The sequence below is a fragment of the Rhodohalobacter barkolensis genome, assembly GCF_002834295.1.
GTDB lineage: Bacteria > Bacteroidota > Rhodothermia > Balneolales > Balneolaceae > Rhodohalobacter > Rhodohalobacter barkolensis.
Genome location: NZ_PISP01000002.1, coordinates 230,686 through 288,356, shown reverse-complemented (window position 1 = coordinate 288,356; position 57,671 = coordinate 230,686). Strand labels below are relative to the sequence as shown.

The 57,671-nt window shown below is 42.7% G+C and carries 57 protein-coding genes and 2 tRNA genes (2 of these 59 only partly in view); 23 read left to right on the top strand and 36 right to left on the bottom strand.

The genetic code is table 11. The annotated features are described in order from the left end of the window. The 4 genes from CWD77_RS08925 to CWD77_RS08910 form a co-directional block, all read right to left on the bottom strand. Positions 1-94: the 5' portion of a GxxExxY protein gene (locus CWD77_RS08925; RefSeq protein ID WP_101073430.1), read on the bottom strand. It extends 284 nt beyond the left edge of the window; only the first 94 of its 378 coding nucleotides appear in the window; the start codon lies at positions 92-94; the stop codon falls past the left edge of the window. A 109-nt stretch (positions 95-203) separates the two neighbouring features. Continuing rightward, a complete protein-coding gene (locus CWD77_RS08920; protein WP_101073218.1) occupies positions 204-1,685 on the bottom strand; it encodes a lipopolysaccharide biosynthesis protein in 1,482 nt (493 codons plus the stop codon). A 5-nt stretch (positions 1,686-1,690) separates the two neighbouring features. Then, positions 1,691-2,125, bottom strand: a complete 435-nt coding sequence (aroQ, locus tag CWD77_RS08915; protein WP_101073217.1) for a type II 3-dehydroquinate dehydratase — start codon at positions 2,123-2,125, stop codon at positions 1,691-1,693. Between the two features lie 3 nt (positions 2,126-2,128). Continuing rightward, positions 2,129-2,527 (bottom strand): HIT family protein, encoded by a 399-nt coding sequence (locus CWD77_RS08910; protein ID WP_101073216.1) that lies wholly within the window; start codon positions 2,525-2,527, stop codon positions 2,129-2,131. A gap of 208 nt (positions 2,528-2,735) precedes the next feature. On the opposite strand from CWD77_RS08910, the gene CWD77_RS08905 reads away from it, so the two are divergent. From CWD77_RS08905 to CWD77_RS08890, 4 genes are all read left to right on the top strand, one after another. Then, positions 2,736-2,808: transfer RNA gene (locus CWD77_RS08905), tRNA-Lys, on the top strand. A gap of 298 nt (positions 2,809-3,106) precedes the next feature. Then, positions 3,107-3,412 carry an FtsB family cell division protein gene (locus CWD77_RS08900; protein ID WP_101073215.1) on the top strand — a complete coding sequence of 102 codons (306 nt, stop codon included), beginning with the start codon at positions 3,107-3,109 and terminating at the stop codon, positions 3,410-3,412. A gap of 66 nt (positions 3,413-3,478) precedes the next feature. Continuing rightward, on the top strand, positions 3,479-4,429 hold the full coding sequence (locus tag CWD77_RS08895) for an ROK family protein (RefSeq protein ID WP_101073214.1): 951 nt from the start codon (positions 3,479-3,481) through the stop codon (positions 4,427-4,429). 93 nt (positions 4,430-4,522) lie between these two features. Then, positions 4,523-7,198, top strand: a complete 2,676-nt coding sequence (locus CWD77_RS08890; protein ID WP_165779117.1) for a putative LPS assembly protein LptD — start codon at positions 4,523-4,525, stop codon at positions 7,196-7,198. 13 nt (positions 7,199-7,211) lie between these two features. Here the strand turns inward: CWD77_RS08890 and CWD77_RS08885 are convergent, their stop codons facing one another. The 6 genes from CWD77_RS08885 to CWD77_RS08860 all read right to left on the bottom strand — a co-directional run bounded on the left by CWD77_RS08885 (position 7,212) and on the right by CWD77_RS08860 (position 13,344). Beyond that, on the bottom strand, positions 7,212-7,808 hold the full coding sequence (locus tag CWD77_RS08885) for a riboflavin synthase (RefSeq protein WP_101073212.1): 597 nt from the start codon (positions 7,806-7,808) through the stop codon (positions 7,212-7,214). A 5-nt stretch (positions 7,809-7,813) separates the two neighbouring features. Then, entirely contained in the window at positions 7,814-8,932 is a 1,119-nt protein-coding gene (gene ribD, locus CWD77_RS08880; protein ID WP_101073211.1) for a bifunctional diaminohydroxyphosphoribosylaminopyrimidine deaminase/5-amino-6-(5-phosphoribosylamino)uracil reductase RibD, read from the bottom strand. Between the two features lie 94 nt (positions 8,933-9,026). Beyond that, the gene (locus CWD77_RS08875; RefSeq protein WP_240596744.1) at positions 9,027-10,781 is read right to left on the bottom strand and encodes a peptidylprolyl isomerase; all 1,755 of its coding nucleotides are present in this window, start codon (positions 10,779-10,781) and stop codon (positions 9,027-9,029) included. Positions 10,782-10,930: 149 nt separating this feature from the next. Next, positions 10,931-11,854, bottom strand: a complete 924-nt coding sequence (locus CWD77_RS08870; RefSeq protein WP_101073209.1) for an MlaD family protein — start codon at positions 11,852-11,854, stop codon at positions 10,931-10,933. Between the two features lie 21 nt (positions 11,855-11,875). Then, positions 11,876-12,610 carry an ABC transporter ATP-binding protein gene (locus CWD77_RS08865; RefSeq protein ID WP_101073208.1) on the bottom strand — a complete coding sequence of 245 codons (735 nt, stop codon included), beginning with the start codon at positions 12,608-12,610 and terminating at the stop codon, positions 11,876-11,878. Beyond that, positions 12,607-13,344, bottom strand: coding sequence for an MlaE family ABC transporter permease (locus CWD77_RS08860; RefSeq protein WP_101073207.1), 738 nt, complete (start codon positions 13,342-13,344; stop codon positions 12,607-12,609). The genes CWD77_RS08865 and CWD77_RS08860 overlap by 4 nt, the downstream gene beginning before the upstream one ends. Before the next feature lie 250 nt (positions 13,345-13,594). Here CWD77_RS08860 and aroC point away from each other — a divergent pair, with 250 nt between their 5' ends. The 5 genes from aroC to CWD77_RS08835 all read left to right on the top strand — a co-directional run bounded on the left by aroC (position 13,595) and on the right by CWD77_RS08835 (position 17,766). Further along, complete coding sequence (gene aroC / locus CWD77_RS08855; RefSeq protein WP_101073206.1) at positions 13,595-14,776, top strand: chorismate synthase; 1,182 nt, start codon at positions 13,595-13,597, stop codon at positions 14,774-14,776. Continuing rightward, a complete protein-coding gene (locus CWD77_RS08850) occupies positions 14,773-15,114 on the top strand; it encodes a tetratricopeptide repeat protein (protein WP_101073205.1) in 342 nt (113 codons plus the stop codon). The genes aroC and CWD77_RS08850 overlap by 4 nt, the downstream gene beginning before the upstream one ends. Beyond that, positions 15,104-16,276 (top strand): LysM peptidoglycan-binding domain-containing protein, encoded by a 1,173-nt coding sequence (locus CWD77_RS08845; RefSeq protein ID WP_101073204.1) that lies wholly within the window; start codon positions 15,104-15,106, stop codon positions 16,274-16,276. The genes CWD77_RS08850 and CWD77_RS08845 overlap by 11 nt, the downstream gene beginning before the upstream one ends. Positions 16,277-16,299: 23 nt before the next feature. Further along, positions 16,300-17,007: a CPBP family glutamic-type intramembrane protease gene (locus CWD77_RS08840; RefSeq protein ID WP_101073203.1), complete on the top strand. Its 708-nt coding sequence runs from the start codon at positions 16,300-16,302 to the stop codon at positions 17,005-17,007. A 183-nt stretch (positions 17,008-17,190) separates the two neighbouring features. Next, positions 17,191-17,766 (top strand): sigma-70 family RNA polymerase sigma factor, encoded by a 576-nt coding sequence (locus CWD77_RS08835; RefSeq protein ID WP_101073202.1) that lies wholly within the window; start codon positions 17,191-17,193, stop codon positions 17,764-17,766. Here the strand turns inward: CWD77_RS08835 and CWD77_RS08830 are convergent. From CWD77_RS08830 to CWD77_RS08810, 5 genes are all read right to left on the bottom strand, one after another. After that, positions 17,757-19,049: a sensor histidine kinase gene (locus tag CWD77_RS08830; protein WP_101073201.1), complete on the bottom strand. Its 1,293-nt coding sequence runs from the start codon at positions 19,047-19,049 to the stop codon at positions 17,757-17,759. The genes CWD77_RS08835 and CWD77_RS08830 overlap by 10 nt on opposite strands. Positions 19,050-19,143: 94 nt before the next feature. Further along, the gene (gene clpX / locus CWD77_RS08825; RefSeq protein ID WP_101073200.1) at positions 19,144-20,394 is read right to left on the bottom strand and encodes an ATP-dependent Clp protease ATP-binding subunit ClpX; all 1,251 of its coding nucleotides are present in this window, start codon (positions 20,392-20,394) and stop codon (positions 19,144-19,146) included. A gap of 32 nt (positions 20,395-20,426) precedes the next feature. Then, positions 20,427-21,041, bottom strand: a complete 615-nt coding sequence (gene clpP / locus CWD77_RS08820; RefSeq protein WP_165779129.1) for an ATP-dependent Clp endopeptidase proteolytic subunit ClpP — start codon at positions 21,039-21,041, stop codon at positions 20,427-20,429. 51 nt (positions 21,042-21,092) lie between these two features. Further along, positions 21,093-22,391: a trigger factor gene (gene tig / locus CWD77_RS08815; RefSeq protein WP_101073198.1), complete on the bottom strand. Its 1,299-nt coding sequence runs from the start codon at positions 22,389-22,391 to the stop codon at positions 21,093-21,095. Positions 22,392-22,434: 43 nt separating this feature from the next. Next, positions 22,435-22,518 (bottom strand) — tRNA-Leu (locus CWD77_RS08810). 162 nt (positions 22,519-22,680) lie between these two features. Here CWD77_RS08810 and cutA point away from each other — a divergent pair. The 3 genes from cutA to CWD77_RS08795 all read left to right on the top strand — a co-directional run bounded on the left by cutA (position 22,681) and on the right by CWD77_RS08795 (position 24,238). Beyond that, a complete protein-coding gene (cutA, locus tag CWD77_RS08805; protein ID WP_101073197.1) occupies positions 22,681-23,043 on the top strand; it encodes a divalent-cation tolerance protein CutA in 363 nt (120 codons plus the stop codon). Between the two features lie 2 nt (positions 23,044-23,045). Continuing rightward, positions 23,046-23,777, top strand: coding sequence for an enoyl-CoA hydratase/isomerase family protein (locus CWD77_RS08800; protein WP_101073196.1), 732 nt, complete (start codon positions 23,046-23,048; stop codon positions 23,775-23,777). Between the two features lie 98 nt (positions 23,778-23,875). Then, entirely contained in the window at positions 23,876-24,238 is a 363-nt protein-coding gene (locus CWD77_RS08795) for a nuclear transport factor 2 family protein (protein WP_101073195.1), read from the top strand. A 223-nt stretch (positions 24,239-24,461) separates the two neighbouring features. Here CWD77_RS08795 and hemF read toward each other — a convergent pair whose 3' ends face one another. The 6 genes from hemF to hemH all read right to left on the bottom strand — a co-directional run bounded on the left by hemF (position 24,462) and on the right by hemH (position 30,703). Next, positions 24,462-25,370 (bottom strand): oxygen-dependent coproporphyrinogen oxidase, encoded by a 909-nt coding sequence (gene hemF / locus CWD77_RS08790; RefSeq protein ID WP_101073429.1) that lies wholly within the window; start codon positions 25,368-25,370, stop codon positions 24,462-24,464. A 183-nt stretch (positions 25,371-25,553) separates the two neighbouring features. After that, complete coding sequence (hemE, locus tag CWD77_RS08785) at positions 25,554-26,597, bottom strand: uroporphyrinogen decarboxylase (protein ID WP_101073194.1); 1,044 nt, start codon at positions 26,595-26,597, stop codon at positions 25,554-25,556. 30 nt (positions 26,598-26,627) lie between these two features. Then, positions 26,628-27,365 (bottom strand): uroporphyrinogen-III synthase, encoded by a 738-nt coding sequence (locus CWD77_RS08780; protein ID WP_101073193.1) that lies wholly within the window; start codon positions 27,363-27,365, stop codon positions 26,628-26,630. A gap of 28 nt (positions 27,366-27,393) precedes the next feature. Then, positions 27,394-28,308 carry a hydroxymethylbilane synthase gene (gene hemC / locus CWD77_RS08775; protein WP_101073428.1) on the bottom strand — a complete coding sequence of 305 codons (915 nt, stop codon included), beginning with the start codon at positions 28,306-28,308 and terminating at the stop codon, positions 27,394-27,396. Continuing rightward, positions 28,301-29,563, bottom strand: coding sequence for a glutamyl-tRNA reductase (gene hemA, locus CWD77_RS08770; RefSeq protein WP_101073192.1), 1,263 nt, complete (start codon positions 29,561-29,563; stop codon positions 28,301-28,303). Before hemA ends, hemC begins: the two co-directional genes overlap by 8 nt. A gap of 3 nt (positions 29,564-29,566) precedes the next feature. After that, positions 29,567-30,703: a ferrochelatase gene (hemH, locus tag CWD77_RS08765; RefSeq protein ID WP_101073191.1), complete on the bottom strand. Its 1,137-nt coding sequence runs from the start codon at positions 30,701-30,703 to the stop codon at positions 29,567-29,569. A 309-nt stretch (positions 30,704-31,012) separates the two neighbouring features. On the opposite strand from hemH, the gene CWD77_RS08760 reads away from it, so the two are divergent. Then, on the top strand, positions 31,013-31,630 hold the full coding sequence (locus tag CWD77_RS08760; protein WP_101073190.1) for an MIP/aquaporin family protein: 618 nt from the start codon (positions 31,013-31,015) through the stop codon (positions 31,628-31,630). Here CWD77_RS08760 and CWD77_RS08755 read toward each other — a convergent pair. Beyond that, on the bottom strand, positions 31,616-33,007 hold the full coding sequence (locus tag CWD77_RS08755) for a sensor histidine kinase (protein WP_101073189.1): 1,392 nt from the start codon (positions 33,005-33,007) through the stop codon (positions 31,616-31,618). The genes CWD77_RS08760 and CWD77_RS08755 overlap by 15 nt on opposite strands. 1 nt (position 33,008) lies before the next feature. Continuing rightward, a complete protein-coding gene (locus CWD77_RS08750; protein WP_101073188.1) occupies positions 33,009-33,704 on the bottom strand; it encodes a response regulator transcription factor in 696 nt (231 codons plus the stop codon). A 133-nt stretch (positions 33,705-33,837) separates the two neighbouring features. Between CWD77_RS08750 and CWD77_RS08745 the strand changes: the two genes are divergently transcribed. Beyond that, the gene (locus CWD77_RS08745; protein ID WP_240596743.1) at positions 33,838-34,656 is read left to right on the top strand and encodes an SDR family oxidoreductase; all 819 of its coding nucleotides are present in this window, start codon (positions 33,838-33,840) and stop codon (positions 34,654-34,656) included. 3 nt (positions 34,657-34,659) lie between these two features. Here CWD77_RS08745 and CWD77_RS08740 read toward each other — a convergent pair whose 3' ends face one another. Beyond that, positions 34,660-35,580 (bottom strand): DUF58 domain-containing protein, encoded by a 921-nt coding sequence (locus tag CWD77_RS08740; protein WP_101073187.1) that lies wholly within the window; start codon positions 35,578-35,580, stop codon positions 34,660-34,662. 174 nt (positions 35,581-35,754) lie between these two features. Between CWD77_RS08740 and CWD77_RS08735 the strand changes: the two genes are divergently transcribed. From CWD77_RS08735 to CWD77_RS08710, 6 genes are all read left to right on the top strand, one after another. Continuing rightward, a complete protein-coding gene (locus CWD77_RS08735; protein ID WP_101073186.1) occupies positions 35,755-36,651 on the top strand; it encodes a dimethylarginine dimethylaminohydrolase family protein in 897 nt (298 codons plus the stop codon). 143 nt (positions 36,652-36,794) lie between these two features. Then, positions 36,795-37,553, top strand: a complete 759-nt coding sequence (locus CWD77_RS08730) for a DUF481 domain-containing protein (protein WP_165779116.1) — start codon at positions 36,795-36,797, stop codon at positions 37,551-37,553. A gap of 97 nt (positions 37,554-37,650) precedes the next feature. Continuing rightward, a complete protein-coding gene (locus CWD77_RS08725) occupies positions 37,651-40,083 on the top strand; it encodes a penicillin acylase family protein (protein WP_101073184.1) in 2,433 nt (810 codons plus the stop codon). A gap of 78 nt (positions 40,084-40,161) precedes the next feature. After that, on the top strand, positions 40,162-41,169 hold the full coding sequence (locus CWD77_RS08720; RefSeq protein WP_101073183.1) for an amidoligase family protein: 1,008 nt from the start codon (positions 40,162-40,164) through the stop codon (positions 41,167-41,169). Beyond that, positions 41,159-41,935, top strand: a complete 777-nt coding sequence (locus tag CWD77_RS08715; RefSeq protein WP_101073182.1) for a gamma-glutamyl-gamma-aminobutyrate hydrolase family protein — start codon at positions 41,159-41,161, stop codon at positions 41,933-41,935. The genes CWD77_RS08720 and CWD77_RS08715 overlap by 11 nt, the downstream gene beginning before the upstream one ends. 62 nt (positions 41,936-41,997) lie before the next feature. Then, the gene (locus tag CWD77_RS08710; RefSeq protein ID WP_101073181.1) at positions 41,998-42,648 is read left to right on the top strand and encodes a DUF2459 domain-containing protein; all 651 of its coding nucleotides are present in this window, start codon (positions 41,998-42,000) and stop codon (positions 42,646-42,648) included. Between the two features lie 17 nt (positions 42,649-42,665). Here the strand turns inward: CWD77_RS08710 and CWD77_RS08705 are convergent, their stop codons facing one another. Beyond that, positions 42,666-43,496 carry a ZIP family metal transporter gene (locus tag CWD77_RS08705; protein WP_101073180.1) on the bottom strand — a complete coding sequence of 277 codons (831 nt, stop codon included), beginning with the start codon at positions 43,494-43,496 and terminating at the stop codon, positions 42,666-42,668. 283 nt (positions 43,497-43,779) lie between these two features. Here CWD77_RS08705 and gcvP point away from each other — a divergent pair, with 283 nt between their 5' ends. Beyond that, entirely contained in the window at positions 43,780-46,689 is a 2,910-nt protein-coding gene (gcvP, locus tag CWD77_RS08700; RefSeq protein WP_101073179.1) for an aminomethyl-transferring glycine dehydrogenase, read from the top strand. A 147-nt stretch (positions 46,690-46,836) separates the two neighbouring features. After that, complete coding sequence (locus CWD77_RS08695) at positions 46,837-47,205, top strand: response regulator (RefSeq protein WP_101073178.1); 369 nt, start codon at positions 46,837-46,839, stop codon at positions 47,203-47,205. Here CWD77_RS08695 and CWD77_RS08690 read toward each other — a convergent pair. The 6 genes from CWD77_RS08690 to pyrF form a co-directional block, all read right to left on the bottom strand. Then, on the bottom strand, positions 47,190-48,710 hold the full coding sequence (locus tag CWD77_RS08690; RefSeq protein WP_165779115.1) for a PH domain-containing protein: 1,521 nt from the start codon (positions 48,708-48,710) through the stop codon (positions 47,190-47,192). The genes CWD77_RS08695 and CWD77_RS08690 overlap by 16 nt on opposite strands. Next, positions 48,682-49,161, bottom strand: a complete 480-nt coding sequence (locus CWD77_RS08685) for a PH domain-containing protein (RefSeq protein WP_101073176.1) — start codon at positions 49,159-49,161, stop codon at positions 48,682-48,684. The genes CWD77_RS08690 and CWD77_RS08685 overlap by 29 nt, the downstream gene beginning before the upstream one ends. A gap of 159 nt (positions 49,162-49,320) precedes the next feature. Beyond that, on the bottom strand, positions 49,321-49,497 hold the full coding sequence (locus CWD77_RS08680) for a histone H1 (protein WP_101073175.1): 177 nt from the start codon (positions 49,495-49,497) through the stop codon (positions 49,321-49,323). 178 nt (positions 49,498-49,675) lie between these two features. Beyond that, a complete protein-coding gene (locus CWD77_RS08675; protein ID WP_101073174.1) occupies positions 49,676-51,025 on the bottom strand; it encodes an MFS transporter in 1,350 nt (449 codons plus the stop codon). 37 nt (positions 51,026-51,062) lie between these two features. Next, positions 51,063-51,512, bottom strand: a complete 450-nt coding sequence (gene rnhA / locus CWD77_RS08670; protein WP_101073173.1) for a ribonuclease HI — start codon at positions 51,510-51,512, stop codon at positions 51,063-51,065. After that, entirely contained in the window at positions 51,505-52,344 is an 840-nt protein-coding gene (gene pyrF, locus CWD77_RS08665) for an orotidine-5'-phosphate decarboxylase (protein WP_101073172.1), read from the bottom strand. Before pyrF ends, rnhA begins: the two co-directional genes overlap by 8 nt. Before the next feature lie 95 nt (positions 52,345-52,439). On the opposite strand from pyrF, the gene CWD77_RS08660 reads away from it, so the two are divergent. Next, entirely contained in the window at positions 52,440-53,177 is a 738-nt protein-coding gene (locus CWD77_RS08660) for a class I SAM-dependent methyltransferase (RefSeq protein ID WP_101073171.1), read from the top strand. A gap of 7 nt (positions 53,178-53,184) precedes the next feature. Here the strand turns inward: CWD77_RS08660 and CWD77_RS08655 are convergent, their stop codons facing one another. The 5 genes from CWD77_RS08655 to CWD77_RS08635 form a co-directional block, all read right to left on the bottom strand. Continuing rightward, a complete protein-coding gene (locus CWD77_RS08655) occupies positions 53,185-53,847 on the bottom strand; it encodes a hypothetical protein (protein WP_101073170.1) in 663 nt (220 codons plus the stop codon). Between the two features lie 102 nt (positions 53,848-53,949). Then, positions 53,950-56,178 carry a sodium-translocating pyrophosphatase gene (locus CWD77_RS08650; RefSeq protein WP_101073169.1) on the bottom strand — a complete coding sequence of 743 codons (2,229 nt, stop codon included), beginning with the start codon at positions 56,176-56,178 and terminating at the stop codon, positions 53,950-53,952. Positions 56,179-56,214: 36 nt separating this feature from the next. Then, positions 56,215-56,772, bottom strand: a complete 558-nt coding sequence (gene pth, locus CWD77_RS08645) for an aminoacyl-tRNA hydrolase (RefSeq protein ID WP_101073168.1) — start codon at positions 56,770-56,772, stop codon at positions 56,215-56,217. Between the two features lie 15 nt (positions 56,773-56,787). Next, complete coding sequence (locus CWD77_RS08640; RefSeq protein ID WP_101073167.1) at positions 56,788-57,492, bottom strand: 50S ribosomal protein L25; 705 nt, start codon at positions 57,490-57,492, stop codon at positions 56,788-56,790. Between the two features lie 18 nt (positions 57,493-57,510). After that, on the bottom strand, positions 57,511-57,671 hold the 3' end of the coding sequence (locus tag CWD77_RS08635) for a ribose-phosphate diphosphokinase (RefSeq protein ID WP_101073166.1). The gene runs 772 nt beyond the window's last position; only the last 161 of its 933 coding nucleotides appear in the window; its start codon lies off the right edge, out of view; it ends in the stop codon at positions 57,511-57,513.

Sequence of the window (57,671 nt, the reverse complement as noted above, 5' to 3'; positions counted from 1 at the left end):
TTTCATATACAGACTCCAGCAAGCCCGGTCCCAAAGTGGAATGTACCTTAAAAACTGCTCCCCGAATTTCATATGAAAGATCATTTTCGTGCATTATTCCAGCTTGATTTATTTTATTTTCTGCTAAACATCTGCGGTAGAATCCGCGGAAATCTGCGAGAAGAAAATCTCTGCACACATAGGGAACTGTAAGTCTTGATTCCTTACAACAATTCCTTTTCAGAATTGTGGAGCAGAACTTTCAGATAGGTTGCAATAGCAATCAGGCCGATGAAAGTGATGACTATTTTTGATAGCAGCCATCCATTGTTGAATAGATTCATAACCATCGGTTCAGCAAAAACCAACGCTGCCATCACCGCCATCAACCCAAAGCTCTCCGGAAGACGATACGGCACCTCCATCACTTTTTTGCTATAGACTCCCAGCGTTGTAGCCATCGCACCGTAGCTAAGAAGTGTGGCTACTGCGGAGCCGGTCATACCGAAGTAGGGAATCAGAATCAGGTTGGCGATGATCGTTACTGCCGCTCCCATCAGGGTGATTTTATAGAATACCCTTGTCTTCTCCTTGATAAATACCCCGGACGAAAAGTTGATATACCAGCCATGAAACCAATATGCCAGTAGGAGAAACGGCACAATTTCCAGTCCTCCCCAATAGGCACTGTCAATCAGCGTAGCCTCGGTGCCGGGAATTGGAATGGCTACGATCTGCTCTTTCAACAGAGCCACACCCAGAAAGAGCAGGGCCGAGAACGCATTGTACCAGATAAACGCCTGACCAAAAAGCTTGCGCGACTCTCCATCCTTTGCATGACGCATAAAAAATGGCTGCCAGGCCATTCGGTACATCTGAACGAGCAGCAGCATAAATACTGCAAGCTTATAACAGGCATTATAGATTCCTACAATATCTTCCGGGGTAGTTCCCAAGCCATACAGCCGCTCGGTGTTTGCCGGATCCATTCCATTCAGAAGAAAGCGATCCAGCATCTCATTCACCACAAAACCGATACCTGAAGGAACAAACGGCCAGCCAAACTCAAACGCGGTTTTCATCCACTGTTTACTGAATGATCCCTTGAGCAGATCAGCCGTAGAAATCCAGACCAGAACCGTCATTACAAATGACCCTGCCAGATTTGCAAAAAAGACCGCTTCAATTCCCCATCCCAGAGAGAGAATAAGATAAAAGTTGAGCGCCAGGTTGATCAGCACATTCAGGGTCTTCAGAACCGCAAAAAGATACGCTCTTCTGGTTAAGCGAAGTTCCGCCATCGGCACAATAGAGAGCGTATCAAACCAAAGGATACCGAGCATCATCAAAAAGATGACGGATGTCTCTTCACCGAGATTCAGCAGAGGCAAAAGTGCCGGCATTGTGAGATAAAGGATCACACAGAGAAGAGATGCAAAAATTAAAAGGCCGGTTTGAAGCGTTTTAAAAACGGAAGCAGCTTCTTTTCGGTTTTCCGCATAACGCAGGTAAGCCGACTCCATTCCAAACGTGAATACCACATTCAGAAAGGCGATGGCGGCATACACCAATCCAATCACACCATACTGAGCCGTGTTGAACACACCGGTGTGCAGCGGAACCAGCAGATAGTTGATAAACCGCGCCAGCACACTGCTGATGCCGTAGATCAATGTATCCGAAAAGAGTTCTTTAAGTTTTTGCACAGATTTTATCGGTTGGCCAGGATTTTCAGTGCAGCTTCAACACCCAGCGTATAACTGATCGAGCCGAATCCTGTTATGATTCCATTCATCGCTTTTCCGGTAATGGATCGCTCACGGAACTCTTCCCGCGCATGGATATTAGACAGGTGAACTTCCACTTTGGGAATCTCCAGAAGTTCCAGTGCATCGTGGATGGCAACCGATGAGTGGGTGAATCCGCCCCAGTTTGCAATCAGGGCATCAACAGACCCATCTCTTGCTTTTTGAATGGCATCGATCAGCTCTCCTTCGTGATTGCTCTGCAGGAACTCAAAATCGACATTGGGATATTCACCTTGCAGATTCTCTTCAATATCCGTCAGTGTTTCAGATCCATACACTTCAGGGTCACGCTTCCCAAGCATATTCAAGTTTGGTCCGTTCAGTACAAGAATTTTCATCAATCAGATCTCCACAGCTTTAGAAATCAGATCAGCCAGCTCTTTCATTCTGTCTTCCGACACGTCCACTTTCCGTTTCAGGGAGACTTCCTGAGATTCTTTATAGATCGGCACCAGATGAATATGTGCATGTGGAACTTCAAGTCCCTCCACGATTATTCCCGTTCTGATCGGATTCAACGCCTTATCGATCCCTTTTGCAACCTTCTTTGCAAAGATCATGGTATCACCCAAAAGATCATCCGAAAGATCAAATAGATAATCGACTTCCTTTTTAGGTACAATCAAAGTATGACCCTCGGCAATCGGGTTGATATCTAAAAATGAGTAATGAGTTTCACTCTCCGCGATTTTGTAGCAGGGGATCTCGCCCTTTATAATTTTCGTGAATATAGTTGCCATATCTGCGCTTTCATTTTATTTAACAAACGTTATAACTGAATTTCATGTTTATTCGACATAAATGTAATAACTTAAAGGCACAATTGAATAAGTGTTTATGAATTGTGCTACCGCACAAATGATGCTCAAATTTTTTTCAAATTTTATAAGTATTCGTTTGATTTTCTCTTTAACGAATCCTTATCTTTTGAGTCTTGAAACATTTGCTGAATCGGTAGCTCAGTTGGTAGAGCAACGGCCTTTTAAGCCGTGGGTCGAGGGTTCGAGCCCCTCCCGATTCACGACTCTTTTTTTATGAGTTACTCATATTTTTAATGACTCTCTCTTGATTAACCTCAGTCGGCTGATACCCGGCTGGGGTTATTTTTTTGCTCAGTTTTTACCACTTTTGGTTTTAAGCATCTTGTTTGTGCCCTTTATGCCTCTTGTGCCATTAGAGTTAAATCTGAACCTTGCACCACTTTAGTTTCTCAAATCTTTGGTGCTATCTATTCAAAAAATTTCATCTGAGTTTTTGGGGCAAACTTTTGTTTCTGCCCGATATTTAAACTAATTTCATTGAAATATCCATCTAATGCTATGAAAACCCATTACTTAAATCCTCTTCGCTGGAAACGTTCCATTCTGGTAAGCGTATTAGTCGCTTTTATTGCCATATGGTTTCTGTTTATAGATACCTATAGTGTATTTACCAGGGCTCAGCTCAATTTTAAAAAAGATGAGCTCATCGAAAAAACAGAAGAGTACAAACAACAAACAGCGGAACTGGAAAAGAAAATAGAAGAACTGGAAAACAATCCGGATTTGCTCGAAAAAATTGCCCGTGAGGAGTATGGAATGAGAAAACCGGATGAAAAAGTTTACCGGATTAATTCAGCTGAGTAATCTACTCCTTTGCTCATTTTTCACTATTTTCGTGCATTCCTTTCCACTACAAAAAAATGAGATATCATGATTTCCATCGGGATTGACTTAGGAGGAACGAACATTAAGGCAGCTTTGGTAGACCACAAAAAGGGCTTCCTGCAGACGACCTCAATTCCCACACACGCCGATTTAGGGAAAGAGCACGTTTTTGACAGAATTGCGTTGGCCGTAAAGGATTTGGTTGAAGAGCATAATGCAGACCCTATTGGAGTTGGGATGGGATTACCCGGAATGGTAAGCCTGGATCGAAAAACTGTAAAAAATCCACCCAATCTACCCGGTTGGAAGGTGGAAAATGTTGCCGATGAAATTTTTAAACGCACGGGTTATAAGTGCGTGATCGAAAATGATGCAAATCTTGCCGCCCTTGGATCTGCTCATTTTGGAAAAGGCAAAGCATTCAACAGTTTTATCATGGTTACCCTTGGCACCGGTGTTGGCGGGGGAATCATTATTGACAAGAAAATCTACCGGGGTACTACAGGAATGGCCGGAGAACTTGGTCATGTAATTATCAATTACCACGGCCCACTTTCTAACAGTAATACGCGCGGAGGCATAGAGGCCTATTTAGGACAGCGCTTCTTAAGTCGTTTTGCCGCGGATACGATTCGTCAGAATCCCGAGAATTCACTCTATTCCAAATTCCACAAAAATTTTGATAAACTGGAACCCGTTGATTTATACCATGCAGCCGAAGACGGTAATGAACTGGGAATAGATATTCTACGTCAGGCCGGAGAAAAACTGGGTTATGCTATTGTCAACTACGTTCACATACTTGATATCCGCAAAATTGTTGTGAGTGGTGGAGTAGCAAAAGCCGGCAGATGGTTACTGCAACCGGCAGAGGAAACAGCGTTGAAATATTTGATGCCTCCTTTTAGAGAGGAATTTGAAATCATCGACGAATCACTTGGAAATGATGCCGCACTTCTGGGAGCAGCCAGCCTTGCTTTTGAAGAACTCCGTTGATTAGTTTTATGCATGAGAAACAGCCCATCCACAAATCACAAGCTTCTATTTTTTGGGATATTATGCCTCTTGGTTTTCCCAGTATGGAGCAATTTGTCGGCTCAGGTTATTTCAGACTCACTGCGATCGGCAAGAATAGACACGATACCTCCGGCTGAACGCGACAGTATCCAAGCAGCTGAATCCGACACTATCCCGTCACCACGCGAGCTGAATGACGAAACCGGTCAGAGTTCGCAATCACCACAGGCAGACCTACAATCATCACCCGATGCCGTCAACTTTCAGGCAAAAGACTCTTTGACCTTTAACTTCAGGGATCAACGGGTAGCTAACCTATATGGCTCCAGTAATGTAAAGCATACAAACGGCGAACTGAGTGCCGGTAAGATTGAGCTGGATTTAAATATGAGCCAGGTGGAGGCACTTGCCGATAATCCGCAGGATACACTTTCATACCCAATTTTAAGACGCGAGCAGGATGAGTTGAGAAGTACCAGAATCTTATTCAACTACGAATCTGAAAGAGGAAAATTTGAAGTTGCTGAAATTGAAATTGACGACGGTTACCTGATTGGCACTAAAGTTAAAAATGTTTCCCGTGAAGAGGTTTTTATAGAAGACGGGATCTACTCCACCTGTCCGCCGGATCATATGTACTACTACATTCAGGCTGATCGAATGAAGGTGGTTGAAGAAGAGGAAGTCTTTTTCACGAACGCGCGTCTCTTCATACTGGATATTCCCTACCCGCTTGTTTTCCCATTTGGTTATGTACCGGCGGGTATAGAAAGCCGCAGATCCGGTTTGCTCGAGCCCACGTATGTCTATCAAAATACATCTGCCCGGGGTATCGGTTTGCAAAACCTTGGATGGTTTCAATACTTTAATGACTACTTTACGGCTCAAACCTCGTTTGATCTGTTCACGTCCGGTACATTTTTCAATGAGTCCCGTTTTCAGTACAGAAACACCGGACAGTACAACGGTTCACTCACTTTAGGATACTCTCGCGAAAGAGGGCTGGAACCAACAGATCCGGGATTTACAGAAACCACCAGTAAACGGCTATCACTCACTCACGATCAGCAGTTGTCGCCGTATGCAAATCTATCTGCGAACATAAACCTTCAATCATCCAACTACTTCAAGCGAAACTCTTTCGACCCCGATGAAAGAGCTCGAACCAATAGTACATCGCGATTATCATACAGATACAGTCACCCGGAGGGATCGTACAATTTCAGTGCTACTTCCAGCCTCAATCAGCAGTTATCAACCAATAGAACCCGACTTACAGGACCAGAATTCACTTTTTCTGCCCGACAGTTTACGCCCTTTCAGTCTGATGAGCCCGGCTTGCAGGATGAAAAGTGGTATGAAAGAATTTCTGTAACCTATAGAAACAACTTTAAATCTGAGTTTGAGTTCAATCCGGAAGATGCCGATTCGGCAGAAGTAAATTGGTTCGAAGCCTTATTTGATCCATCCAAATACAGAGAGGCTACAGATAACGATCGGCATTTGCAGTACGGTTTTGAACAACGAGTTGGCCTTTCGGCCAGTCAAGTTATTCCCAGCCAGTTTCTGAATATTAGTGCAAATGCAAACCTCACCGAATACTGGTACCCTGCTACAATCCGTAAACAGTGGAATGAAGAGGAAAATGAAATTGAGACGGAACGGGTAAGAGGATTTGAAGCTGCCAGGGATTTTTCCACGAGTCTGAATTTTAACACAACTTTTTATGGTGTATCGCAAATGAGTATCGGAAATTTGGAAGGACTGAGACATACCGTTCGTCCAAATGTCAGCTTCAGCTATAGTCCTGATTTTTCTGAATCGTCCTGGGGGTATTATCGGGAGGTTCAATCCGATTCACTTGGCAATACTCAGGAGTATTCCATCTTTGAAGATGAGATTTTTCGAGGACCCGGCCGGGGTGAGCAGATGACCATGTCGTTTGGTATCACCAATATTTTTGAAACCAAGCAGGTGAAGCGAGACTCTACAGGTGAAGTTCAGTCAACAAACTTACGATTGATTGATAATCTGTCTGTTAACTCAAACTATAATTTTGCTGCAGACAGCCTGAATTTTGGCCGCGTTAATATGTCGCTCTCTTCTCGAGTAGTAGATGGGTTGCGAATTTCGGCAAATGCTTCATATTCAGTTTATTCCAGAGATGAAAACGGACGTGAAATCAACACTTTTATCTGGGAAGATGGAAATAAATATCTGCAGCCATTGAGTTACAGCCTGAATCTATCAACCAGCTTCAATGGTGGCAGCAGAGGTCCACGAATTACAACCCCCGATTATCGTCCCTACGACCCGCTGGATCAGACATTTTTCAGTCCAGTGGATCAACGGTTCAATCTGCAACCTGTACAGCGAACCGGCTCTCCCTGGAGCGTTGGATTAGACTTCAACTACCGCTGGAACTATCAGTTTGGACAGGACGCCAGAAAAAGCGCCGTTCTCAACGCTAATAATATTCAATTTAACCTAACGCCCAAATGGCGTGTAAGCACTCGATTGGGATATGACTTCATCGAAAAAGAGTTAACCCCATCACAGTTCAGCCTGCAACGGGATATGATCTGCTGGAATCTCTCTTTCCAGTTTAATCCATTCGGAGACTTCCAGTATTACTTCTTCCGGTTGTCACTATCAAGTTCTCAGATTCAGGGACTATTCCAGAAACTGCCACTGTTAAACAACCTGGAAAGAAGCTCATCACCTACCGGTCGATCCCCAAGATTTTAATAGAGAGCAATGACTATTTTTGCTCTCTATTTTGCAGATACTGAATGATGTATTTGCCAAAGATATCAAACTCAAGGTTGACTCTATCCCCAATTTTTTTGGCGTGCAGATTCGTTTCATCCCACGTATAAGGGATAATTGCAACTGTAAACAGATTTCCCTCATTCCGGGCAATCGTCAGGCTGATACCGTCTATCGAAATGCTTCCCCTGCCTACAATGTAATCTCTGTACTCTTCAGGAAATTCAATGGTTATCAGCAGATCCGCTCCATCCTTATCAATTTTTTTGATCGTCCCTGTTGTATCCACATGCCCCTGAACAATGTGCCCTTCAATAGCTTTGTTCAGCGTTAGTGACCGCTCCAGATTGACCGGATTCCCTACTTCAAGATCACCCAGATTCGTTTTACGAAGTGTCTCCTCTACACTTTGAACCTTAAAGACATCATCTGTATGGGAAACGACTGTATGGCAAACACCATTAATGGCAATACTCTCATCCACATGAACATCGTCTGCAAACGAACATTTGATCGACAGCTCTTGTCCGCCTTTTATCTTTTTGATTTCCGTTACGTCTCCAATTTCTGATACTATTCCTGTAAACATAAATTCTATAGATTAGCTGTTAATAACATATCACTGCCCGACTGTTGCCAGGTAAAATCTCTGAATGGTCTCACATCTTCCATTCGGTTGATGTTTAAATTAATGATGGACTTGGTACCTCCGCCCAGAATTTTTGGCGCTATAAATAGCTGTAAGCGTTCAACCAGCCCCTGCCTGAGCAGCGCGCTCGATAGTTGCTGCCCTCCTTCTACCAGCACGGAATGAATTCCCATTTCGTAAAGCTTTGAGAGTGATTCCCTCAGGTGAACGTGGCCCGAATCATTTTCAACAGTAATCAATTCACCGCGAAAATAGTTGCTTTGAAGCATTTTTAGCATCGGATCGACGTCCTGTTCTGCTTTCTTTTTATTATGAGTGATCACAATTGTTTTCTCCTCAAATGAGTCAGAAAAAAGATTCAGATGTTTGGGCAGTTCTAAAGGTCCGTCCAATACTACTCTTTTCGGCTGCCGGCCTTCAGTCAAACGTACGGTAAGCTGAGGGTTATCATGAAGTGCCGTATTTCTTCCAACCAAAACGGCATCATCCTCACTGCGCCACCGGTGCACTAATTTCCTGGACTCTTTACAGGAGATCCATTTTGAATCACCATTCGGTGCAGCTACGTAACCGTCAGCCGTTTGAGCAATTTTCAAGGTTACAAATGGCGTGGAAGTGCCAATTGCGTGCAGCCATTTTTCATTTAATTTCTCTGCTTCGTCCTGTAAAACACCTACATCCACCTGAATGTTTTGTTCTCTTAAAATCTTCAATCCTTTCCCATTCACTGATGGGTTGGGATCTTGCATTGCCATTACCACTTTTTTTATGGGAAGTTCGGCAAGCATATCGGCACAAGGAGGCGTTTTGCCGTGGTGGGAACAGGGTTCAAGAGTCACATAAACAGTCGCGCCTTTAAGCATTTCGGGATCTTTAACCGATCGAACAGCATTTACTTCGGCATGCGCTTTACCGTACCGCTCGTGGTATCCCTCCCCAATAATATCCCCGTCTTTAGATACAATCACACATCCAACCATTGGGTTTGGCGAAACATATCCCAACCCTTTCTCAGCAAGGCTCAATGCCCGCTGCATCCAAATTTTATCCTTCTGATCAGGCATAAGCTCGAATGGTTATGATGAATAGGTAAATTACCAATAAAAAAAGGGTAAGAGAAATCTCCCTTACCCTTTTAAAAAATCAGTTCGTCAGTTTTTAACGTAAAATCTGACTTCTGTTATCCTTGATATCAGCTCCTTCCCGAAGCCTCTCAATAAATACTTCATTGAAAGAGGTAAACTTTTGCTGCTCCAACCTGTTTCTGATCTCAGACTCATCTGCAGAAGTCATTTCCGAAGGATCTGCTTTGTCAAAGTTAGTAACCCGAACTACAAATACAGCATTTTCGCCTTGAATAGCATTTGATGTCTCACCAACTTCCATATCAAATATTGCACCGATTACTCTCAGTTCACGACCTGCTCCCGAAATATTTGAACCATTCATACGAATGTCACTGGCCGATTGTACTTCTCTATCTGAAGCAGACGCTAAAGATTCCAGATCGGAATTTCCCTGCAACCTTTCACTTACTCTTGAAGCCATAAGCTCTTTTCTCTTCTGGGTACGTACCGCATTTTCAACCTGAGATCTTACCTCTTCAAACGGTCTTGTCCCTTCAGGAGTTTTTTCAAGCATCTGTGCTACAATAAATACGTTATCCAGTTCAATCGGGTCTGAAATTCTGTTTTCACGAAGATTTTCTAAAATTCTTAAAGTCTGTTCACTAGCTCCTAAACCCGGAATAAACGGAGTATCTTTGGTAGCCGTTGCCTGTTGAACTTCAAGTTCGCGACGTTCTGCTTCCTCTTCAAATCCATCTGATTCGGCATAAAACTGGAACTCTTCTGCTTCTTCAGCAAGCCTGTCAATCGTTCCAATCGGATCGGCTTCTACACCGTAAGAGAGTACAGCAAATTTAATCTCATCACCACGCTGTTCAATTTTCTTGAATACAAACGGATCCCCGTTTATCATCACCACTTCAGAAACTTCGCCTTCTTCAAGATCAACAACAGGTCGATACTCGTCACGAATTTCATCAATAGAAACAAAAGAACCTCTGTACGGTACTGCTGACTGATAACGCAGTACAAAAAGGGAATCGTTAACTGCATCTTCAAATGCCGGTCTGAGATCTTCAATCTCCTGAACAGTATTGGTCGTATCTTCTGCAGTTGGTGTTTTATCCCAGCTTACAAAACGGAATTGGTAAGTTTCGTTTCTTTGAAAACGCGCCGAATTATTTTCATAATAATCTCTCAGCTCATCTTCTGTTACTGTAATCTCATCGTTTGAAATTTCACTGTAGGGGAATCGAACATATTCGATATCCGCAAATGAGTTCGCGCGAATAAATTCGTTTCTAATATCCATCGAACTTACCTGCATGCCGGATGAGATGAAATTATTCAACTTTTGCTGACGGCGATTTTCCCGCAGCTGCTGCTCAATCATAATCCAGATTTCACTGTTCTCCGGAGACTCAATTGCGGCACGAAGGGCAATTTGGTCAATGGTGCCATCTTCCTGCTGAAATTGCTCGCGGATAAACGGTGCCGGATTATCTCCGGTAACCATCTCCATTAACTCGCTGTCTGTAACAGTAATGCCAAGCTCATTAATTTTCTGCTCAATCAGGCGCGCGGCAACCAAATCTTCCCAGGCTTGATTTTCGTACATAGCCCGCATTTCGGGTGTCATTGTACGGCCGGATTGTTGGCTGAATTGATCGGTGTAATTACTCACCCGCTGATTGTACTCATCAAGCGAAATTTCTTCACCGTTTACTGTTCCTAAATTTCTGGGACCAACTGACATTGCGTCAAATACCTGTGTATCTGCCAGTACCCATAATACACCAAACGAGAAAATCAGTATCCACAAAATAGACGCGGTACTGTTCCTCATTTTTTCCATTACACCCATGAGAAAAACCTCTGAATCTTCAAATTATAATTAAGCGTGAATAATTTTTTTTTGAGCCTGAAAATATACGACAACGCTTTACGAACCGCAATTTAATGCTCAGATTGTAATATCATATTGAGTCATTAAAATCAGAATAATTCAATGATATCCATATGCTTCAGATAACGTCCGGGATCCTCATTAATTCCCTTCACCAACTCGCTCAACTCTTTGGATAGCTGATCCATATTTTCGTACAGTGACGGGTCATTCACGAGTTTACCAACCGTGCCTTCTCCACGGTTAATTTTATCCAGAATCTCGTTTAAGCTTGTAGAGGCCTCTTCTAACTGGACCCGTACTTTACTTAATTCGTTTATATTCTCTTCCAGTGAAACCATTAAGCTGTCAACTCGCGGACGGTTATTTGTAGTCAATGTATCCAGCTGCATCATAGTTTTACTGGCCGCAGAGATTGCACTATCAATTTCCTGTTGATTCTGCGTAAGTGTTTCGGATATCGTTTTCATCGCAGAGTCTGCATTTCGCAGTGTTTGATCTACCGTCATTCGGGTGTCATCATCCAGCGTTGCGTTTAATTGTCTTAAAAAATTGTTTAGTTCAGATAGAGATTCTGATACATCCCCTGCAAGTTGTTCGCCCTTACTACTCAATACTTCCGTTACTCCTTCAACATAATTGCCTTCAATTTCACCACCGTATTCTACATTATTCTCAGAATCTCCCATTTCTATTACGATAGACTTACCCTCTACAATTCCTAAAGAGGTGAGACTAGCAACAGAATTTTCAGGTAATTTCAGATCTTCATTGAGCTGCATGGTAATACGCACCTGATTATCCTGGGTTAACTGAACTCTGCTTACCGATCCAACCTTTACACCTTTCAGGTTTACCAAACTACCGCGATTGATTCCGTCACCTCGTTCAAAGACGGCGGATACCTCAAGTGTTTGGCGAAAGATGGGTACATCCCGCATGAAACGGAATCCCACAACGGCTACAATAATAGCCAGCAATACCGTAACTCCAATTTTAACTTCGTTTTTCATTCTAAATCAATTTTTCTTTACTCAAATTTGGTATTCACTGGCTTTAATAAAACTCAGCAACTCTTCATGTTCACTGTTCTTCATATCTTCAACAGCACCCGTCCAACTTAACTTTTCCTGATCCAGAAAAGCAACCTTATCAGCTACTTCAAGAACACTGTGCATATCGTGTGTAACTACTATCGAGGTGATATCCAGGGCGTTAGCCATGCCGTTTATCAATTCATTGATCTCGCCGGCCGTTTTTGGATCTAATCCTGAAGTAGGTTCATCGTACATAATGTATTCCGGTTTCAGCACAATAGCCCTGGCAATACCTACCCGTTTTCTCATTCCACCGGATAACTCCGATGTCTCTTTATCTGCAGCATTTTCCAGGTTTACATACTCAAGGGATTGCATCACGTTATCGTGAATCTCCTGTTCGGATTGATTTGTAAAGTATCGAAGTGGAAACGCAACGTTTTCAAATGTGTTTATCGAATCGAAAAGCGCCGAACCCTGAAAAAGCACTCCAAATTTCTGGCGCATAATACGCTGATCCACATAATCCAGTTCAAAAATATTACTTCCATCGATCAGAATTTTCCCGGTATCGGGTACCAGTAATGCGTTGATATGCTTTAACAACACGGACTTTCCACAACCTGACCGCCCGATGATGGCAACGGTTTCACCATCCTCAATTTTGAAAGAGACATCCTCCCAAACGAGAACACCACCAAAAGATTTTTTTAAATTCTGTATTTCAATCATAACAAAAGTGCTGCAAGTACAAAGTCAGCCAGTAAAACAAGAATACAACTCAATACCGTTGCATCTGTTGTACTTTTACCAACTCCCTCGGCTCCACCGCGGGCAAAATATCCTTTATAGCATGAAACGGATGTGATAATGAAACCGAATACAATCATCTTTACAAACCCAAATATCACATTCCAGGGGTAGAAGTACATTCGCGCACCCTGTAAAAAATCAGCCGGAGGCACCTGTCCAGAAAATAAGCCGGCGGCAATTCCCCCACCAAGTCCAAATATACTTGCTACAATGTATAGCACAGGGAACATTAAAATTCCGGCCAATACCCTGGGAACTACCAAAAAGGAGATAGAATTGAATCCCATCGACTCCAATGCATCAATCTGCTCACTTACTCGCATTGTTCCCAGCTCAGTAGCCACCCGTGCACCCACTTTACCGGCCAGCACCAAACTGGAAATAACGGCTGCTAATTCTATTAAAATTGATTCTGAAACAATTGCGCCTATAGTGGAAATTGGAATAAATGCCGATTGCAATTGATATGCCGATTGCAACGTCATAACAGAACCTGTAAAAACACCTGTGAGCATTATAATTGGAACAGAATCGTACCCTACTTTTACAAGCTCCTGAAACAGATTTTTACGATACGTTCCAAACTCTGTTGATGATCTCAGCGCCTGATAAAGTAATGAACTATATTTTCCTAGCTCGTTGAGATAGTGCATTTATCGGTTTAGACTAAACTATAGATCGAAGGAATATTATAAATTCCGTCTGATTGATTTTAAGTTGTCAATATTACAAAACTTTTTTCCAAAATGTGCTGTTAATTCAAATCCTACATACTACTATTATGCAAAACTACTATATAAATCCCGGCAAGCTCGCTTAACATCTTTACTTACATTTGAGAACTTAGCACTCAAAAATATTATCTTCATCCATCTTACTTAACTGTTTAAACTATTATCCCCTATGTTTCGATATTTTACAGCCGGTGAATCGCACGGACCAAGCCTTACAGGAATTGTAGAAGGAACTCCTGCAGGCCTTGAATTAAGTGAAGGTTTTATAGAACAACACCTGGTTCGCCGCCAAAAAGGATACGGGCGTGGCGGGAGGATGGCTTTTGAAAAGGATAAAGCCATCATTCAATCCGGTGTTCGATTTGGCAAAACTACAGGGGCTCCAGTTGCATTCTCTATGGTGAACCGTGCATTTGAAAAAGATGACAGTAATTGGCCAAAAGTAATGGCTAAAGAAGGAGAGCGCGGTGATGTTGAAAAAATCACCCTGCCCAGACCCGGTCATGCAGATCTGGTGGGTGTCCAAAAATATGACTTTGATGATATAAGACCGGTAATTGAACGATCGAGTGCCCGCGAAACTGCCATGCGGGTTGCCTGCTGTTCCGTTGCCCGCGCTTTCCTGAAAGAACTTGGAATTGAAATTGGCGGACATGTTATTCAAATTGGCTCTATTGGCTATTCAGATTGGGATGACGTCAGAGCTATTGCCGATCCATTGGCTGAAAACGGTTCAGAATCCATTTATAAAGAAGCAGATAAATCTGATGTTCGATGTTTGAACAGTGATCTCAGCCATCAGATGCGGGAAGAGATCAAACACCGAAGGAAAGAGGGAACATCACTCGGTGGCATTTATGAAATTGTAGTAACAGGTTTACCGGCCGGCCTTGGAAGTTATGTGCATTGGGACCGAAAAATTGACGGACAAATTGCACAGGCGATCGTCAGTACGCAAGCGATGAAAGGTGTAGAAATTGGACTGGGATTTGAAGCTGCCCGAAGCCGCGGTCATGAAGTTCATGATGAAATCGTTTACAAAAACCATTTTTCGAGAAGAACAAATCGGGCCGGTGGAATTGAGGGAGGCATGACAACCGGAATGCCGGTTATCATCAGAGGTGCCATGAAACCCATCCCCACGATGATTAAACCACTTAAAACGGCTGATCTTGAAACCAAAAAGGAGCAGGATACACGCTATGAACGCTCAGATGTATGTGCACTGCCCCGTGCTGTTGTTGTGGCAGAAAGTGTGATTGCCCCTGTTTTAGCCAATGCCATTCTTGAGAAATTTGGCGGAGATTCCATGAATGAAATTCGCACTCGATTTCAAAATAGAACATCATGACTCAAGAAAATGACAAAGTTCAAAAATTAGCGTTCAATCTTAAGAAGAATCCCAATGATTCATTCTCTAAGTTTGCTTTGGCCTTGGAACTCCTGAAGCGGGATCAAGTATCAAAAGCTATAATTTTATTTGAATCTATTTTGGAACAAGATCCTGACTATTTGGGCGTTTACTATCATTTGGGTAAGCTTTATCAGCAAACAGGCAATGCTCAATTGGCCGGTGAATTGTTTACCAATGGTATTCAGTTAGCAGACAAGCAAAACAACACTCGAACGAAATCGGAATTATCGGAAGCATTGGAAACTCTCAAGATCGATACAGATTATGATCACTAAACTCCATACATCTTTTATTGTAGTAATTGCTCTTTCTATTGGGATTCTTCTTTTTGCACCAGCCGAATCCGCGGCTCAGCAGCCTGCAACAACACATACGGTTCAGACAGGAGAAACTCTATTTAGTATCGCCAGGCAGTACGATTTAGCCGTCGGAGATTTGCGAAGATGGAATGAGCTAGAGAGTGATAACCTTTCTGTTGGTCAGACTATCAGAATTGCCCCACCGCGTGCCGACAATCAAATAACGCATACAGTTGAGCCCGGAGAAACTCTATTCTCTGTATCCAGAAGATATAGCGTAACGATCGCTGAGATTCAGCAGTGGAACGATCTGGAATCAACGAATCTCTCTTTAGGGCAAGAACTGACAATCTTTAGGCCAGATGATTCTACCTCAACAGAAGAACCCCAGCTTGCTGAAGCTGAAATTCCGGCAGAAGAGAGAGAATCAATTATACGGGAGTCGGAAGGAGACGCGCCTAACACCTATTATATAGTAAGAAGCGGAGACTCCTTATTCCGGATTGCCAATCAACACGGCTTGTCTGTAGATGAGTTAAAACAGTTAAACAACCTTGAGACGGATATGCTGAGAGTTGGCCAGCGACTCACAGTTCCCTCCGAGCGATCATCCGCACCGTCTGTTGCTGAAGAAGCATCAGAATCTACACCTCAGGGAAAGTTTGTTCAATACAGGGTACAGTCCGGAGAAACGGGAGAGTCCATTCTCGATAAATTCAATATGAGTGAGAGTGAACTTTTTGCACTGAATCCCGACCTGAGTATGAATCAGATTTCATCAGGACAACGAGTTACCGTTCTTTTACCCCCTACACGTTCATTCCAAAATCCATATCGCACAGAATCTGACCTGGAAAATCTGGGAAGTGTATCCGTATTCCGTTATTCCGGAAACGATGTTGCTAACCCAACAACAAGTGGTGAGCTCTACAATCCTGATCAGCTCACAGCCGCCCACCCAAATATCGCCCTGGGGAAAGTGGTTTACATTGAAAACCCATCCAACAATAATGGGATTTTTGTTAAAATTAATGATCGCCACTCCGGAGATGGATTAAAGTTATCAACCGCAGCATATGATATGCTAAGCTTTAGCTCTGTTGAACAAGCCAGAGTAACGATTTATTTAGATCAGTAATATTTCTTTTCCTCATCGCATCTATGGAGCAGTACTTTAAAAGAACAAATGGGATACTATATAGTTATTTAATTTCTATCCCTCTGCTCCTTCTGTATGAAGTTCTGATTCTGGTATCGCAGCCGGATGGTGATATTGCCCGAATATCTGTTGATATCTGGTTTAAATCTTTTTTCGCATATTTCGGTTTAGATGCCATATCTACCACCTTGATTGTTGCGGCGATCGCAGGCGGTATAATTATCTTTAGAAAAAGAAGGGAACTCAGTACGGTTCGTAGCAGTTATTTTATTTTTATGATAGCGGAAGCGGCTTTATATGCTATCATCGTAGCGATCACTGTTTCAAATGTTGTAGAATTTATTCTACTGCAATCTTCAAATGGTATACCGGGTAGCTTTAGTAAGCTTCAGCTTATTGCGCTCTCTTTAGGTGCCGGTCTATATGAAGAGCTTTTTTTTAGAGTTATTCTGGTAACTATATTAGTTTATTTTTTTGATACAGTATTAAATAATAAGAAATACGCTGTAGGGTTAGCTGTAGTCGTTGCAGCACTGTTATTTAGCGGTGTTCATTACGTAGGTGAATATGCCGATACGATGGCTCTCAGCTCCTTTTTATTTCGGTTTTTGTTTGGCTTAGCGCTAAATCTTATTTATGTTATTAGAGGATTTGGGATGGCCGCATGGACACATGCAATTTACGATTTGATAGTTGTAATAAACTTATGATTGCAAAAAAATACTGCTCAGTCTTAAATTTATTTTACAGCATCGATCAATTCTTTCAATTGGAAAAAGTCGTTGAGAGGAAATACATTAATTCTCTGATAGAGTTTAATATCTGGGGTTTGGATCACTCGGATAGAACAATAATTAATCATTAATTTTCAGACTCGTTCTGACGAGGAAGGGATGGCGTCACTTACAAAGCAAGAAATTAGGAAACAAGAAGACTTCAATGATGAAATCATACCTCATCTTGATGCGCTTTACAATTTCGGATTGCGTCTTACGTCAGACCCAAACGATGCGGAAGATCTTGTGCAAGATACAATTGTTAAAGCCTACCGATTCTTCGACAGTTATGAAAAGGGCACCAATGCCAAAGCGTGGTTATTCCGAATTCTTAAAAATTCCTATATCAATAACTACCGAAAGAAGTCTAAAAAGCCTCAGGAAGTAGATTATGATGAGGTTGCATCTTTCTATGAGTCTATCCGTGCCGAGCGGACAGAGACATCAGACATGGAAGATAAAATGTTCAGAGAGCTGATTGATGATGACATCTCCAACGCTTTGGATGAAATTCCGGAAGATTTCAGAACGGTCGTTCTACTCTGCGATGTAGAGGATTTTACGTACGAAGAGATCGCGAATATGCTGGATGTACCCATCGGTACGATCCGATCCAGGCTCCACAGGGGTAGAAATCTTCTCAAAGCACAGTTGATGGACTACGCTTCAAAGAAAGGGTATACTCAGGATTGATTTTCAGACACGGGAATAACAATTCGGATTGTTGTCCCTTTATTCAGTTCTGAATTGAGAACGAACACCTTACCGCTGTGATAATCCTCAATAATTCTTTTGGTGAGACTCAACCCAAGTCCCCATCCTCTCTTCTTAGTACTATAGCCCGGCTTAAATACATCACTTAGATTCTTCTTATCAATTCCCGTCCCTGAATCTTCAATGTCTATAAATAGCTGATGCTCGTCCTGACTCACCGATATTGAAACAAATGCATCAGATGATGTTGACTTAATGGCATCCATTGCATTTTTGATCAGATTTTCAATGGCCCATTGAAAAAGTTCTGCATTTAAATTTGCTTTAGCGTTGGTCTCAATTGATTTTCTTACATCGATATGCTTACCAAGCTGAGGCAATCTTTTTTCCATGTACGCAATAACTTCATCTACAATTGGCTCAATACTTAATCTTTTTAACTCCGGCTGGGATCCAATTTTATTAAATCGCTCCGCAATTCCTTTCAAACGGCTTACGTCCTTCTCCACCTCATAGGCAATGGAAAGTGTTTTTTCGTCTTCCTGGTGCCGATCTTTGAGGAGCTGCAGCCATCCATACATACTTGACAGTGGCGTACCCAGTTGATGTGCCGCCTCCTTAGCCATTCCTACCCAAAGATTAGACTGTTCCGATCGCGTTATACTCCGATAAGTTGTAAAGCCCATTCCCATCAAGAGAGCCAAAATCCCAAACTGGATATAAGGAAAATACCGAAGGTACTGTATGGTTGGACTCTCACCGTAGTAGACATATCTCCGCCTGATTCTGGGCTCCTCTCCAAACGAGATAGGAATTGGAGGAGTGCTGACTGAATATTTATCGATAAACTCCGTAACCGAAATGTCAGGGTCATCAAGATTCCGATAGAAAACGATAAAATTAGGCTCATCAACTACAATAACCGGAATATTAAAAAGGTCAGGACGGATAATTTGCGAAAATACAAAACTGGCATTCGACTCATTCGCTTCTGCTTCTAATATCATCCGCGACAAACTGTCCGGTACTTCCTGGTAGTTGCGAAGTTCATTCGCCACATCAAACAAATCTCTGCTGGCGCGATCGTGGGATGGCAGGTTGTAAAATTCAAACGCCTTAGCCCACAGCTCAATACTGGTTCTCTCCTGTTCCATAATTTTATTGAGCAGGAACTGGTTATAAAAGAAGGATATACCTGCCAATATAATCAGCAGTACAACCAGTATTATTTTAAGACGGTTTAGTGGAAGCAGTTTTCGCATTGAAACGCCAAGAACATTTAAAAAGGAAATCTGGGCTTAATATCCAAAAAAGAATGCTTCTAAACTAACCTTGTGGTGAGTTTCCGGAAGTGAATTAAGCTGAAGCTTTCTGTTTTTCGTACACAGGCGGTGCTTTCTTCTCGATGGTTTCTCGCGTTACCACACATCTTTTCACATTTTTCATGGAAGGCAGTGTAAACATCACATCAAGCATGGCGTCTTCCAGAATGGACCGAAGGCCACGGGCGCCGGTTTTGCGTTCTCTTGCTCGCTCCACAATTGCCTGCAGTGCATCATCCTCAAATACCAGCTCAACATCTTCCATATCGAAGAGTTTTTTATACTGTTTGGTAATGGCATTTTTGGGCTTGAGAAGAATTTCAGTCATTGCATCATCAGAGAGATGCTCCAGACCACAAATAATTGGAAGTCTACCAATCAATTCAGGTATGAGACCAAACTTCTGAAGATCTTCCGGCTCAATTTTGGTAAAAATCTTTGGATCATCTTTATCGATGATAATCTGATCCTCTGAATGAAAACCCATTGAACTGGATGACAATCTTCTTGAGATGATCTCTTCCAATCCGCTGAAGGCTCCACCGCAAACAAATAGAATATCTGAGGTATCGAGCTGAATAAAACTCTGTTCCGGATGTTTACGTCCGCCTTTGGGAGGAATATTGGCTGTTGTACCTTCCAGAATTTTCAGCAGTGCCTGCTGAACTCCCTCACCGGAAACATCCCGTGTTATAGACGGATTATCGCTTTTGCGGGAAACTTTATCGATCTCATCGATGTAAACGATTCCGCGCTTGGCCCGCTCCACATCATAATCTGCAGCCTGTAGCAGGTTGCTTAAAATACTTTCTACATCTTCACCTACATATCCGGCCTCTGTCAAAACAGTTGCATCAGCTATTGTGAAGGGTACATCAATTACATCGGCAAGTGTTCTGGCAAGAAGTGTTTTACCTGAACCGGTTGGACCCAGTAAACAGATGTTACTCTTCTCAATACGGGTGTCATCATAATCTGCATCGGCACCGGCAGAAATTCGTTTGTAATGATTATAGACCGCAACGGAGAGTGCTTTTTTTGCATCGTCCTGCCCAATCACATAGTCGTCAAGCTTCGCTTTAATCTCCAGCGGCTTGAGCATTGGCTTATATTTCTTCTCTCTTCTTTTGTTCAGTGCCGCCAGATCACTCTCTATAATACTTGAGGCATCTTCAACACAGTGATTACAGATGTAAACATCAGGGCCTGCCACCATTGAGTTTACTTCATTGTTGGATCTGCCGCAAAAAGAGCATGTGACCTTATCTTTATTTTTATTACTCATGGCTGCTGAACTCGTTTAATTTACGATCTAAACTACTTCTTCTCTTCCCTTCTCATTACGCGGTCTACCAAACCGTAATCTTTGGCTTCATCGGCTGTCATCCACTTATTACGATCCGAATCTTCTACAATTTGTTCAATAGTGTTATCGGAATGATGTGCCAGAATTCCACTTAATTCTTTCTTCAGCCGGAGGATTTCCTGAGCTTCAATTTCAATGTCACTGGCCTGTCCCTGCACACCGCCCAGAGGCTGATGAATCATAATTCTGGAGTGAGGAAGTGCATTTCTCTTTCCTTTGGCTCCGGCAGTTAACAGAACAGCACCCATTGAAGCCGCCATACCAACACATGTTGTAGCAACATCACATTTGATGTACTGCATCGTGTCGTAGATAGCCATTCCAGACGAAACGACCCCACCCGGACTGTTGATATAAAGATTGATATCTTTTTCGGGATCCTGCGACTCCAAAAACAGCAGCTGGGCTACTATAGAACTGGCAACAGCATCATTAACGGGCGTACCCAAAATAACAATTCTGTCTTTGAGCAGACGGGAATAGATATCATATGCTCGCTCGCCACGATTGGTAGTTTCTACCACCATCGGGATTAAATTATTCTGTACAGGTTCTACTTCACTCATTTCAGGGAATTCAAAAAGGGGTTGTTTGGTATACATGGCTAAGCCGTAGGTTTACTTGTCGTCTTTATTCTGTTTTTCTTCTCTCTTTTTACTAAAATCATCCTTTGAGAGTTCATTAATAGTAACGACATCATTCAATTTATCAAAAACTTTGTTCTCCCGAATGCTTGTGCGTAAGCTCTCAAGTTGATTCGGATTCTGAGCATAATATCCTTTCAGCTGATCGGGTGACATTCCGTACTTGGCCGCTTCCATTCCGATAAATTCGTCAATGTCTTCAGGCTTGATTTCAATATCATCAAATTTAGCCTGCAGTTTTTCACTGATAAACGCCCATTTTCCTTCGCGAACAGCTTGCTCACGCATACTTTCCTTGTACTCACTAAAATCAAAATCCTCAGGAAGCTGACCGCCTGACTGCTGTTTAGCGTACTCTACATAGGAGTCTAAAATCTGATCCTGCATCACTTCAGGCACTTCAATATCATGCTTCTCGGTTAATGCATCGATTACATCCTGCTTAAACATGTCTTCAGCAGACTGGTCGTAATACTCCTGCATTTTACTCTTTATAAAGCTCTTGAATTCATCAACATTCTTGGCTTCACCGTTAGACTGCTCCTTCACAAAATCATCTGTGAGTTCAGCCTTTTCCATTTTCTCCACTTTCTTGACGTGAATTTCAAAACGATCGGTCTCGTCTTCTTCGCCGATCTCCATTTTTACTACATCACCTTTTTTCTGGCCAACCAGATTTTCACGAAAATCCTTTGCGCCTTCCTGTCTCAGATCAAGCTTTTGATCTTCATCCTTTTCACCTTCAACCGGATTTCCTTCCTCATCCAGTGAAATGGCATCAACTGTTACCTGGCACTCTTCGGTAATTTCACCGTCTGTCTCTTTCCAGTTTCCCTGTCGCTCCAATGTTCGCTCGATCTCTTCTTCAACTTCTTCGTCGGTAACATCATGAACCATCTTGTCCACTTCTACCTTTTCGAGATCTGTCAATTCAAATTCCGGTTTTTTACCTACCTGAAATTTCACCTCAAGCTCATCATTTTCCCAGACCATATCGAGCATCTTGGTTTCCCCTACAGGCTCATGCTCAGGTACAATCTTCTTCTCATATATTTCCTGAACATATGTATTGATCTCTTCCATCTCGATCTCTTTACCAAATCGCTTTTTTACGAGTCCGAGAGGAACGTGTCCGGGTCGAAATCCGGGCATCTGGATCTGTTTTTGGTATTTTTTGTAAGCTTTGTCAAATTTAGAAGAGAGATCGTCCCTTGTTGCTTTTACGATAATCTCTTTATCTACGGATGTAATATCCTGAACAGAAATGTCCACGTGTTATATGATTTAATTTTCGGATAATATGTAAGATTGGAAGTACGAGAGGGGGGACTCGAACCCCCACACCGGTTAAAGTACTAGATCCTAAATCTAGCGCGTCTACCAATTCCGCCACTCTCGCAACTATCTGATCAAAAATAGATTTGAATCAGAGCCTAATAATTTAAAGTTTTTTTACCCTGAATTCAACCTAATCAAGGCATTTAATTTGTTCGTAATTGGAGTACCATTCCACTCTTTTTTGTAGTTTCATCTAAATTCATTTTTTATAAAATATTAAGTCATGTTTCGAAATTTACGTTTGGTCTACATCACAACAAAAGATCGGCAAGAAGCCAAAAAAATAGCCACTGCTTTAGTTGAAGAAAAACTCGCCGCCTGTGCAAATATTCTGGACAATATGAACTCCGTCTACAGATGGGAGGGCAAGGTCGTTTCAGAAAATGAGTGTGTTCTTATTGCCAAAACAACCTACAGTAACGTTTTAGCCTTAACCGAGCGCGTTAAAGAACTCCACTCGTACGAAGTTCCCTGCGTTGTTACGTGTAATATTTCTGAACAGGAAGGAAATCCGGATTATCTTGATTGGATTGTCAGTTCAGTGAAACCGCTGCTCCCAAATGATGAGAAACTAAAAAACTCCTGAGTATGCCTGTCTCCTTTAAAAAAGATTCATATGTCGCCAAGGCAACCATCGATCGGCCGGACGCCATGAACGCAATCAATTTTGATGTTATGGAAAGGCTTGAAGTAATTCTCACAGACCTGGAGCAAGATCCCAACGTTCGATTATTTGTCTTAACCGGGAGTGATGATCGCTTTATTTCAGGCGGAGATCTAAAGGAGTTTCACAGCATTACGGATGCCGAAGGTGCACGAGATATGTCAATTCGTATGCTCAATATTTTGGAACGCATCGAAAATCTGAAATGCTGGACTCTTGCTGCAGTTAATGGTCATACGTATGGCGGAGGCTGGGAAACAATTCTCAGTTGCGATTTCAGAGTAGCCAAGGCATCGGCTAAATTCGGTTTTACCCAGGGTAAATTCTATCTCCCTCCCGGCTGGGGAGGATTGACCCGTTTGAGTGAAGTTATTGGTGAAAACCTTGCAGATTACTGGTTAGCATCTCATAAAGTAGTGAATTCAAAAACAGCTCTTCAGGCCGGGTTAATTCAGGATCTGTTTGCTGACAGTGAGTATGAACTTGAATTGGAAAAACTGATTCAAAGACTCACCCTCAATGACAGAACCTATATCGAATACATGAAAAAGAGAGGGAAGCGTAAAATTACAGATGAGCTGGAACCCTTTACCCGGTTTTGGGAGAGCGAAGAACACGCTTCAAGAGTATCTAGCTTCCTGAACCGAAACCGTTAATTTTTTTTAAATCTTTTAACGAACAGGCTGAACGGAGAAACGCTCATCATAGTTGGTTTAGGTGTAAACAATTTCATATTAAACTAAACTATAAAATTATGAGTGTTAAAGAGAAAATTGAAGATGTGTATCAACACGTCCAAAACGGAACAGCTTTAGACGCATTCGAACAATATTATGCGGATAACGTAACCATGATCCTCGAAGACGGAACCGAGGTTGAAGGGAAAGACGCCAACCGAGATCGTGAAAATGAATTTTTCGACAGTGTTGAAGAGTTCCACGGTGCCGGTGTAGTAAACATTACAGCAAATGAAGAAGAGGAAGCCACCGCAGTTGAAAGCTGGATGGATGTAACTTTTAAAGAAGGTGGACGAATGAAAATTGAACAGGTTGCCACTCAGGATTGGGAAAACGGCAAGATTGTTCGCGAACGATTCTATGGAACACAGCAGAATTAATCACTGCTGAGTTTTCACTCCAAAGCCCTTCAGAAATGGAGGGCTTTTATTTTATCCTATCTAAATGATCAATAGAACCAGGCTAAGAGTATAACCCTTGTGGGGAGAATTATTGAAGGTGTTTAGCGTTTAACTGAAGGGAGATTACGAAGCATCGATCCAATCATAAAGTTTCTAAGCTTATTATACACACCCCTAAATCCCCTCTCAAGAGCGGACTTTTTTATACCCAATCTTTTGGGTTCTCCAAAACATGCAGCAATTCAGCCTCTTTAGATCCCTGTTTTGGAGTAAAATCGTAATCCCATCGAACCTGCGGGGGTAAGCTCATCAATATCGATTCAATTCTTCCATCGGTTTTTAAACCGAAAAGAGTTCCCCGGTCATGAATTAAATTGAACTCAACATACCTGCCCCTTCGAACTTCCTGCCAATATCGCTGGGCACGATTATAGGGTTCCTGAATTCTGTCTTTTAATATCGGCAGATAGGCATCTAAAAACGCCGAACCGACACCTTCTGTAAATGCGTGCCAATCTTTCAATGAACGCTCATCATCTTCCCTCAGGTAGTCGAAAAACAGCCCGCCAATTCCCCGGGCTTCACCCCGATGCGAATTATAAAAATACTCATCACACTGCTTTTTAAATTTTGGGTAGAGATCCTCTCCATGCCTGTCACAAGCCTTTTTCAGTTCGGTATGAAAATGAACTGCATCCTCTTCAAACAGATAGTAGGGTGTTAAATCTGCGCCACCGCCAAACCAGCCATCCACAGCATTTTTCATCTCTTCATCATCATAGAGCTCGAAATATCTGAAGTTAGCATGTACGGTTGGCACCATCGGGTTTTTGGGATGAATAACCAAGGAAATTCCGCCCGCCCAAAACCATCCGTTCTCAACCTTAAAGTGTTCTTTTATCGGGTCGGGCAGTTCTCCGTGCACCGTAGAAATATTTACTCCTCCCTTTTCAAATACATCTCCCTTTTCAATCACACGTGTTCTTCCGCCACCCCCTCCTTTTCGACTCCAGTTGTCCTCACGGAATTTTGCTGTGCTATCAACTTCTTCAAAAGCGGAACAGATTTCGTCCTGGAGATTTTCAATGTAGGAAGTAAACGAATCTCTGATGGTTGACATGGGATTTTATTTAATTTTGGGATTTGGAAGCTCCTTCCTTGGAGGAGAAAAGTGAAATGAAAACAGCAAAACTTAATCTCATAAACGATAGATGTGTATTTTTCAAATTTCTCATCTTATCCAACTCCTGCCTTACACACCCCTAAATCCCCTCTCGAGAGGGGATTTTTTTAATCACCGTTCATACTCTTTAACGGTATCAACAAATGCACGTGCGTGATCAACCGGAACGTGAGGGAGAATTCCGTGCCCCAGGTTTGCAATATATCGCTGAACGCCAAATCGATCAATCATGCGCTTTGTCTGTTTCCTGATTTCCGGAATAGGTGCCAGCAGGTGAGTCGGGTCGTAGTTACCCTGAAGCGTGATTTCATTTCGGGTTTTTTCACGGGCAAATTCAGGTGAAATTGTCCAGTCGATCCCGAGTGCAGAAGCACCACTTTTAAAACTTAACCGTTCCAATGCGTACCAGGATCCCTTTGCGAACAGTATCACCGGAACCTCTTTAATCGACTGAGTGATCTCCATCAAATAGGGTAACGCCCACTCATTAAAATCGTCCGGACTGAGTAAACCCGACCATGAATCAAAAACCTGAACGGCCTGAGCACCGGCTTTCACCTGGGCTTTCAAATAATCGATCGTGGCTTTCGTCAGCTCTTTCATTACATGTCTTGATGCATCAGGATGCTGATAGAGAAACGACTTCGCCTTATCAAAATTCTTGGACCCTTCACCCTGAACCATATAACAAAAAAGTGTCCATGGAGCGCCGGCAAATCCGATTAGCGGCACCCTGCCGTTCAACTCTTTTCGGGTAAGAGTTATAGCATCCATCACGTGACTTAACTTCTCAGGTACATCTTCGGCCAGGATTGCAAATGCGTCATCTACGGTTCGAATGGGATTCCCCATCACAGGACCTTTCCCGGGAACCATCTGCACGTCAATGTTCAGTGCTTGAGGAACGGTCAGAATATCGGAGAATATGATGGCTGCATCCGGCTCCAATTCATCAATGGGTTGAATGGTAATTTCACAAGCAAGTTCAGGAGTCTCCACCCGTTCAAAAAACGTATACTTTTTTCTCAAAACCATATACTGTGGCAGATACCGGCCGGCTTGCCGCATCATCCATACCGGCGGACGTTCAACCTCTTCACCATTAAGAGCTCTGAGAAACAGGTCGTTTTTAAGTTCCGGAAAATTGTGAGACATGGTTATTCTTGGTTATTGGATTACTGTTATTCAATCTCTGCTTTCGCGCAAAACCTGTGCCGTGAATCTTAAAAAATCTTCGGTATTTGTTTTTGGTGATATATGGACATTACGTCCAGATTCGATGCTCAATTCCCGGGCCGTAGTGTGGCCGATAGCAAACAGTTCAGGTAGTTTTTCACGTCTGAATCCGCCGCTCTTTCGAAAGGCTTCCACCGCACTAGGACTGTAGAACAAAATTCCATCTGCATCAATACTATCCACATTCAGCTGATTTAAAATGGTTTCGTAAACTACCAGGTCTTTGACGTTGATAGCTGTATCCTCTAAAACTTGCCTCATCTCTTCCCGGCGACGATTTCCACAAAAATGAAACACCGTTGCATCTTCTACACCCGTCTGTTTCAAATCTGAAACGATCTTCTCACCAAGCTGATCACCATAGCTCAATTCAGGAACCAAAGCTAAATAACCCAACTCCTCAAGTGCAGAGGCTGTTTTATCACCTACGGCATAAAACACCACACCATCCGGCAACTTATAGCCATGGTCTATCAGTTTTTGAAAAGCTTTGACACCGTTCTGGCTGGTAAATGCAAAAATTCGAGTTTCCGCATTTTCGATGGAGTTTACAACTGAACTCCAATTACTCCTGAATTCAAAACGAATGGCAGGTTCAACCGTTACGTCTAATCCCAAATCATCAGCCAGCTGTAACTGTTGATCCGTCAGCTCCCGCGTGACTAAAATCTTATGACGTTTTTTCATAGGATTTGCCGATTCAGGTTGATTGCAATTAAGAACGTAGATCGGCGACAATTTCTGAGGCACCCATATCGAGCAGTTTTCTTCCCGCCTCTCTTCCCAGCCCTTTTGCAGTATGCACCGGGGCCGACACTTCAATATCATACTGTAGAGACCCGTCAATTTTTAGTGCAATTGCCGAAAGATGAACGTCTCCATCAACGATTTCCGCAAAAGCACCTACCGGGGCACTGCAGCCTGCCTCCATCTCGTTCAGTAGCTCTCGCTCAATACCTGTACAGATTGCTGTCTCTTTATGATTTAGTTGAGAAGTAATTTCCAGCATCTTTTGGTCCTCTTCCCGAATCATGACAGCCATAGCGCCTTGCGCCGGTGCCGGAACCATCCAGTCGAGATAAACAGAAATATTATTGTCCAGTCCAATCCGCTTCAAACCTGCGGCTGCAAAAATAGCACCATTCCATCCATTCTCATTCACTTTCCGCAAACGGGTATTTACGTTGCCGCGAATATTCGTAATCTCGTGATTAGGGTAGCGATGCAGCCACTGTGCTTTTCTGCGGTTACTGCTTGTAGCAATGATAGCTTTTGATGATTCATCCTCCAGAAAGTCAACACCTTTTGGTGCAACCAAAGCATCGCGCGGATCTTCTCTTTCCATTACAGCACTAACAGTAAGCGGCAGCGGGTTTTCGGTAGGCAGATCTTTAAATGAATGAACCGCAATATCTATCCTGTTTTCTAGAAGCGCATCATCCAATGCCTTGGTAAAAACTCCTTTTCCACCCATTTCCGTCAGAGGAGTTGTTAGATCCAGATCTCCCTCCGACTTCACAAAAAACAGTTCAGCTTCGAATCCAAACTCTTTTAACTTTGACTGAACCTGTTTTGCCTGCCAGGTTGCCAATTCGCTGTCTCTGGTGCCAATTCGAATCTTACTACTCATGATTGCCATTTTTGGCTTCGAGCTTAAACATTTCGGCTACCATATCTGCAACTTCTTCAGATTCGTGATGATCACGCAGATGTTCAATACTGTAAGCTGCGATTTTGTTCACAATACGCCGGGTCATATTTTCAATTTTGTCAAAATCTCCCGTCGAAATTTTATTTTTAAAGAAGTTCAGCTCATCTTCTCGGATAGAGTCAAACTTGCGGGTAAGCGCTTTAATCGTTGGAACCACACGCTGTTCATTCAGCCAAAGCTTATAATCTGAGAGCTCTTCGTTGATAATATTCTTAACGGCAGGAACCTGCTGTTCCCGTTTTTTATATGCCTCATCAGTAACATCACCCAACATGTCCATATTTGCCACATCCACAAAGTCAAGAGTAGCAACATTCGGATCGATATTTCGCGGTACGGAAAGATCAAGCATCACTTTAAATTTCGGATTCTCCATCGATGGCTGCATGTGCTCCGGACGAATAATAGCTGTATCTGCACCGGTTGCAACAATAACCAGGTCTGCATCCGCTATCTGCTCAGGAAGCTGATTCATATCCGCAACTTCCAGGTTAAACTTATCCGCAACAAATTCAGCCCGATCCCGAGTTCTGTTGATCAGCGTCAATTTGCTTGCACCCAGATTTACAAGATTCTTGCAAGTAACTTTACCAATTTTGCCGGTACCAACAAGAAGGATGTTCTTATTGGTAAGATTCTCAAAGGTTCGCAAGGCAAATTGAACTGCGGCGTAAGCTACCGTTGCTGCACCCCGTCCAAGCGTTGTTTCACTTCGAGAGCGCTTGTGAGCTCTGAAAACGTGCTGCATTAATCGATGGAATTCACCGGATACCATCTCCTGTCGGGCAGCCTGCTCGTAGCCCTCTTTAACCTGCTTAACAATTTGGAGATCCCCAAGGATCTGCGAATCAAGGCCTGTAGCTACTTTAAAAAGGTGCTGTACGGCTCGTTCTCCCTCATGTTCAAATCCATACCGATGAAACTCATCGAGTGTACCATAAGAGTAATTGGTAAGCAGTCGAATCAATTCACGGGTTGAGACATTTTGAGCAAAAATCTCCGTTCGATTACACGTTGACACCAAAAAAAGACTGGTAATCCCTTCACGGCGTGCCCCTTCCATTAAAAGTTCTTTTCCCTCATCACTAAGGCTGAACTTTTCACGAATCTCTACCGGGGCATCCCAGTGATTTATCCCGATAACTACAAAATCCTGAACAGTTGGATGAACCATTCTTTACGTTGTTACTTCTTTCTTTCTTGTTATTTCTACATGATCCCATTGAACGGCATCCGGAGAGATCTCATGCTTTAATGAGTTCAGAGTCTCTTCTGCCAATGCCTGAATAAAACCCGGATGATCGTTCAGACCCTTCATCACCTTCAGGCTTTCAAATTCAAATCCTTCTTCTTCGAGATCCTCAACCAACTCCACACCAAGTTCGTACAGAGTTTCGATATGATCTGTCACAAATGCAATGGGCACCATCAGAAAATTCTTGATGCCATATTCCAGATGTCGTTTAACCAACTCCTCCGTATTTGGCTGAGTCCACTTTTGAGGCCCAACTTTTGATTGAAAACCGAGCCAGTACGAATTTTTCTCTTCTCTTCGCTCCATCACGGCTTCCATCGTCTCTTTAATTTCTACCGTATAGGGGTCACCACTTCTCACTTCCAGCAACGGTGTTCCATGTGCGCTAAATATGAGATGAGTTTTACGTCTGGTCTCTTCGTCCATCTCACCCAGCGCCTCATCAATTCGGTCATTGATGGCACCAAGGTACGCTTCATTCTTGTAATAATTCTTTACATGAAACTCTTTCCATGGTTTTTCGCCATTCGGAAATTTTTCCTTGAGAGTGTTTTCCCAATCACGGAAACTACTCCCTGTGGTTGTCCATGAAAACTGCGGATAAAGTGGCATCAAAACCGTATGCGTTATCCCATCTTCTACCATGTCATCCATGATCTGATCTGCAAACGGCAGCCAGTATCTCATGCAGGTGTAGACTTTAACCTCATGCTCCGGTAAAATTTTCTTAAAGTATTTCTCCAACCCTCGTCTTTGAGCTTCAGTCAGGCCATTAATCGGAGAACAGCATGTGGAGACCTCTTTGTTCTGCCGGTTAAAACAGTGCTTATTTCCGGTGCATCCGTTTGGGCAACCGTTAATCTCTTTATAATCCTCCGCTACAGATGGCGCTCGAAATTTAGAAATTACATTTGCAAACAGGTTTTGGGCTGTACCACCACCCAATTTTATAATATCCTCGTCTTTGAACAGATTTCTGAGAAATGTTCTCACATTATTTTCATGGGTTGGCCCACCCAGGTTCATCAACACTACACCAATACGCATTTTATCTGTCATTATCACTTTTGGGGGTTTACAGTTACCAAACTAACTGTTTTTTTGTGAAGCGTTCGTGAAGAGCTCTTTCTGAATACTCTTTTGGCCGAATTACAATATTTCAGCACTATGTAAAAACATTTTCTCTGTTCAATTTCTGATCCAGACCTAATAATAGCTGTTTTATCAATTACTATATCAATTATTCAACATCCCGGGCTAGTCATTAAAACGCAGATTCACACTGTTTTCGAAATAAACACAGTTTTTATTTGCAATATTGGCCATCTATAAAGTAGATTCGAGCGTAGACTTAATTAACCCCTCTACATGCTCAAATATTATATCGAGTTTTTTGGCACCTTTTTATTAGTAACGGCTTTAGGAATTTCAGGTGATCCAATTGCAATTGGATTGTTACTGGCGGCACTTATTTACATTGGCGCTGATTTGTCAGGGGGTCACTTTAACCCCGCCGTAACACTTGCAGCTTGGGCTGCTGACGAGATTCCTGCCTCCGGTTTAACCGGAACGTTTACCTCTCAGGTATTAGGTGCATTAATGGCCTCCGGATTTGTTTGGTGGCTCTCCGGCTCAACTTTTGTCACTCAACCAAACCCAAGTACATCCATTGCCGGTTTTATTGCTGTAGAGTTCGTTTTCTCTTTTCTCTTTATTCTCACATTCTTAAGCTTCGTCTATCCGGACAGGCGACGAAGAAATCCACTCTATGGACTAATGGCCGGCGGGATGCTAGGCGCCTGCTATCTGTTTGCTGAACCGTACTCCGGAATTGGATTAAATCCTGCGCTAAATATTGGCTTTACATCTGCCGATACGCTTAATAATGGTTATTCCTATTACCATCTACCCATCTATATTCTTTCGCCGCTTGTTGGAGGATTGGCGGCTGCCTATGCACACGTGAACATTTCAAGCCGACGGTAGGGTAAACCAAAAATCTGATCCCTTACCGGGCTTGCTCTTAACTTGAATGTCAGATCCGTGGGCACTCAGAATGCTTTTTACAACAGCGAGGCCCAAACCTGTCCCTCCCTTATCCCTGGAACGTGCTTTATCTGTCCGGTAAAATCGATCAAATAACCTCTCAAGATGTTCATTGGATATTCCAATTCCTGAATCTTTTATATGTATGGTGAATTGGTTTTCATCTTTCTCTACCGAAACCACAATCTTCCCATCATTGGTATACTTAACAGCGTTTGAAACCAGATTTTCCAGAACCTGTTCAATTTTGTTAGGATCTGCATAAACCTCCCCTGTGCTGCCATTATACTCTATATCAATTCCTTTTTTCTCAGCCTGAGAATTGTACACACTGATTACCTGAGTGATTATTTCTTTGATATCAAATGGCTTTTTCTCAATAAAATGAGAATCTGAATCGTAGTGCTGAAGGGTTTTAAGGTCAACAAATAGCCGGTTAATTCGTACAGCCTGCCGGGCAGCGGTTTTCAGGTAATGATCCTTCTGTTCTTCCGACAAAGAGTCCAACTCCAGCATTTCGAGTGAACCTGAGATAGTATGCAACGGATTTCTGATTTCGTGGGTGATATCTGCAAAGAATTGACTCTGCTTCTCGTACAGCTTTTTCATCTCTTCATTGTCTGCCCTGAATCGTTCTGCCATTCGGTTCAATGATTTTGCCAACTGTCCAAATTCATCTTTTCTGTCTAGGTTCAATGTCCGGTCAACGTTACCTTCTGCAATATCCCTCGCGGCAGACTCTAACTGCAGGATGGGCCTCGATATGTAGCGCGAAAAGAGAATGCTCACTAAAATGACCAGCCCGATTGAAATGAACATTCCGGTGTAGATAATCCATCGAATCGTTTTAATAGGTGCGTAAATCTGATCTTTTTCTATACTGACCAAGAGATAACTGGCCGGATTTAAATCACTGTCCAATTCATAAAATGCGCGTAAAAGATCGTTATCTGATTGATTCTGCAACAAGACGCCATTCTCGGCCTGATCGAACGACGTTGTTAAGCCATCAATCAGTTCGGGCGCCACTCTTTCGGTATGGTAAGGCACCTCTGCAAAGAGCTCTCCATCCTCATCGTACACTGCTATTTGGTATCCTGATGTTCGAGCCGCTTCGTTCAGGTTCGTCTCAAAATCACTGCCCAGTCGCAGATTTTGAATGGTGATGGCCAGCCACTCGGTATCATTCACAATTTGAAGCTCCCCTTCACTGAGAAGATAGTTTCGAATAAAAAGAATGGAATAACTGCTAATTGCTGTAATGCCAAAAATTAACAGCAAAATAAACGTCCAGGCCAGTTTGGAGCGAATACTCATATCAAAGGAGTTCCCTGTTCATTCCATACCCCAAACCACGATAGGTCTTAATCATATCCGAAGCTTCACCCAATTTCAATCTCAGGTTTTTGATATGCACGTCAACGGTTCGGTCAAACACAAACCGATCTTCACCACCAATATGTTCTAAAATTTCCTGACGGGAATAAACCCTTTTCGGATTCTGAAAAAAAATCTCTGCAATAGCGTATTCCGTTGATGTTAAGTCTACACGGTGATCTTTGTAGTACAGATCTTTCCCACTGGTATCCAGGAAAAGATCACCATGCTGAATCCATTTACTGTTTTGTGGATGTTGCCTTCGCAGTAGAGATTCAATATGTGCCTGAACAAGCTTTAAACTTGCAGGTTTTGAAATGTAATCATCCGCTCCTAACTCCAACCCTTCAATTTCATCTTTCTCTTTATCTTTGGCTGTTAGAAAAATAACCGGGATATCACTCATTACAGGATGATTGCGAATAACGCTGCAAATCTCTTTCCCATCCACATTCGGGACCATAATATCCAGCACGGCCAGGTGAATATCACTCGCATGCTTTTCAATCAATTCCAGTGCTTTTAGTCCATCATGAGCCATCAATACGTTAAAATTATTCATCTCTAAATAATTGGCCAACATTTCTGCCGGCTCAATTTCATCTTCTACTAAAAGGATGGTTTGTTTTGGCTGCATATCAGGTTTTGAGTTCTATTAATTTGACGCTATTTGAGTTTGGTAACTAAAACTTCCCATACAGAATCTGATTGTATCAACCCGGTTTATTCAATTTAGATTTAGAGTTGACGATGAATCGACTATATTTCGATTGAATGATAACAAACTTCAGCAAATGGGTCTTCAAAAAAAAGTAATCTGGATTACCGGAGCTTCTTCCGGAATTGGGGAAGCTCTTGCGTACGAATTTAACAAAAAAGGAGCACTTTTAATTCTGTCTGCACGCCGTGTAGATGAACTTGAGCGCGTAAAGAGCAACTGTGAGGATGGCGAAGAGAGTGTCAAAATTCTGCCGCTTGATTTAACGGATACTTCAGCAATGAAAGATAAAGTTGAAGAAGCACTCACCATGTTTGGCCATATAGACATGCTCATTAACAACGGTGGAGTTAGCCAAAGGTCCTATGCAGTTGAAACGGAAATGTCTACCGTGCGCCGGGTTATGGAGGTTAATTTTTTTGGCACCGTGGCCCTCACAAAAGCTCTCTTGCCTACACTCATTGAGCAGCAATCAGGACATATTGTAGTAATAAGCAGCGTAATGGGGAAATTTGGCACCAAGTTCCGAAGCACCTACGCTGCCTCAAAACATGCCCTGCATGGATGGTTCGATTCACTGCGCCAAGAGCTTTATGAGCACAACGTCGAGGTAACACTCGTCTGTCCGGGTTACGTTAAAACAGACGTTACAATTAACGCCCTGACCGGCACAGGCGAAAAATTTAACAAAATGGGTAAAGGCCAAAAAAATGCTATGCCGCCCGATGAATTCGCTAAAAAACTGATCCCAAAATTGGCCTCCCGTAAAGAAGAAATCTATTTAGGCGGAGCTGAAATTGTAGGCGTATATCTGAAAAGATGGGTACCAAAGTTATTCAACAAAATCCTGAAACGAGTAAGCGTCACCTGATTCTCAACCCAGACGTTTGCGTTTATTCAGATAGGCCAGGAGTGCAAGATCAAACGGTTTCTGTGTGTCAATCTCTTCAAAATCCACGCCGGCCTCATTACATTCAATTTTGAATTTCTGAGTAAACTCGTCCACTTTCTTTTTGTATGATTCTTTAAACTGTGACGGATTCATCTCCATCTCTTCCCCTGTCTCCATATCCTCAAAAAGGTAACGCCCGTCCGGAAAGTCGAGTTCTCTTTCACTTTTATGCTCCAGAACATTAAACAACAAAACCTCGTGCCGCTGGTGCCGTAAATGCCGCATAGCGGAGATCAAGGAATCGTGACCGCTTACATTTTCAAAAAGATCGGTAATAATCACCACAAGGCTCCTGTTTTTAAGACTTTCTGCCAATGAATGCAGTGCTTCTGCAGAAGCGGATTTCTTTTTGGGTTTGGATTGATTCAATTCAGCCTTCAGCTCTTTTTCAAGTTCCGTAAACAGCAATCTGAGGTGAGTATAGGACGATTTAGCCGGAAACTGTGTTTGGATCTTATCATCAAACAGTACCAGACCGCAAGCATCTCTCTGTCGATGCATCATATACATCAAAGCAGAAGCATAATGGATTGCATACTTCAATTTGCTCCACTCAGCAAAATATTTGTAATTCATAGAACTGCTGATATCCAGAACTACATGAGCCCGGAGATTTGTCTCCGCTTCATATCGCTTCACATAAAAACGTTCGGTTTTGCCATATACCTTCCAGTCAATATGTTTAAAATCATCTCCCTGATTGTAAGGCTTGTGCTCCGCAAACTCTACGCTAAACCCGTGATAAGGACTTTTATGGAGCCCGGATATAAACCCTTCAACAATTCTTCGGGCTTTTATCTCCAGTGGCGCTAACTGTGTTAATATGTCTGAATCCAATAGCATAACAGAACCTATACTTTTTAGACTTTATCGGCAAAAACTGATTTTAATTGTATGCTATATTTGGAAGATGGCTGCGAAATTTCTTACTCTTGTATACTGTAAACTAAGCGATGTAATTTTAACAGGCCAATTGCTCATGGCCTGGCCGAGAGACTTCACTAAAAAACTATAGAAATGAAAAAAATTTACACCTCTGCTGATCAAATCGATTTCACTCTTTCTGATATCCCATCTATGCCTGCACCTAAACAGGTACTAACGGTAAAACCGACTTACTTTGATGTGGAGTATGTGATCAACCCGCATATGAAAGATCACGTGGGCCGCGTGGACAAAATGCAGGCTCTCAATGAGTGGGAACATCTTGTAGATGGATATGAAGAGCTCGGTTTTAATGTTCATCAGTTAGATGGTGTTGAAGGATTACCGGACATGGTTTTCTGTGCCAATCAAAGCCTGCCATTTATCGATGAAGATGGAAATAAGAAAGTGTTGATGAGCATCATGCACTCTCCGGAACGGAAAGATGAAGTTCCGCATATTGAAAAGTGGTACCGACAATTGGGTTATGAGGTTGAATATCTTGACAACTCTCAAGTCGACGATTTTGAAGGCATGGGAGATGCACTTTGGCACTTTAAGAAGAGACTGCTTTGGGGCGGCTACGGTTTTCGCTCATCTTTGAAAGCCTATGACCAGATTTCAGAAAAATTTGACACTCCGGTTGTGGCTCTTGAATTAACCGACGAGAAATTCTATCACCTGGATACCTGCATGGCCATGCTGAATGAAAACAGCGTGTTGATCTATCCTGATGCATTTCAGCAAGAAGGCCTGGATATGATTCACAAACTCTTCGAAAATGTTATTGAAGCCACACAGTATGAAGCTGAGAAATTGTTTGCGGTTAACGCAACTTGTCCGGATGGAAAAAATGTGCTCATCCAGCAGGGATGTACCGACGTAAATCAAAAATTACGTGACGCAGGTTTTTCAGTTCACGAGTACAGTACATTCGAATACATTAAAAGTGGCGGGAGTGTTTTCTGCATGAAAATGCTTCTTTGGTAATTTTCTTGCTTCTTTTTCTGTTTACACCACAGTTTTAAACTTTAACGGAATCGTTCTGCACGCGATTCCGTTTTTTTTATTCTGAATCCTACAACTGAGTAATCCAGTTCAATAAGTCCAACGTTTAACCAATCATCAGTACATTGCGAACACTGTTATTACTTTTCATTTTTTTTCTCTCTCTAAATACATTGCAGGCACAGGTACTTAACGTGGAACGAGTTCGTGCCGATGCCGACACCACCGGCTGGACCGGAGAACTAGGGGCCGATTTCTCACTTAACAAATTTAACGATAGAGTTATAAAAGTAGGCGGACAGGCGAATGCGGCCTACTTTTCTGACAAACACGGATATCTGCTGCTTACAAATATTGACCTTGTAAATGTCGACGGCAATTCACTTGTCAGTAACGGCTACGTACATTTGCGGTCTACACTCCATCGAAAGAATACCCTCTCTCCGGAAGGTTTTGTCCAGTATCAGTACAACGACAATCTGGGTTTGCTAAACCGCGCAATTGCAGGAGTTGGAATTCGATATACGTTTTTATCACAACCCAATTTAATGGGCCGGATCTCCACAGGATTCATGTACGAATTTGAAGAGTGGGGATTAAGTGATGCAGTAACCGTGAAAAATGAATTCATCAAAAGTACAAGCAATATTGTAGTTCGGGGTCAGCTCAACCCACAAACATCCCTCACTATGATTGGCTACTATCAGGCCAGACCTAGTCGATTTTTTAAGCCGCGAGCTACATCAGAAAACCAACTCAATATCAGGATGAGTCGCTCACTCACATTCAGGGTCAGCTTTAGCATGACATATGACGTAGAACCTGTCATTGATGTACCAAACCTGACTTACGAATTGAAAAATGGGATTGTACTGTCATTTTAAAAATGATTGCACCCTAAATACTCATTCCGCTACAACTAAACTTTTCAGTTACAATCAATTTTGGTAACCTTGAAATGATTAATAAAAAAATGTGCTGATGGTTACCAAAATTTACGCTTTTCTTTCAATCATTCTTCTTGGGATACTTCTTTTTACCTATTCACTGCAGCTGGGGCCACTTCCACCGGTCGGATCATTTTTTCATCCGACAAGCGGTTTCTGGGCAAATGCCGAAACAGAGCAGGCAGCAGGTGAAATATCGCTCCAATCGAATGAACTGAATGAACCTGTTGAAGTTTATTTTGATGAACGTCAGGTCCCCCACATCTTCGCACAGAACGACTACGACCTCTACTACACTCAGGGATACATAACCGCTCGCGACCGATTATTCCAGATGGAGCTTCAGATTAGGGCAGCCGGGGGATTTCTTGCCGAGTGGCTGGGGGATGAAATGATCGAATACGATAAAAATCAGCGGCGCCTAGGGATGCTGTACGGTGCAGAAAAAGCAATGGAAGAAATTGGTTCAGATCCCGTTATTTCGAATGCAATAAATGCATATGCAGATGGTGTCAATGCATACATTCAGACTCTCAACTACAAAAATTATCCGGTTGAGTACAAAATATTGGACGTAAAACCTGAGGAGTGGAAACCGATCAATACGGCGCTGCTGCTGAAATACATGACACAGATGCTAGCGGCACGCTCTGAAGATGTTCGCACAAGCAACACAATGGCACACCTCGGTGAGGATTTTGTCAACCGGTTCTTGAGCTCCAGACCGGAACTGATGGATCCAATTGTACCGGAAGGCAGTGAATGGAATTTTGAACCGATGGCAGTACAAAGTCCGGATGAACTGCATCAACCTTCATTTACAGATCAGATTGAACTTTGGCAGCCACACCCATTTAATGGAAGTAACAACTGGGTTGTGGATGGAAGCAAAACTCAAGGCGGCTATCCGATTCTCTCTAACGACATGCACCTGAATATGAGTATGCCCTCTATCTGGTATGAAGTTCAGCTTCACACACCGGATCAGAATGCGTATGGTGTCAGTCTTCAGGGCACGCCCACCATTATCGTAGGTTTCAATGATCATATTGCCTGGGGATCAACAAATACCGGTGCAGATGTAATGGACTGGTATGAAATTACATTCCAGGATGAGGATAGAACGCATTATCTCCATGATGGTGAATGGCTCCCAACTACTGAGCGAATTGAGGTTATTCAATCAAAATCGGGTCACGCCGTACAGGATACGATTCTTTTTACACATCACGGACCTGTATATGAAACACGTGAAGAGACTCCGATCAGCCAAACCATTCAGCAAGACCATGCACTTAAATGGATCGGACACGAACCTTCGAACGAACTCCTGACCTTCTACAAACTGAATCGCGGAGAAAACTACGAAGATTTTAAAGAAGCCTTTAAAACGTATAAAGCGCCCGCTCAGAATATGAACTATGCCGGAACAGATGGAAACATAGCTATTCAAACCGGTGGGAAATTTCCGCTGAAATGGGAGTTTCAGGGCAGAACTGTAAGCGACGGTTCCGACTCCAGGTACGATTGGAATGAGTACATTCCCTATGATCACAATCCATTTTCACTCAATCCCGACCGTGGATATCTGAGTGCAGCAAACCAGTACCCCGTCGATGAAAACTATCCATACTATCTGGGTGAATCTTTTGCACCTTTCGAACGAGGCAGAAGAATTAACGATCGGCTGGCCGAAGTGGGAAACATTACAGTTGAAGATTTCAGCGACTTGTTGATGGACTCCTACAGCTATCATGCTGAGCGCGCCCTGCCTCCCATGCTCGCAGCTCTGAATAATCAACAGCTCGATGAAACTGAGACAAATCTTATTGATAAACTCAACGGCTGGGATTACCTCAACAAAGGTGAACTGGTTGCTCCCACTGTTTTCAGGGAGTGGTGGCGTGAACTCTACAGTGCTATCTGGTCAAACAAATTTGATTCAGATATCCCAATGCGGACTCCCGAACGCGACGTAACAGTAGATTTGCTTGTCAGCAATCCACAGTCGTCCTGGTTTGATAATCCGGAAACGGATCAAACAGAAGAGTTTAATGACCTTGTATATCCCGCATTTCAACAAGCTGTTCAGAATTTAAAAGAACGATTCGGTGTTGAACCGGACGAGTGGATGTGGGGACATTACAACAACACAAATTTGAACCATCTGGGCCAAATTCCCGGCATGGGAGTTTACGACTTATTCACCGACGGAAGTAATGAGTCGGTCAATGCAGTTTGGGGGAGTCACGGCCCGTCATGGAGAATGGTGGTTGAACTCGATCCAAACGGAGTTCGAGGCTACGGTGTCTATCCGGGCGGACAGAGTGGTAATCCGGGCTCAAAATCTTATGACGCTTTTGTTGAGTCTTGGACAACCGGTGAACTATTTGAGCTTAATTTCCTGCCAGAAATTCCTTCTGACAGTGAAAATTACCCACTGGTCATTCGTTTTGGTGACTCTTGAATTTTCCGGCCGTATGAAACTTATCATCTTCCAAATGCTTTCTATACATACAGTTGATGATTTCCCTAAAGCTAATTCATGGATGATATAGAATTCAAATCGCCACCGGTAAGGAATAATCCTGAGGGTGAGGAGCGAAAAGTTGGGTATGAGTTTGAGTTTACCGGAGTTTCCATGGAAACTGTAGCTCATATGCTGCAGGAATTATATGGAGGAGACGTTCATCAAATTTCAACTTATGAGTACTCCATAACAGACACTTCACTCGGCACATTTAAGCTCGAGCTTGACGCCCAGCTACTGAGAGAAAAAAAGTATGAGGAGTTTTTCCAAAAAATCGGAATTGATCTCAGTTCCTATAAACGTAAAGAATCCCTCGAGGACTCATTAAAAGATATGGCATCCTCTGTAGTGCCGTTTGAAATCATTACACCACCTATCCCACTTTCAAAAATGGGCCGGCTTACCAAAATGGTAGATAAACTTCGCAAGCACGAAGCAAAGGGAACCGGAAGTTCGTTTGTTTATGCATTTGGCCTTCATCTGAATCCTGAAGTTCCTGATTACTCCGTCAGTAGTATTTTAAATCACCTGAAAGCCTATATACTGCTCGATAATTGGATTCGAAAAGATTCAAAAATCAATCTTAGTCGCAGGCTTACACCTTTTATCAATGAGTATGAAGAAAATTATATCCAGCACATTCTAAATCCTGATTATAAGCCTGATCTTGAGCAGTTTATTCGTGACTACTTTGAGTTTGGAAATTCCCGCAATCGACCTCTTGATCTGCTGCCGCTTTTCATGTATTTGAACAAAAATCTGACCTCCTCGCTCATCAAAGATACATTAACCTCATCGCGCCCTACTTATCACTACAGACTGCCAAACTGCTCTCTTGAAGATGAGAATTGGTTTTTGGCTCAAGAGTGGAATCGATGGGTATTGGTTGAAAAATTGGCATCAGATAAAAAATCACTCAATCAGTATGCAAGAGCCTATTTAAAAATGAAGCGAGATACTCTGATCCGTTTTGAAAATAAATGGATTAAACTAATGGATCGATGGGTAAAAGATGTTCAATAAAAAAAGGCCCAAAATTGGAATAACCGGACCGGATCATGGGGGCGGAGCAGCGTGGTTTTTTACCTCACTATCCGTGCGTCTTGCAGGCGGTTCTCCACTTCGGATTACACCGAGTAAGCCCGCTAAAATAGACCAAATTGACGGACTCATTTTAGGAGGCGGCGCCGATGTTGAACCCAAAAAATATGGCCAGGAACGGATAGAAAGATCCGTTTTAGTTAAAGATAGACGAACCATTTTTGAATGGATACTATCGATTATCCTATTCCCAATCTATTGGATCGGTCGATATTTCCGTTCCACTAAAACAGCCCCGATCGATATTAAAAGAGACAAGCTTGAGCTCACTCTGCTTGAACAAGCTCTTCAGCTTAATAAACCGGTACTTGGAATTTGCCGCGGAATGCAACTGATGAACGTTCATTTTATGGGTACGCTGCATCAGGATATCAGTGGATTTTATACAGAAAGACCTCAAATCGCTTCTATTTTTCCTAAAAAAAGAGTCCGGATTAAGAAGAATTCAAAGCTGAATAACATACTTGGCACGGATATCTGCAATGTTAATGCACTTCACAACCAGGCCATTCATGAACCCGGACAGGGAGTTCAATTGGTGGCAAAAGAGCTTCATACAGGGATAACCCAGGGATTGGAACATTCCGATTATCCATTTGTAATCGGCGTTCAGTGGCATCCGGAGTATTTGATTCAAATCAAGAGGCAAAGAAATGTTTTTAAAGAACTCGTTAAACATGCCCGCTAATCACCAATCATTCTGAGATTTGTTCTTTATCCGTTACTTTCCGGATAAGAAATCCAACTCCGATGAAGCTGAATCAATCTTTACTTTTATTATTAGCTGTGGTGATTTTCAGCGGTTGTCTGAAGTCTACACACGATCTATACCCTGAAGATCCGGACCTTCGATCCATTCCGGTTTACATTGTGAGCCATGGATGGCATGCAGGAATTGCAATTGAATCGGAATATATCGTCAACCAGATTCCCGATCATCCGGATATGCCTGATACTAATTATTTAAAATTTGGATGGGGAGATGCCAGATACTACTCCGATCTTGAGGCTGGCTTTTGGCTGATGATGCGTGCAGCGTTACTGCCAACAAAAAGCGCAGTACACATCGTGGGTTTTGATAGTCCGGTAGAGCACTATTTTTCGGGCAGTAAAGTCGTTAAGATTAAAATCACTGAAGAGGGAGCATCCGAACTTGGTAAATTTGTTCGGGAGTCCATTAAAGTAGATGATAACGATCAACCCATATTTTACGGTGAGGGCCTCTACCGGAATAGTCTGTTTTTTGAATCGGACCGAACCTATATCCTACCAAGAACATCCAACAAATGGACGGCAAAAGCTTTGCGAAAAACCGGCTACCCCATTTCGCCTTTTTATGCATTTACTTCAGACAACGTCATTCAACAGGCCTCCAAGGAGGGGACTGTCATCCAGGAGTAAATCGCAGAATTTAAATTTTATCCCAAAGCAACATCCAGCGTCATCATTAATACAAATCCAACCATGGTACCCAGGGTTGCCAAATCCGTATTCCCATGCAGTTGAGATTCCGGGACCAACTCCTCTACAACAACATAGATCATGGCGCCGGCAGCGAATGCCAAGGCAAAAGGCAAAATGGGTTGGACAAATATAACTGCAAGTGCACCTAAGACGGCAAAAGCCGGTTCAACCGCACCGGAGAGTTGTCCATAAAAAAAGCTTTTCCCCGTTCCCACACCTTCTCGCCTCAGTGGGACAGAAACGGCTGTTCCTTCAGGTAGATTCTGAATTCCTATACCCATTGCCAATACAATTGCGCCGGCTATAGTGGCTGTTCCAGTTGGATCAATTCCCGTAGCCGCTGCACCGAAAAGCACACCGATTGCCAGTCCTTCGGGAATATTATGCAGTGTGATCGCAAGGACCAAAAGAGTAGATCTCCTCCAACTTGTACTTACACCTTCTGCATCAGATCTTGGCAAGCCAATGTGGAGGTGAGGCAAATAAGCATCACAAACTCTCAGGAAAAGGCCTCCTACTAAAAATCCTGTTGCAGCAGGAATCCAGCCAATTCCTCCCATTGCTTCCGTCATTTCAATGGCAGGAATGATTAGCGACCAAACACTGGCGGCAATCATAACCCCGGCTGCAAATCCTAGCATGCTGTCCAAAGTTTTTTGGCCAACATTTTTTGTCATAAATACAACGGCAGCGCCCAATGCTGTCATTCCCCATGTAAAAAGTCCTCCAATGAGGGCTTGAATCATAGGGTTTAGTTCAAAAAACCATTTGGGAATTAGTTCCATAACTCTTTTTGATTTGAATATACAATTATTTAGCCTTGACTAAATATATAAACTTTTTATCAAAATGCCTTATCAGGGATAATACAAAAACTTCTTCATCTGTTTTAAAAAGAAAAGTTCCGGGGATGTAATGAGCCCTAAAAAATCGTATCTTTATTAGATATGAGTATTTGGAGTTTAAACGGTCTGTTTTATGCTTTTTTTAACGTGCAACTGAACCGTTTTTCAAAAAACATTGTTTGCTCAATAAATCATTTTTAAGCTATAAAATTATTCCCATTTCATGAAGATTTCATTTGATAAAGAGCGTTTTGCAAATCGCCACATCGGTCCTGACGATCATCAAATAAAAGAGATGCTGGAGGTTTCCGGAGCGGAATCTGTTAAACAGCTATTAGACGAAACTATTCCTCAAAATATTAGACTCGAGCAACCGCTGGATTTACCTGAACCTCTGAGTGAAGTAGACTACATCGAGCACATCAAAGAGACAGCCTCCAAGAACAAGATTTTCAAATCCTACATTGGGATGGGGTATTATGATACTGTAACCCCTCATGTCATCCTGAGAAATGTTTTGGAAAATCCGGGATGGTACACGGCTTATACTCCTTACCAAGCAGAAATTGCCCAGGGCAGACTTGAAGCTCTAATCAACTTTCAGACAATGGTTTCTGATCTGACCGGAATGGAATTGGCTAACGCCTCTCTGCTTGACGAAGGCACAGCTGCAGCTGAAGCAGCTTCAATGCTTCACGGTCGCAGAAAAGGGAAAAAGCGGAAATCCGCAAATACACTGTTTGTTTCAGAAAATTGCCATCCTCAAACGCTCTCCGTTCTAAAAAACAGAATGGAACCGTTAGAAATTGCCATCAAGGTTGGTAAACCTGAAGATCTGGATGTAACGGATCCAAACTTATTTGCAATCTTATTACAATATCCTGACACCTTTGGATCTGTTAACGATTTTTCATCCCTGATTGAAGCTGCTCACGAAAATAGTGTGTACGTAGCTGTTGCCGCAGACTTGATGTCGCTAACACTTCTCACTCCTCCCGGTGAAATGGGAGCCGATGTGGTTGTTGGATCCACACAGCGATTTGGTGTCCCCATGGGTTACGGGGGACCACATGCCGCATTTTTCGCAACCCGAGAGGAATTCAAACGACAGATTCCGGGACGGATTATCGGGGTTTCTCAGGATACTGAAGGAAATGTAGCTTACAGAATGGCGCTTCAAACCCGGGAACAGCATATCCGACGTGAAAAAGCGACCTCCAATATTTGTACGGCCCAGGTACTCCTTGCTGTTATCGCCGGGTTTTATGCCGTATACCACGGACCACAAGGATTGAAAAGAATTGCTTCAAAAATTCACGGTCTTACAAAATTGACTGCCAAAGGGTTGAAAAACCTCGGCTTTTCTATTGTAAATAATCACTACTTCGATACCATCACTTTATCAGGTATCGACTCATCCACAATTGAAAAGATTAAACAGCTGGCTCTGCAGAAAAAGGTAAACTTTCGCTATGCAAATGGTTTGATCGGTATCTCATTTGATGAAACCAAACATCTTGAAGATGCTGAAGAAGTTTTGAAAATCTTTGAAGAAGCAAGTGATAATGTACTTTCCTTCGACCTTCGAAAAGAGGCCGAAAATGTAGAAGTAAATTATCCTGAAAATCTAAGTAGAACTTCATCCTATCTCGAACATCCGGTATTTAATCAGTATCACTCCGAACATGAGATGCTGCGCTATTTGAAAGAACTGGAAAACCGTGACCTGGATTTAACACATTCGATGATCTCTCTGGGTTCTTGCACTATGAAGCTCAATGCAACGGCTGAAATGATCCCTTTAACCTGGCCGGAATTTGGTAAAATTCATCCATTTGTTCCGTTTGATCAAGCCAAGGGATATCATCAATTATTTGAGGAACTGGAAGATTGGTTGTCAGAAATTACCGGTTTTGACGCCGTATCCCTTCAGCCTAACTCCGGTGCTCAAGGCGAGTATGCCGGCTTGATGACTATTCGCGGATATCATCATGCCAATGGTGATCTTAAGCGCAACGTAACGATTGTCCCTTCTTCAGCACATGGGACGAATCCTGCAAGTGCAGTTATGGCAGGAATGGATGTTGTTGTTACCAAGTGCGATGAAAATGGTAACATTGATCTGGTTGATCTCCGTGAGAAAGCTGAAAAATACAGCGACAGACTCTCTGCCTTAATGGTTACCTACCCATCCACACACGGCGTGTTTGAGGAGGACATCAAAGAGATTTGTGATGTCATTCATAATCATGGCGGGCTCGTGTATATGGACGGAGCCAATATGAATGCCCAAGTGGGTTACACCTCACCCGCTCAAATCGGTGCGGATGTATGCCACCTCAATCTGCACAAAACATTTACCATTCCACACGGTGGCGGCGGACCCGGCATGGGGCCAATCGGAGTTGTAGAAAAACTCAAGCCGTTCCTTCCGGGGCATGATGTGGTTCAAGCCGGTTCAGATCAGTCTATTCCGGCTGTTGCAGCCGCTGCCTGGGGAAGTGCAAGTATTCTTACAATTTCACACGCCTACATTCGAATGATGGGAGCAGACGGACTGACAAAAGCTACCGAAGCTGCCATACTGAATGCGAACTATCTCAAGGATCGGCTCAAAGATCACTATCCGGTTCTCTATACCGGAAAAAGCGGACGTTCAGCTCATGAGTTTATCATTGATGTTCGCGGATTTAAGCAGAGTGCGGGAATTGACGCACCTGATGTAGCCAAACGTTTGATGGATTACGGATTCCATGCTCCGACGATGTCTTTCCCTGTTCCCGGCACACTGATGATAGAGCCTACAGAAAGTGAGTCAAAAGAGGAATTGGACCGATTCTGTGATGCGATGATCGGAATCAGAAATGAAATTAAAGATATCGAAGAAGGCAGGGCCGATTCTGAAGATAATGTTCTGAAAAATGCACCTCACACCATGCGCGTTATCGCATCAGGCGAGTGGACTCATCCATACACGCGTGAGGAAGCAGTCTTTCCTCTGCCTCAGCTGCGTTTCAATAAGTTCTGGCCGGCCGTTAGTCGGGTTGACGATGCCTATGGCGACCGAAATCTTGTTTGTTCGTGTCTGCCTATTGAAGAATATGCTGAGGGCCAGGAACCGGCAGCAGTCTGAATCGTCTAATTTTAAAGGGCTCAATAAGAGTTGAGCCCTTTTATTAACAAATTCTCATCAATGATCAGCTAATTTATGCAATGCTAACTGAACCTGAGTAGCTTTTCATGTACTTTTATAAAAAATACTCTTAGGTGATTAATCATTATGAATAAAAAAGTTGTCATCGTTGAAGACGATCGTTTGCTCTCCATTGTTTTAAAGAAAATGGCCAATTCGATAGGCTATGATGTACTTGCAACATGTCCCGGTGGGCGTAATGCGATTGAAACTGTTGAAAAAATGAATCCTGATCTTGTTATCATGGATATCATGCTGGCAGATAACGTATCCGGTATTGAAGCGATGAAGTCTATTCGAACTCATTCGAATGTGCCGGTTGTTTATATCACGGCTCAAAATGATGCGCGAATCAGACAGGAAGCCGTAACGGTCACCAATTCTGCATACCTGCTAAAACCGGTAAAGGTTAATCAACTGCAGGAAGCTATTCAAACGGTTCAGTTTGCAGCCTGATTCCAACCCGGCAACTCAATTATTCGATCATCTTTTTCTAAAGGTTCAGATTTAGTCTCTGAACCTTTTCTTCTTTGCATCTCATTCAGCAGCCAAATACCGGTTTCTGCCTCTATATCCCGAACTGAAAATGACTTTCCCCGGTCGCCGGATGCTACATAGATCTCTGCCGTACACAATTTACGCCAACGCTGAAATGGACTCTGACTAATGGTAAGGTTCTGTACTCTATTCCTATTAATAAAAGCTGTAGACTTGGATAGAGTTCTGCTCCTGAAGATAAATGCTCCTTTTGCCCATGCAACTGCGGCAGCTCTGTATTTTAACCATCCCCAGAATAGTGCCAGCAGAGGAATAATCCATATCCAGTTATTCAATTCAAGCCAGAAGTATAACACCGCAGTAGCTGCTGTTACGAGAAATGTAGATCGAAACAGATAACGTCTCAATGATCGTTTAGGCAGTGCAAGCCCGGACATCTCTTTCTGATAAGAGGGAACCACCTCATCCAGTAGAGAAAGTACCTCAGATTTTTTCACCAGAGGAAACAGTACAATTGAACCGGTACCTGCCTCGTCTCCGTAACCTGCACTTTCCAGATGAACCGATGCATAGCCCAAGGGTTGACGTATCATCCCCTCTGCAACATGAATAGCCTGAATTCGATTATATGGCACCGTCACTCTTTTCTTCTCAAAAACCCCCCGTGTAATAACCATTTCATTCTCCTTAACTGTAAGGTTGAAATTCCCATAACTAAACAGTGTGCTAAAGAATGAAAGCAGCCATGCAAATACTACAAATATGACGATAACAGTCAGGAAAAAAATGAAATCGGTTTGGGAAGGCAGGGTTTCAAATAGATACTCAAAAAGTTCAGATTCACTGATCAGAGGTTCGATTTGTGAAAAAACTGTAGCTAAAATTGAGAGAGCAATTCCAAAACTTCCTGAGGTGGAGGCAGCAATAAGCAACTCCTTAGCGGGTAATTTAAACTCTTTATGGGGCTTCTCTTCCGGCTTGAATTGTTGATCCTCTGATTCATCAGCATACTCGTCGGCCCGAAGCAAGCGGTTAATTTCCTGCGCTTTTTGAATTGTGATTGCGTCAATTGCAGCTTCCCGGGATGTTGAACCGGCCGTCTGGATATCAACTCTTACCAGACCGAACATTCTTTGCAGTACACCGGATGTAATATCAATAACCTGCACCCTGTCTTTTGACAGATAGAGGTTTTTCCTTACAAATACTCCACTTTTGATATGCAATTCACCATTTTCAACTTTAAACAGAAATCTCCACCAATTGGCCACTCCCACTATAAGCAGAAATGCAAAACCTCCGCCTATCCACCATAGAAAAGGAAAACTTTCACTTCGGGCACCCACGACCAGAAAGACAATAATGGTAATCAGGTTTCCTCTAATTAAACTGAGAGCCCTGCTAACCGCTGCTACCGGGTGCTGTCTCTGAAATTCAAACATCTTCTTCAGCCAGACGTGCATATTTGGAAATCTGATCCCGAACACGATCGGCAATAACCTCATCCAATGCAGGAATCTCATGCGTTGTAGCTGCCGTTGAAATTGTAACCGAGGCAAGGTTATACCAGCGTAATAGAGGTCCTTGACGGGTATCCACATGCTGGACTCGACTTAGCGGTATCAGCGTTCGGTTTTTTATCAATACTCCTCTCTTTAAGTCAATCTCCTTTGCATCTACAGCATAGCGCCAGTTCTTCCAACTTAAATATGGCAGCACAGCAACTGAAAAAACCCATATTAAAGCGATGATTACAGATGAAGTAACAACTATCCAAAAGTGAAATGATTCCATTCCAAACACAGCCGCATAAACTGCCGGGATACCAAAGAAAAACAGATTCCCGATAGAGCTTCCCAATTGCCAGACTCTGATAGCCCGGGGAGGTAATTTGTGAAATGGAGTATTCTTCATAAAACTTGCTGTTATGTGAGCACTAAAACTACACGATTATCGAGAGATATAACAGGATTTTTAATACCGGTTTGATGCGGGTATTTCGAATCTCGATCGCATAAAAAAAGCCACCGCCGATACTATCGGGATGGCTCTAAAATAGTGTGGTAGACTTTATCAGTCTTTGTTTTTTATATCCTGGATCTCAAGTCGGATTTCCTGAGAGAGCTTTTTCAGGTCTTGCAGTTGTTTACGGGCACGAGTACCTGCAGCCTTATTACCTTTGTTATAAAACTTGTCAAGATCGCCTTCCAACTCTGCTGTCAGGTTTTTGATTTCGTCCATTCTGCTCATATCAATATTCCATTTAGTTAGTAATTAATCTGATGAGATTTCCCATCTTGTTTTTAAGTGCAAAGACTTTTTTTCCATCCCTGTACTGTAATCGGCTTAATTTAACATATTAGGGGATAAAACCTACCTTTTTTTCAAATTTTCTAAGAAAAATGGCGGAAAATCTGCTGTTAAATTTTCACTCCCTGTTATCGTGATACCAGTCCGCTGCCTTTTCGCCTCTGTGTTGGTCTACAAACAGACAAACCACAATAGCAATGAGGAAAAGAAATGCGCAAAAGAGTACAGATTGCTGGAGTCCAAATTCGGCCTGTAAAAGTCCTAAACCAATAATCCCGAATACACCGGCAATCTTATTTGAGAGTCCCCAAAAGCCAAAAAATTCTGCTGATTTCTGTTCCGGGCTAAACAATCCAACCAATGCCCGGCTGGCTGATTGACTAGAACCCAGGCTCAATCCCGCTATAATACCGATATAGAGAAAAACATATTGTGCTTCGAATTCCGTGCTAAATGTCAGATTTATCCAATCGGTAATGTCTGTTACTGCCCATATTCCTAAAACCCCCAAAAACCAGAGCAGCAGTGTGATATTGTACGTTGTTTTTGCGCCTATACGATCTTGTAAGAAACCAAAGGAGAATGCTCCGATTGCCGCAGTGATCTGTACTACTACAAACATTAAAACCCGAACGGTTTCATTCCATTTCACAACCTGATCACCGTAAATAAATGCAAACGAGATAACGATATATATTCCTGCCATTGCAAAAAAAACCGAGATAAGGAAGATGGCCAGATCGCGAAATTCGCCGATCTCTTTCATGGTATCTCCTAACCGTTTAAAACCCATCGAAACGAAAGTCTCACCGGCAGGCAACTCCTTTCGGGCTCCGGGCTCTTTAACCCAAAGAAATGTAGGGATGGCCGTTAGCATAAAAAACAGAGCTGCATACGGGCCAACCCATCGTATACGCTCAAAATTTTCTGCAGTAGCATCTCCCAGGTAAACAATTACAAACCCGGCAGCTACCAATCCGCCTATATATCCCAGCGCCCAGCCAAATCCTGAAATTTTCCCAAGGTCGCGTGGCGGTCCGAGACTGGGAAGAAATGATGCAATAAAGTTTTCCCCAATGGAGTAGGCAAAATTAGAGATAATAATTAAAATCACTCCAAGAACAACCAGGCCGGGTTCAACAAAATAGAGTAAGGCCGTAGCAAAAATCGTTAGCAAGTAGCTATAAAAAAGAAACTTTTTCTTTAACGCCGAATAATCCATGATTGCACCAAAAATGGGCCCTGAAAGCACAACCAAAAAGTAGCTGACAGAAAGCGCAATACTCCACAGCAAATTCCCCAGCCGGAAATCATTATCAGCATCGCCCACAATTACGGTGGTAAACAGTACAGGGAAAATCACTGTGATGATAAGCAGCGTGTATGCCTGATTTGCAAAATCAAACATTGCCCACCCAAATATTTCTTTATTGGATGCACGAGGGGTTTCTTTACGGGCTCTTCTCATTCTGTCGAGATATCATTGTTATTGGCAACTACTCTGTTTAGAGATACTTTTGTGATTCTGCAACCGCCAAAGCATCCACATGGTTATTGAGCTCATTGTCGGAATGTCCTTTCACTTTGATCCAGCTGACCTTATGCGGCTGAGCTGCTTTCAACATTTCCTGCCAAAGCTCTTTGTTCTCAACCGGCTTTTTATTCGATTTTTTCCAACCACGTTTTTGCCAGTTTTCTATCCAGCCATGTGTAAATGCATTGATAATCAGAGCACTGTCGCTATGTATCTTTACATGACATCTTTTGTTCAGGGCTTTAAGACCCTCAATAACTGCTCTCATCTCCATACGATTGTTGGTCGTCTCGGGCGCGCCTCCGCTGAGCTCCTTGCGCTTTCCATTCCACATCAGCAGTGCTCCCCACCCTCCCGGTCCGGGATTTCCACTGCATGCTCCATCTGTATAGAGGATAACTTCGGGTAATTTATCAGACATATCTGACGGTAATTCTATTTAAGTTTTCTTTTAATTCAGATGCTTTTTCAGAAACCAACTCCGACCAGTTTTCCTCATCTCCTCCTGCATAAATAATACCTCGAGATGAGTTAACAACCGGAATACCGGTATGCCTGTCCAGCGCTTTATCTAATTCCACAATGGATCCCCCCTGAGCTCCAATGCCGGGAATCAATAAATTTGATTGCGGAAAAGCATTTAACACGGGCGCAATGGATTCGATTTGTGTGGCACCAACAACCATTCCAATGTGTGTTGAACAAACGGACTGCTTTTTTGACAGTTCCTCCGAAATATACTCCCCGAGCGACAATCGCCCCTGGAACCGGCGTTGCAGAAAGTCTGCTGAACCGGAATTTGAAGTCAACGCTAAAACATAAACCCCTTTTGAAGAGTCATTCATAAACGGATCTAATGTATCCAGACCCATTAATGGATTCAGTGTTATAGCATCATTCTGATAGCGATCGAAGTATGTTCGTTTATACATCGATGCCGTATTTCCAATGTCGCCCCGTTTAGCATCCGCTATCACAATTCGGTTGGAGGGTATTACATCCAAAAGCTTTTCAAATGCTTCCCAGCCGGGCACGCCCAATGCCTCAAAAAAAGCGACATTTGGTTTAAAAGCACAAGCATGAACTTTAGTAGACTCAACTACTCTTCTGCAAAATTCGAAAATCAGTTCAGCGTCATCTTTATATTGGTTCCGCAATGTTTGCGGTATATTTTCAGGAACCGGATCCAGCCCCACACAAAGAATAGAATTTGAAGATTTTACTGAACGCTTTAGTTTTTCTGTGTAATTCATAAATGGTTTTAATTCTAAACTTTTGGAAGATAATAATTAAAAGCCTAAGATTGAGCCCGTATTCAAGCAATTATAAACAGACAGGTAAATAAGCTATGAGCTGGTTTGAGGATTGGTTTGACAGCCCCCTTTACGAAAAATTATACTCGAAACGTGACGAAAAGGAAGCTTCCAGAATAGCTGATTTGATTGAGAAAGAAATCCCTGTTTCGGACTATAAAAATATCCTTGATTTGGGATGCGGACGGGGGCGTAATTCTTTAGCATTGGCAAAAAGGGGCTATCATGTTACTGGTATTGATCTTTCGAAAAAGGCCATCCAAAAGGCCAAATCCAATGCAAAAGAGAAAAACCTTAAAAACGTTGATTTTTATATCAGGGACATGAGAGATCCCATTCCCAAACAGTTTGATGCGATTGTGAACCTGTTCACGACATTTGGTTATTTTCTGGAAGATGAAGAGAACAAACGCATCTTGAGAACAACTGCTAAAAATCTCAGAAAGGACGGAATACTTTTTATCGACTATCTGAACCCCGAGTATGTGGAGAAAAATTTAGTACCGTCCGAAAGCGGAGTTTATGAAAATCTTGCCTATCAGGTTACCCGGAAAATTGAAGATGAGATGGTATTTAAATCCATTCAATTTAAAGGAGAATCATTGGATAAACCCGTAAAATATATAGAGAGAGTAAAACTCTATGATCTGGATTGGTTTAAATCTGAGCTCAATCGTTCCGGATATGAAATCACTAAAACCTATGGTGATTATGAGGGCGGGGTATTTCAGTCAGACTCTCCACGCATGATTATGATCGCAAAACTACAGTAATGACTTATTAAAGAACCGTTTCCTTAAACACCTCTTCTACGCCGTGTGGCGGACGATCCAGTGTCCACGTTTCAAAATAGAATTTACGCTCTGAACGTACTCTCTTTCCATTAATGCTGAAAAACCGAAAGTTTTCAGAGACCATTTTTTGAAACTGTTCAAAAAAGGAGTTGTATATGTTTACTCGGGAAAACAGATGAAGATCAAACCCATTATGAGCCGGTTCTTTGTAGAGTACCAAGTCTTCACTCTTCAACACTTCAGACAGACCCTCTTTCTTGTGACCTACGTTGCTATCTATGTCCAGGTTTAAATCTAAATCCGTCCAGGCGTTACTCTCACTCTTCGTAAGAATGAGTGGTATTCCAAGTTCTGTATCTGCTACGGCTTCTTTTAGGCTAACCCTTTGATCCCGCCGGTAAACCTGATAGTCAGATAGAGCTGAGGAAAATCGATCTAAAAATTCATCGAAGTGAACCATGCAACTCAACCCAAACTCATTTTTACTGAGCAGACTGCCTGAAAAGTAAAACTTAGAATAGGTCGGGTCGGGTTTCAGAAAGTCTTCAATGCTGCCTGACACCTCCTGCTTATTACGGTCCAGTTGTCGTTCTCTAAGCTGATCGAGGCGTAAATCGTGTTCATAAATAAGTTTAAAAATGTCAGTCATAGATCACGTTCATTTTGAATTGAGTTTCAATTGAAAACAAATAAAAAACCCCGACAATTTCTCGCCGGGGTTTTAAAACTTAGTAAACTATCTAAGTTGAAGTTAAATCATTGTTGCAATCACAAGTGCAACAACTGACATCAACTTAAGCAAGATGTTCAGAGATGGGCCTGAAGTGTCCTTGAATGGATCACCAACAGTGTCTCCAACAACACCGGCTTTGTGAGGCTCAGAGCCTTTTCCGTATTCAACACCGTCAATAGTCACGCCTTCTTCGATCATCTTTTTGGCGTTATCCCATGCACCACCAGCGTTAGACTGGAAGAGTGCCATAAGAACACCGGCAGAAGTTACACCTGCAAGAAGACCACCAAGCATTTCAGCACCGAGAGTTGGGCTGTCGCTGATAAATCCTGGTACAAAGCCGAAAAGAACGGGAACGATCACGGCTAAAAGGCCGGGAACTACCATTTCACGAATAGAAGCCTGAGTTGAGATCTCAACACATTTTTCGTATTCGGCTTTACCGTCAGCATCTTCAAAAGTAGTACGATCTTCATCTGACCAGTCTGCTAATTTCTTTCCTTCGTTACGGTTCATGGCAGCAAGTGCTTTGGTCAATTCTGGAATATCACGGAACTGACGACGCACTTCTTCGATCATGCTCATTGCAGCACGTCCTACTGCATTCATAGAAAGAGCAGAGAATAAGAATGGTAACATTGCTCCTACAAACAGTGCAGCCATCACAGAAGGATTGGTTACACTGATAATTACCTCTACTCCCGGGTTTACAGCCTCAAAAGCTGTAATGAAAGCGGCAAAAAGAGCAAGTGCAGTAAGTGCGGCAGAACCGATCGCAAAACCTTTCCCAATAGCAGCGGTAGTGTTACCTACAGCATCAAGCTTGTCGGTACGCTCACGAACTTCACCGGGAAGCTCGGCCATCTCTGCAATACCACCGGCATTATCAGATATTGGTCCGTATGCATCAACAGCTAACTGAATACCTGTGTTTGAAAGCATTCCAACAGCGGCGATTGCGATACCGTACAGTCCGGCAAATTCATAAGCACCGATAATTGCAACAGCGATAATAAGAATAGGGATCGCAGTTGAGATCATACCTACACCAAGTCCGGCGATAATATTTGTTGCAGATCCTGTAACAGACTGCTTCACAATCGACCAAACCGGCTTAGTTCCGGTTCCGGTGTAGTGCTCAGTGATCAAGCCAATTCCAAGTCCGGCAGCAAGACCGAAGATAGTGGCCCAGAAAACTCCCATGCTACTGTAAACTTCACCGTTGAATGTCCATGTTTCAGGTAGCATCCAGGTAATAATAAAGAAAGAAGCTACAAGCATTACGAAAGCTGATATAAATTCACCCATATTCAATGCTTTCTGGGGATCGCCACCTTCTTTCACACGTACAAAGAATGTTCCAAGAATAGAAGTCAGAATTCCAACACCAGCAAGAACAAGCGGAAGCATCACGGCAGAAAGTCCGTTAAAGGCATCTGCCCAAACAGCTCCATCAATTGTGGCACCTGCAATAAAAGCTGCACCCAGCACCATAGTACCAATTATAGAACCCACATAAGATTCAAAAAGGTCAGCACCCATTCCGGCAACATCACCTACGTTATCACCAACGTTATCTGCAATCGTTGCAGGGTTTAATGGGTGATCTTCGGGAATTCCGGCTTCAACTTTACCTACAAGGTCGGCTCCAACATCAGCAGCCTTGGTATAAATACCACCGCCAACACGCGCAAAAAGTGCAATAGAAGAAGCGCCAAAGGAAAATCCGGTTACAATAGCCAATACTTTATTTACGGCTTCTCCACCTTCAAGGCCAAAAACATTACCAAAAATGATGAATAATAAACTAAGTCCAAGTACACCAAGTCCAACTACACCAAGTCCCATAACGGAACCACCGGCAAATGCTACTTCAAGTCCTCTTCCAAGGCTCGTTCGTGCAGCATGAGTAGTTCTGACATTGGCTTTGGTAGCAACTTTCATTCCTATGAATCCAGCCAAACCTGAACAGATAGCACCAACCACAAAAGAGATCGCTACCATCCAGCTTGAGGTGGTAGGGTCAGCACTGACGCCAAGTATTACAGCAACTACCAGTACAAATACGGCAAGTACCCGATATTCAGCTTTCAGGAATGCCATGGCACCGCTCGCAATACTTTTGCTGATGCGCTCCATTCGTTCGGTTCCAATTTCTTGTTTAGTTACCCAGGCAGATTTAAAATAGGTGTAAAGAAGGGCAATTACCCCAGCCACCGGTATTAAGTAGAGTATTGTATTAACCATAGTTTTTATTGGTTTTCAGTTAGCGATAGTATCGAATTAGTTAAATTCATTCATTGCAATGTCAATTCCACCACGAAGAAACGTCAAAATTGCATCTGATGCAAGATCAATCGATTTATCAATCTCCTCTCGCTGTTCTGCTGTAAATGGATCAAGCACATACTCGGCCTGTTTGCCCCGTGAAAACTCTTTGCCAATGCCCACACGCAGTCGGGGGAAAGATTTTGTCTGCAGTTTTTCTATGATATCTGAAATACCGTTGTGGCCGCCGGCACTCCCTCCAGGCCTCAGTCGAATTTGCCCGGGTTCAAGATTGATATCATCGTAACAGACTAAACATTCTGATTTATCAAAACCGGTTTCTGCCAGTGCTTTCGTAATAGCTTTTCCGCTTCTGTTCATAAATGTGGTGGGCTTTATCAGAACTACGGATTGTCCCTTAAAACGGCCTTCACCTTTTTGGTAAAGGCCGTTATCGGGATCAAAAGAGATGGATAGTTTTTCGGCGAGGTTATCGATCACCTCAAAACCTACGTTATGGCGCGTACTTTTATAATCAGAACCCGGATTCCCCAGGCCAACAATCAGTGCCATAACAAAGAGTTTATTTTATTCTTCTTTGCTTTCTTTTCCTTCTTCGCCTTCAGCTGCTTCTTCACCTTCAGGTGCCTCTTCTCCTTCAGCAAGCTCTTCAGCCTCTTCACCTTCAAGAAGTTCTTCTTCGTCAGGTTCAATAGAGGTTGTAAACAGTGCTTCAGATTTTGGAGGAGCAATGGTAACGATTGTACGGCGCGGATCATCAAGCGGATCAATTCCTTCCATGTCCAGCTCGCTTACGTGTAAAGAATCACCTATTCCAAGATCAGTAATATCCAATTCAAATTCTGCAGGAATTTTGTCAGGCATTACCTTAACACGTACAATACGCATAGTTTGGAATACACGTCCACCACCGTCGCGAACACCGATAGCCGTTCCGGTAAGTCGAATTGGAATCTTCAGTTTCACACGCTGTGATTCATCCAATACGTAGAAATCGGCATGCAGAACCCGATCGGTAACCGGATCAAACTCAACATTCTTCAGAAGAGTTTTATAGGTTGTCCCGTCGACGGTCAACTCTTGCAGTTTGGTTTCAGATGATGAGAGAATCTTCTCAATATCCACTTCCGAAATGGAAAAGTGAACGTTCTCTTCTACTTTAGGACCGTAAAGAACAGCAGGTACTTTCAGATCGTCTCTCAATTGAGCTACTGATTTTTTCCCTAAATCTCTTTTCTCGCCTTCCAGTTTATATATTTCCGGTTGCTTCATGGTTTTTTCAATTATTGATTAATCATCAAAAAGTGCACTAATAGTGTCGTTGGTATGGATCCGCTGAATCGCTTCTGCAAAAATACCCGCAACACTTAATACTTTAATTTTATCGGATGGCTTCCTCAATGGAACCGTATCCGTAACTAACAGTTGATCGATCGGTGAATCTTCAATTC

What these genes read in the sequence shown, in the direction of transcription:
- CWD77_RS08640 (WP_101073167.1), bottom strand. Translation starts at nt 57,492, where the DNA reads ATGAAGCAACCGGAAATATATAAACTGGAAGGCGAGAAAAGAGATTTA.
- CWD77_RS08705 (WP_101073180.1), bottom strand. Translation starts at nt 43,496, where the DNA reads ATGGAACTAATTCCCAAATGGTTTTTTGAACTAAACCCTATGATTCAA.
- CWD77_RS08850 (WP_101073205.1), top strand. Translation starts at nt 14,773, where the DNA reads ATGACTCAAGAAAATGACAAAGTTCAAAAATTAGCGTTCAATCTTAAG.
- CWD77_RS08900 (WP_101073215.1), top strand. Translation starts at nt 3,107, where the DNA reads ATGAAAACCCATTACTTAAATCCTCTTCGCTGGAAACGTTCCATTCTG.
- aroC (WP_101073206.1), top strand. Translation starts at nt 13,595, where the DNA reads ATGTTTCGATATTTTACAGCCGGTGAATCGCACGGACCAAGCCTTACA.
- cutA (WP_101073197.1), top strand. Translation starts at nt 22,681, where the DNA reads ATGTTTCGAAATTTACGTTTGGTCTACATCACAACAAAAGATCGGCAA.
- clpX (WP_101073200.1), bottom strand. Translation starts at nt 20,394, where the DNA reads ATGAGTAATAAAAATAAAGATAAGGTCACATGCTCTTTTTGCGGCAGA.
- CWD77_RS08725 (WP_101073184.1), top strand. Translation starts at nt 37,651, where the DNA reads ATGGTTACCAAAATTTACGCTTTTCTTTCAATCATTCTTCTTGGGATA.
- CWD77_RS08845 (WP_101073204.1), top strand. Translation starts at nt 15,104, where the DNA reads ATGATCACTAAACTCCATACATCTTTTATTGTAGTAATTGCTCTTTCT.
- CWD77_RS08650 (WP_101073169.1), bottom strand. Translation starts at nt 56,178, where the DNA reads ATGGTTAATACAATACTCTACTTAATACCGGTGGCTGGGGTAATTGCC.
- clpP (WP_165779129.1), bottom strand. Translation starts at nt 21,041, where the DNA reads ATGAGTGAAGTAGAACCTGTACAGAATAATTTAATCCCGATGGTGGTA.
- CWD77_RS08690 (WP_165779115.1), bottom strand. Translation starts at nt 48,710, where the DNA reads ATGCACGTCTGGCTGAAGAAGATGTTTGAATTTCAGAGACAGCACCCG.
- CWD77_RS08910 (WP_101073216.1), bottom strand. Translation starts at nt 2,527, where the DNA reads ATGGCAACTATATTCACGAAAATTATAAAGGGCGAGATCCCCTGCTAC.
- pyrF (WP_101073172.1), bottom strand. Translation starts at nt 52,344, where the DNA reads ATGAATTACACAGAAAAACTAAAGCGTTCAGTAAAATCTTCAAATTCT.
- pth (WP_101073168.1), bottom strand. Translation starts at nt 56,772, where the DNA reads ATGGCACTGATTGTTGGCCTGGGGAATCCGGGTTCTGATTATAAAAGT.
- CWD77_RS08885 (WP_101073212.1), bottom strand. Translation starts at nt 7,808, where the DNA reads ATGTTTACAGGAATAGTATCAGAAATTGGAGACGTAACGGAAATCAAA.
- CWD77_RS08685 (WP_101073176.1), bottom strand. Translation starts at nt 49,161, where the DNA reads ATGAAGAATACTCCATTTCACAAATTACCTCCCCGGGCTATCAGAGTC.
- CWD77_RS08675 (WP_101073174.1), bottom strand. Translation starts at nt 51,025, where the DNA reads ATGAGAAGAGCCCGTAAAGAAACCCCTCGTGCATCCAATAAAGAAATA.
- CWD77_RS08715 (WP_101073182.1), top strand. Translation starts at nt 41,159, where the DNA reads ATGTTCAATAAAAAAAGGCCCAAAATTGGAATAACCGGACCGGATCAT.
- CWD77_RS08660 (WP_101073171.1), top strand. Translation starts at nt 52,440, where the DNA reads ATGAGCTGGTTTGAGGATTGGTTTGACAGCCCCCTTTACGAAAAATTA.
- CWD77_RS08875 (WP_240596744.1), bottom strand. Translation starts at nt 10,781, where the DNA reads ATGAGGAACAGTACCGCGTCTATTTTGTGGATACTGATTTTCTCGTTT.
- hemE (WP_101073194.1), bottom strand. Translation starts at nt 26,597, where the DNA reads ATGTCTCACAATTTTCCGGAACTTAAAAACGACCTGTTTCTCAGAGCT.
- CWD77_RS08795 (WP_101073195.1), top strand. Translation starts at nt 23,876, where the DNA reads ATGAGTGTTAAAGAGAAAATTGAAGATGTGTATCAACACGTCCAAAAC.
- gcvP (WP_101073179.1), top strand. Translation starts at nt 43,780, where the DNA reads ATGAAGATTTCATTTGATAAAGAGCGTTTTGCAAATCGCCACATCGGT.
- aroQ (WP_101073217.1), bottom strand. Translation starts at nt 2,125, where the DNA reads ATGAAAATTCTTGTACTGAACGGACCAAACTTGAATATGCTTGGGAAG.
- CWD77_RS08655 (WP_101073170.1), bottom strand. Translation starts at nt 53,847, where the DNA reads ATGACTGACATTTTTAAACTTATTTATGAACACGATTTACGCCTCGAT.
- CWD77_RS08720 (WP_101073183.1), top strand. Translation starts at nt 40,162, where the DNA reads ATGGATGATATAGAATTCAAATCGCCACCGGTAAGGAATAATCCTGAG.
- CWD77_RS08680 (WP_101073175.1), bottom strand. Translation starts at nt 49,497, where the DNA reads ATGAGCAGAATGGACGAAATCAAAAACCTGACAGCAGAGTTGGAAGGC.
- CWD77_RS08870 (WP_101073209.1), bottom strand. Translation starts at nt 11,854, where the DNA reads ATGAAAAACGAAGTTAAAATTGGAGTTACGGTATTGCTGGCTATTATT.
- rnhA (WP_101073173.1), bottom strand. Translation starts at nt 51,512, where the DNA reads ATGTCTGATAAATTACCCGAAGTTATCCTCTATACAGATGGAGCATGC.
- CWD77_RS08760 (WP_101073190.1), top strand. Translation starts at nt 31,013, where the DNA reads ATGCTCAAATATTATATCGAGTTTTTTGGCACCTTTTTATTAGTAACG.
- CWD77_RS08830 (WP_101073201.1), bottom strand. Translation starts at nt 19,049, where the DNA reads ATGCGAAAACTGCTTCCACTAAACCGTCTTAAAATAATACTGGTTGTA.
- CWD77_RS08695 (WP_101073178.1), top strand. Translation starts at nt 46,837, where the DNA reads ATGAATAAAAAAGTTGTCATCGTTGAAGACGATCGTTTGCTCTCCATT.
- CWD77_RS08780 (WP_101073193.1), bottom strand. Translation starts at nt 27,365, where the DNA reads ATGAAAAAACGTCATAAGATTTTAGTCACGCGGGAGCTGACGGATCAA.
- CWD77_RS08755 (WP_101073189.1), bottom strand. Translation starts at nt 33,007, where the DNA reads ATGAGTATTCGCTCCAAACTGGCCTGGACGTTTATTTTGCTGTTAATT.
- CWD77_RS08865 (WP_101073208.1), bottom strand. Translation starts at nt 12,610, where the DNA reads ATGATTGAAATACAGAATTTAAAAAAATCTTTTGGTGGTGTTCTCGTT.
- CWD77_RS08895 (WP_101073214.1), top strand. Translation starts at nt 3,479, where the DNA reads ATGATTTCCATCGGGATTGACTTAGGAGGAACGAACATTAAGGCAGCT.
- CWD77_RS08835 (WP_101073202.1), top strand. Translation starts at nt 17,191, where the DNA reads ATGGCGTCACTTACAAAGCAAGAAATTAGGAAACAAGAAGACTTCAAT.
- CWD77_RS08735 (WP_101073186.1), top strand. Translation starts at nt 35,755, where the DNA reads ATGAAAAAAATTTACACCTCTGCTGATCAAATCGATTTCACTCTTTCT.
- CWD77_RS08740 (WP_101073187.1), bottom strand. Translation starts at nt 35,580, where the DNA reads ATGCTATTGGATTCAGACATATTAACACAGTTAGCGCCACTGGAGATA.
- CWD77_RS08860 (WP_101073207.1), bottom strand. Translation starts at nt 13,344, where the DNA reads ATGCACTATCTCAACGAGCTAGGAAAATATAGTTCATTACTTTATCAG.
- hemA (WP_101073192.1), bottom strand. Translation starts at nt 29,563, where the DNA reads ATGGTTCATCCAACTGTTCAGGATTTTGTAGTTATCGGGATAAATCAC.
- hemH (WP_101073191.1), bottom strand. Translation starts at nt 30,703, where the DNA reads ATGACAGATAAAATGCGTATTGGTGTAGTGTTGATGAACCTGGGTGGG.
- ribD (WP_101073211.1), bottom strand. Translation starts at nt 8,932, where the DNA reads ATGCCTGATCAGAAGGATAAAATTTGGATGCAGCGGGCATTGAGCCTT.
- CWD77_RS08750 (WP_101073188.1), bottom strand. Translation starts at nt 33,704, where the DNA reads ATGCAGCCAAAACAAACCATCCTTTTAGTAGAAGATGAAATTGAGCCG.
- CWD77_RS08800 (WP_101073196.1), top strand. Translation starts at nt 23,046, where the DNA reads ATGCCTGTCTCCTTTAAAAAAGATTCATATGTCGCCAAGGCAACCATC.
- CWD77_RS08840 (WP_101073203.1), top strand. Translation starts at nt 16,300, where the DNA reads ATGGAGCAGTACTTTAAAAGAACAAATGGGATACTATATAGTTATTTA.
- hemC (WP_101073428.1), bottom strand. Translation starts at nt 28,308, where the DNA reads ATGAGTAGTAAGATTCGAATTGGCACCAGAGACAGCGAATTGGCAACC.
- CWD77_RS08710 (WP_101073181.1), top strand. Translation starts at nt 41,998, where the DNA reads ATGAAGCTGAATCAATCTTTACTTTTATTATTAGCTGTGGTGATTTTC.